The organism is Achromobacter sp. NPDC058515 (assembly GCF_042721735.1).
Classification (GTDB): Bacteria; Pseudomonadota; Gammaproteobacteria; order Burkholderiales; family Burkholderiaceae_B; genus Achromobacter.
Window position 1 is genome coordinate 54,277 of record NZ_JBHXNI010000006.1, and the last position, 56,174, is coordinate 110,450.

The following is a 56,174-nucleotide window of genomic DNA, read 5'->3' on the forward strand; positions in this document are numbered from 1 at the left end:
GCGCAGGCGACCGGCAAGGTGGAAATCGACCTGCAAAAGCTCAAGGTCGACCTGATGTCGTTCTCGGCACACAAGACCTACGGCCCCAAGGGCATCGGCGCGCTGTACGTGCGCCGCAAGCCGCGCATCCGCATCGAAGCGCAAATGCACGGCGGCGGCCACGAGCGCGGTTTCCGCTCGGGCACGCTGGCCACGCACCAGATCGTCGGCATGGGCGAGGCGTTCCGCCTGGCCCGCGAGGAAATGGGCACCGAGAACGAGCGCATCCGCATGCTGCGCGACCGCCTCTGGAATGGCCTGTCGCAGATCGAAGAGGTCTACCTGAACGGCGACATGGACCAGCGCGTCCCGCACAACCTGAATGTCAGCTTCAACTATGTCGAAGGCGAGTCCCTGATCATGGCGATCAAGGAACTGGCCGTTTCCAGCGGTTCGGCCTGCACGTCCGCGAGCCTGGAGCCGTCCTACGTGCTGCGCGCCCTGGGCCGCAACGACGAACTGGCGCACAGCTCGATCCGTTTCACGCTGGGCCGCTTCACGACCGAAAAGGAAGTGGATTTCGCTGTTGAACTGATCAAGAGCCGGGTCGGCAAGCTGCGCGATATGTCGCCGCTGTGGGAAATGGCCAAGGAAGGCATCGACTTGAACACCGTGCAGTGGGCTGCGCACTAAGCGCCCGCGCCTGGATTTACGTGGAGAATTAACATGTCTTACAGCACCAAAGTTCTGGATCACTACGAAAACCCCCGCAACGTCGGTTCGTTCGACAAGTCGGACGAGTCGGTGGGCACCGGCATGGTCGGCGCCCCGGCCTGTGGCGACGTCATGAAGCTGCAGATCAAGGTCAACGAAGCCGGCGTGATCGAAGACGCGCGCTTCAAGACCTACGGCTGCGGCTCGGCCATTGCTTCCAGCTCGCTCGTGACCGAATGGGTCAAGGGCAAGACGCTGGACCAAGCCATGAACATCCGCAACACGCAGATCGCTGAAGAGCTGGCCCTGCCGCCCGTGAAGGTTCACTGTTCCATCCTGGCCGAAGACGCGATCAAGGCCGCGGTGCAGAACTACAAAGAAAAGCACTCGGTTCCGGCCGAAGCTGTGGCGGGCTGATTATGTCCGTTACCCTGACCCAACAGGCTGCCACCCATATCGGCCGCTACTTGCAGAAGCGCGGAAAGGGTATCGGCTTGCGGCTCGGCGTTAGGACGACGGGCTGCTCCGGCATGGCCTACAAGTTGGAGTATGTGGACGAAGTGGCGTCGGAAGACATCGTGTTCGAGAGCTTTGGCGTGAAGGTCTTCATTGATCCGAAAAGCCTGTCTTATCTCGATGGCACGGAGCTGGACTACGCCCGCGAAGGCCTGAACGAAGGCTTCAAGTTCCGCAACCCCAACGAGAAGGCGACCTGCGGCTGCGGCGAGTCGTTCACGGTGTAAGTCTTGGCTGGAGACGATCACTTCAGCCTGTTCGGCTTGCCGGCACGCTTCGACCTGGACCCTCAAGCACTGGAAGGCGCATGGCGCACCGTCGCCGCGCAGGTGCATCCCGACCGCTTTGCCACGGCAAGTCCCGCGGAACGCCGCGTGGCCATGCAGTGGGCGGCCCGCGCCAACGAGGCGTACCGCCAGTTGCGGGATCCGCTGCTGCGCGCGCGCTACCTGTGCGAACAGGCCGGCGTGGACCTGCAGACCGAAAGCAATACGTCGATGGACACGGCTTTCCTGATGCAGCAGATGACCTGGCGCGAGATGCTGGACGATGCGCGCGACGATGCCGGCGCCTTGGTTGCGCTGCAGGCGGAATTGGACGAGGCGCGCACCGAGATGCGCGCCACGCTGACCCGCTTGCTGGACGACGAGCAAGACTACGCCACGGCCGGGCTCAAGGTGCGGGAATGGATGTTCGTGGAAAAGCTGGCGCAAGAGCTGGCGCACGCCCATCCCGCGGGATAGCCAAAGGCGCGTTGGGGCGTCCGTGCGACGGGCGCCAGGACACCGCAGCCTACTGACCAGAAAAAATGAATCATGGCCTTATTGCAGATATCCGAGCCCGGTGAATCGCCCGCGCCGCACCAGCGCAAGCTGGCGGTCGGGATCGACCTGGGCACTACCAATTCCCTCGTCGCGGCTGTGCGCAGCAGCGTCGCCGAAGTGCTGCCTGACTCGCAAGGCCATGCCTTGCTGCCGTCGGCGGTGCGCTATTTCCCCGGCGGCAAGGTCACGACCGGCCGCGAGCCCCTGGCCCAGCAGGCCGAAGATCCGCTGAACACCGTGGTGTCCGTGAAGCGCTTCATGGGCCGCTCGCTGGAAGAGGCCCGCGCCACGCGCGCGCCGTATGAATTCGTGGACGCGCCCGGCATGGTGCGGATCCGCACGGCCCAGGGCGACCTGAGCCCCGTTGAGGTCTCCGCGCAGATCCTGGCGGTGCTGCGCCAGCGCGCGGAAGATGTGCTGGGCGACGACCTGGTGGGCGCCGTCATCACGGTGCCCGCGTATTTCGACGACGCCCAGCGTCAGGCGACGCGCGACGCCGCCCGCCTGGCCGGGCTGAACGTCCTGCGCCTGCTGAATGAACCGACCGCGGCGGCCATTGCCTATGGCCTGGATCACGCCTCGGAAGGCGTGTACGCCGTCTATGACCTGGGCGGCGGCACCTTTGATATTTCCATCCTGCGCCTGACCCAGGGCGTGTTCGAAGTGATTTCCACCGGCGGCGATACCGCGCTGGGCGGCGACGACTTTGACGGCCTGATCGTGGATCACGCCGTGGCCAGGCTGGCAGCGGGCGAGTTGTCGCCCTCGGATCGCCGTAGCCTGTTGATGGCCGCCCGGGCGGCCCGCGAAGCCTTGTCCGACGCCGACACCGCCAGCCTGAAGCTGACGCTGTCCGACGGCCGCGAGGTGGATCTTGCCCTGACCCGCGCCGAATTCGAAGCGCTGGCCCAGCCCTTGATCGAGCGGACGCTGGACTGTGCGCGCCGCGCCTTGCGCGATGCGTCGCTGAAGGCCGCCGACGTGCGCGGCGTGGTGATGGTGGGCGGCGCGACGCGCATGCCCGTCGTGCGCGCCGCCGTGGGCAAGGTGTTCGGCACCGACCCCCTGACCGATCTGGATCCGGATCAGGTCGTTGCGCTGGGCGCCGCCCTGCAGGCCAATCTGCTGGCGGGCAATCGCGCGCCGGGCGAAGACTGGCTGCTGCTGGACGTGATTCCCTTGTCGCTGGGCCTGGAGACGATGGGCGGGCTGGTCGAGCGCATCATCCCGCGCAACAGCACCATACCCGTGGCGCGCGCCCAGGAGTTCACGACGTTCAAGGATGGCCAGACGGCCATGAGCATCCATGTGGTGCAGGGCGAACGCGACTTGGTCGCGGATTCCCGCTCGCTGGCGCGCTTTGAGTTGCGCGGCATTCCGCCCATGGTGGCGGGCACCGCCCGCATCCGCGTGACCTTCCAGGTGGATGCGGATGGCCTGCTGAGCGTCACTGCGCGCGAACAGAGCAAGGGCGTGGAAGCCATGGTTTCCGTCAAGCCGTCCTACGGCCTGTCGGACGACGAAATTGCGCAGATGCTGGCTGACAGCGTGGCGCAGGCCGATACCGATGCGAAGGCCCGCATGCTGCGCGAGCAGCAAGTGGACGCGCGCCAGTTGGTCGAGTCCGTGCAGGCGGCCCTGGCCGTCGACGGCGACCTGCTGGACGCCGATGAACGAAAGCGGGTGGACGAATGCCTGCAGGCCGCCACGGCGGCGCAGGACGCCCAGGACGTGGATACGGTGAAAGAAGCGGTGCAGGCCTTGTCGGCCGCGACCGACGACTTTGCCGCGCGGCGGATGGATCGCAGCATCCGCGCCGCGCTGGCTGGCCGCAAACTTGACGAGATCGCCTGATAAGAAGTTATGCCGAAACTGACTGTATTGCCTCATCCCGATTACTGCCCGGAAGGCGCCGTGATCGAAGACGCGCCCAAGGGCGTATCGATTTGCCGCGTACTGCTGGACAACCATATCGATATCGAGCATGCCTGCGAACTGTCGTGCGCGTGCACGACCTGTCACGTCGTGGTCAAGCAGGGCTATGCTTCGCTGGAAGACGCCACGGACGACGAGGAAGACCTGCTGGACAAGGCCTGGGGCCTGACGCCGACGTCGCGCTTGTCCTGCCAGGCCGTGGTGACCGATGCCGACCTGACGGTCGAGATCCCCAAGTACACGATCAACCACGCGAAAGAGGGCCATTGATGAAGTGGACCGACACCTACGAGATCGCCGCCGCGCTGGTGGACGCGCATCCTGACGTGGATCCCAAGACGCTGCGTTTCATGCAGTTGCGGGAGTGGGTCATGGACTTGCCGGACTTCAGCGATGATCCCGCCCACTGCGGCGAGAAGATCCTGGAAGCCATCCAGATGGCCTGGATCGACGAAGCGGACTGATCGCCGTACCGCAAGCGCTCCCTACGGGGAGCGTTTTTTGTTTCCGGCCTGCCCATCGGCGGCGGGATTTGCGCGGGCGCGGCGGGAATCCGGCGCTGCCATGCCGCAGCCGCGGTGGCACGGTATCATCAGGGATCCATTTGTCGTCCCTACTAGCCCGAGTCTACCGATGCCCGCTGCCCAATTGCGTTTTGGCCTGGCCGCCAATCGACTGCACCATGAAACTCCCGACGCCGCCTTGTTCACCTGGCTGCGCGCGTGCTCGTCCACCATACGCGAGCTCGGGGTGCAGTTGCACACCGTGGGCCGCACGCATGACGCGATCGTGCGGGAAGGCATGCTGCAGGGCTATAGCGGGCTGGTCCGCTATCCCTACGGCCGCGAGGGCGGCCTGATGAAGCTGGTGGCCCGCGTGACCGAGGGGCGCGATGGGCTGGCGCCGTTCGACGGCGCCATCTACCTGATCGATCCGGTCGATCCGTCTTCGATTTTTCCGGAGGCGCTGGCGCTCAAGCGCCAGTGCATCACGCACGGCCGTCCATTCATTTCGACGCTGGCCGGCGCCATCGAGTGGATGGAAGTCGAACGCATCCATGCGGGGCTGGCGCCGGACGCATCGGCGTCGCGCCATTTCAACTTCACCGGCCAGACGCTGGCGCTGATCGCCCACGATGCGCTCAAGGACGAGATGGTGGCATTCGCCGCCGAGCACTTCGACGTGCTGTCGCGGTTTGCGCGGCGCGTGGCCACCGGCACGACCGGCGGCCGCCTGAACGACCTGGCATGGTCGCGCGGCTGGCCCAAGGACACGCCTTGGGTGCATCGCTATCTGAGCGGGCCGCTGGGCGGCGATGCGCAGATCGCGGAACTGGTGCTGGAGCATCAATGCCAGCGCGTGATCTTTTTTGAGGATCCGCACGTGGCCCGCCAGCACGAGGCCGACATCCAGCTGCTGGAGCGCGCCGTGCGCGTCGTGACGGAATCGGCCACCTGCGCCACGTCTCCGACGGTGGCGCGGCGATGGGCGCAGGCGGTGGAAAAGCGCGCCATCTGAGTCCGGGAGGTTCAGGCGCCCATCATTGCCCGGTGAATCGCGCGGGACGCTTCTCGCGGAATGCCGCGACGCCTTCCGCGAAGTCGGCGCGCCTGGCGGAGTCCAGAAAGCGCGCGGTCTCTTCGGCCAGCTGCGTTTCCAGCGTGGCGTGCGCGGCGCTGCGCAGCAGGTCCTTGGCGCCCGCGATCCCATGCGGGGCATGGCAAGCGATGTCCCGCGCGTAGGCCTGGGCCGCTGCTGCAAGTACCGCGGCCGGGGCGGTGCGCGTGACGATGCCCCAAGCCAGCGCGTCGCTGGCGGTGAAGGCGTCGTGCCGCAGCAGCAGATCCAGTGCGCGCCTGGCGCCCAGCACCCGCATGAGCCCGTGCGTCATGCCGGCATCGGGCGTGGCGCCCAGCTTCAGATAGGCGGTCATGAAGCGTGTGTCCGTGTCCGCGATGGCGAGGTCGCAGGCGAGCACCAGCGAAAGTCCCGCGCCCGCGGCGACGCCGTGCGCCTGCGCGAGCCAGACCTTGTCCATGCGGGCGATCCGCGCGATGAAATCATTCAGCGGCGTGAACAGGTCGAGCAGCGTGCCGCGGACCTTTTCGGGCTCGCCCGTGAACATGCCGATGTCTCCGCCGGCGCAGAAGGCTTTGCCCGCGCCGCGCAGCAGAACGACGCGGATGTCCTGGCGCGTTTCCAGCCACTGGGCGGCCGATTGCAGGTCTACGGCCATGGCGACATCGATGGCATTGAGCGTGTCGGCGCGGTTGAGCGTGACGGTCGCGAGCGCGCCGTCGGTTTCCAGCCGCAGCGTCTGGAAGGCCGGAAGTCCCTGGTTCATGCTTGTCTCCGTTATCGGGTAAATACCAGCTGTCGATCCAAAAACCGCGATGCTATGGTCTGAACCGAGCGCTTGCTTGGTTTTGTTTTCAGCACGCTTAGCGTAACGCATAGAACGATTTTCCGGCGCTGTACTGGCGTAGGTAAAGACAGGTTCGTTGCATCTCCTGCCTAGCGGGTTCGCCAGATTCACCGTCGCAAGAAATGTCCGCCGCAGGCGGCAAAAATACTTCGCAGCAAAAGCGAGGAGACAAATGGTGGATCAGTCCGACAGGCCTCCCTTGCTGGAGGTGGATGGGGTGACGCTGGCGTTCGGCGGAGTCAAGGCGCTTACGGGCGTGGGCTTTCACGTGGCGCCTGGGTCCATCACCACGGTCATCGGCCCGAACGGCGCCGGCAAGACCTCGCTTTTCAATACCATTTCCGGCTTCTACAAGCCCGCATCGGGGCAGATCCGGTTCGAGGGCCGCGACATCACGCGCGTGGCCGCGCCGGAACGCGCCAGGCTTGGACTGGCGCGCAGCTTCCAGAACATTGCGCTGTTTCGCGGCATGACGGTGCTGGACAACATCAAGCTGGGCCGCCATGCGCATCTGCGCAGCAACGTGCTGGACGCCTTGTTCTATCTGGGGCGGGCGCGCCGCGAGGAAATGGCGCTGCGGGCCGACATAGAAGAACGCATCATCGACTTCCTGGAGATCGACCATATCCGCCACGCGCCGGTGGCGGCGCTGTCCTACGGCCTGCAAAAGCGCGTGGAGCTGGCGCGGGCGCTTGCCATGAACCCCAAGGTGCTGATGCTGGACGAGCCCGTCGCCGGCATGAACCGCGAAGAGACCGACGACATGGCGCGCTTTATCCTGGATGCGCGCTCCGAGTGGGGCCTGACCGTGCTGATGGTGGAGCACGACATGGGCATGGTGATGGACCTGTCCGACCACGTCGTGGTGCTGAACTTCGGCCAGGTGATCGCCGACGGCACGCCTTCCGAGGTGCAGGCCAACCCGGAGGTCATCAAGGCCTATCTGGGCGCGGGCGACGTGGGCGACCTGCGGCGCCGCCTGAGGGAGGCGGCCTGATGGATTGGCTGTTCCTCCTGGAGGTGACGCTGGCCGGGCTGGGCAGCGGCGGGCTGTATGCGCTGGCCGCGCTGGCGTTCGTCATCGTCTACAAGGCGACGCGCGTGGTGAACATCGCCATCGGCGAATTCCTGATGCTGGGCGCCTATGTGTTCTATGCGTTTGCGACCGGCATGCAGTGGCCCATCTGGCTGGCGATCGTGGGCGCGGTCGTGGTGTCCGGCGCCCTGGGCGCGCTGGTCGAGCGCCTGACGATACGGCCCATGCTGGGCGAGGCGCCGATCTCGGTGTTTATGATCACCGTGGGCCTGGCGTCGATCCTGGTGGGCGCGGTGGAACTGATCTGGACGGCGGACCAGCGCCGGTTGCCGGAATTCATGCCGCGTGCGCCCGTCATGATCGGCGAAGCGTTCGTGGCGCCCAAGGTCTTCTACGGCTTCTGGGTGGCGGTGGCGCTGGCCTTGCTGGTGCTGGTGGTGTTCCGGTATTGGCGCGGCGGGGTCGCCTTGCGCGCCACGGCTTCGGACCAGGGCGCGGCCTATGCCATGGGCATCAATGTGCCGCGCGTGTTCTCGCTGGCCTGGGTGACGGCGGGGGCCATCGCGGCGGTGTCGGGCGTGATCGTGGGCGCCATCGGCGGGATCTCGTCCTCGATGGGCGTGTTCGGCCTGTCGGTGCTGGTGGTGGTGATCGTGGGCGGCCTGGACAGCGTGGCGGGAGCCCTGGTCGGTGGCATCTTCATCGGGTTGCTGGAGGCCTGGGCGGGGGCCTACATGGGCGGCGAGTACAAGTTGCTGGCCACCTTCATCGTGCTGGTCGTGGTGCTGATGGCCAGGCCGTATGGCCTCTTTGGCACCCGTGAAATCGAGAGGCTCTGATCCATGCGTATCGCGACTGCCAAGCAGACCTACCTGGCCGACGAGGCGCTGTTCGATACGCGGACCCAGCACGTGTGGCTGGCCCTGCTGGCGGCGTCGCTTGTACTGTTTCCCTTCGTGGCGGATGCGTATTGGCTTTACCTGGCCTGCCTGGTGGCGATCAACATCGCCAGCGCGACGGGGCTCAATATCCTGACGGGCTACACCGGGCTGGTCAGCCTGGGGCAGGCCGCGTTCATGGGCCTGGGGGCATACACGGTCGCGGTGATGGAACTGCGCCTGGGCACGCCGGTGCTGGTCAACCTGCTGGGAGGCGGGGTGGTGGCGATGGCGGGCGGGCTGCTGGTCGGCATTCCGTCCCTGCGGGTGAAGGGGCTGTACCTGGCCATCGCCACGATCGCCGCTTCGTTCATCGCGCATTTCATCTTTGCGAACTGGCAGTTCACGGGCGGGACCACCGGCCTGCAGGTGCCGCCGGCGCGGGTGCTGGGCCTGGACCTGGACACCTCGTTCAAGATCTATTGGCTGATCGTGCCGGTGACGGCGCTGATGGTGCTGGGCGCGGCGAATCTGTTCCGCACCCGCATCGGGCGCGCCTTCATCGCGATCCGCGACCGCGACATCTCGGCCGAGGTGCTGGGCATCCGGCTGCTGCGCTACAAGCTGCTGTCCTTCGGGCTGTCCTCGTTCTACGCGGGCGTGGCGGGCGGCCTGTGGGCGTATTTCTTTCGCGTGGTCACGCCGGAGAGCTTTCCGCTGATCATGTCGATCTTCTTCCTGGCGGCCATCATCGTAGGCGGCATGGGCTCGATCCTGGGATCCATCCTGGGCGCCATCTTCATGACGATGGTGCCGGAGTTTCTCAAGCTGATCGTCGGCTGGCTGCCCGTAGGCGGCGACGCGCTGCGGCTGATTTCGCCAGTGCGCACCATCGTTTTCGGCCTGCTGATCGTGGGCTTCTTGATCTTCGAGCCGCATGGGCTCGCGGAAATCTGGCGGCGCGTGCGCCGATTCTTTCACCTCTGGCCCTTTCGCACGTAGCGTTTCGCACTTGACGCGACGGCGGCCATCCATAAGACCCAGGAGACAAACCATGAAGCGCATCCGGACAGGCAGCGGTTTATCGAGGTTGTTGGCCCCGTTGGGCCTGGCGGCGGCATTGGCGATGGCGCCCGCCGCGCAGGCGGCCGAGGACCTGGTGCTGGGCGGGTCCATTCCGCTGAGCGGCGTGTTCGCCTTTGCCGGGCAAGGCATCCACGCGGGCATCACCGACTACGTGAAGATCGTCAATGAACAGGGCGGCGTGAAGGGGCGCAAGCTGCGCTACGTGCCCGAAGACACGGCGTACAAGGTGGACGCGTCGGTGGCGGCGTTCAAGAAGATCACCAGCCAGAACAAGGTGAACTTCTATTACGGCGATTCGACCGGCTTTTCCAAGACGATCAATGCCGAACTGAACCGCACGGGCGACATCCTGATGACCGGCGCGTCGTTCGCGACCGAACTCAACGATCCGGCGAAGTATCCCGCGCAGTTCATGCTGGGGCCGGACTACACGGAGATGTTCGGCATCCTGCTGCGCTATATCGCCAAGGAGCAGCCGGGCGCCAAGGTGGCGTTCGTGTATTCCGACACGGAATTCGGCCGCGACCCGATCGCCAGTTCGCGCGCCGTGGCCGAGAAGCTGGGGCTGAAAGTCGTCACCGAGATCATGACGCCGCCGGGCAGCGTGGACGTGTCGACCGAAGTCATCAAGCTGCGCCGCGCCGATCCGGACTTCACCATTTTCCACGGCTACGTGCTGGCGCCTATTCCCGAGTTCGTCGGGCAGGGCAAGCGCATGGGCCTGAAGACGCGCTACATGGGCACGTTCTGGACCATGGACAACTCCACCGTCATGCAGATGGGCGAGGATGCCGAGGGCTTCATGGGCGTGATGCCGTACCGGTACTACTACGACACGGCCGCCGACGCGCCGATGCTCAAGAAGATCCGCGAGATGCGTCCGCAATATCAGAGCACGGGCTACATGCAGGGCTTCCTGGCGGCCATGCTGTTCACGGAAGTGGCCAAGCGCACGCTGGACGCCGGCAAGGAACTGACCGCCGCCAACATGAAGGCGTCGCTGGACGGCATCAAGGACTTCGACACGGGCGGACTCATCGGCGTGCCGATCTCGATCAAGGGAAATTCGATACCGGTGGGCCGGATCTATCGCGCCGATGTGAAGCAAAAGCAGATGGTGCCGGCGTCCGACTGGATCGTGCTCAAGTGAGGTTGCCGTGAATCCGGGACATGACGCGCAGGCAAGGTCCGGGGCCGATGCGCCGCCCCGGGCGGTGCTTGATATCAACAATATCGAGGTCGTCTACAACAAGGCGGTGCAGGTGCTGCGCGGCTTGTCCTTGTCGGTGCCTGCCGGCAGCATCGTTGCGCTGCTGGGCAGCAACGGCGCCGGCAAGTCCACGACCTTGAAGGCGGTGTCGGGCTTGCTGGACCTGGAGGACGGGGCGCTGGTGCGCGGGCAGATCGTCTTCAATGGCGGCGACACCGCCGGCGCCAAGCCCCAGAACCTGGTGCGCTCGGGCCTGGCGCATGTGATGGAAGGGCGGCGGGTGTTCGAAGACCTGACCGTGGAAGAGAACCTGGTGGCCGCGACCTATGCGCTGACCGGCAGGCCCGGGGCGCGCGTGGACTTCGACCTGGTCTACGGCTATTTTCCGCGCCTCTTCGAGCGGCGCCGCGGGCTGGCAGGCTACCTGTCGGGCGGCGAGCAGCAGATGCTGGCCATCGGCCGCGCGCTGATCGCGCAGCCCCGGCTGATGCTGCTGGACGAGCCCTCGCTGGGACTGTCGCCGATGCTGGTGGAAAGCATTTTTTCCATCATCGCGCGCATCAATATCGAACAGGGAGTGTCGATGCTGCTGGTGGAGCAGAACGCATCCGTGGCGCTGGCGGTGGCGCACTACGGCTACATCATGGAAACAGGCAAGGTCGTGATCGACGGCACCGCGGAAAAGCTGGCGGCGGACCCGGACGTGCGCGAGTTCTACCTGGGCGTGGGCGGCGCGGGCGAGACCCGGGGCTTTCGCGATATCAAGCACTACAAGCGCCGCAAGCGCTGGCTATCATGATGGACCGGGAGGCGAACCCCCATGGCGGGCCGGACGCGAGCGCCTGGCCGGCGCTGACGCTGCCGCAGATGCTGCGCGAACAGGCGCGCCGGCAGCCGTCCGCCATCGCCATCCGCCAGAAGGACTTTGGCATCTGGAAGCCGCTGTCCTGGGGCGAATACTGGCAGCGCGCCTGCCGCGTGGGCCTGGGCCTGCGCGCCCTGGGTCTCGCCCGCGGCGGACGGGTGGCCATCGTCTCGGACAACCGGGTGGAGTGGCTGCTGACCCAGATGGGCGCGGGCGCGGCCGGCGGCGTGGCGGTCGGCGTCTATTCCACCAGCCCGGCCGAGGAAATGGGCTACGTGCTGGAGCACGCGGACGTCGAGCTGGTGGTGTGCGAGGACCAGGAGCAGACCGACAAGGTGCTGCAGGTGGCGGACCGGCTGCCGTTGCTGCGCCGCATCGTCATGATGGAGACCAAGGGCCTGCGTTCGTACGCGCCGGAAGACCGCGCGCGCATCGTCTCGTTCGCGGAGGTCGAAGCCGACGGCCAGCAGCGCGAAGCCGTGGAGCTGGGCGCCTTGAATACGATGCTGGACGGCCAGCGGCTGGACGATACGGGTTTGATGATCTACACGTCCGGCTCCACCGGCAAGCCCAAGGGGGCGATGCTGAGCTACGGCAACATGCGCGGCGTGGCGCCCGGCATCGCGGAGCGGCTCGCTATGGATGCGAAGAGCGTGCACCTGTCGTATCTGCCGCTGTGCCATGTGGCCGAACAGATGCTGTCCACCTTCGTGCCCATCTACGCGGGCTCGCAGGTGAACTTCGGCGAGTCGATCCGGACCGTGCAGGAAGACCTGCGCGAAGTCGCGCCGACGATATTCCTGGGAGTGCCGCGGATCTGGGAAAAGCTGCACGCGGCAATCTCGATCAAGATGCAGGAGGCCGGGCGTTTGCAGCAATGGCTGTATCGCCGGGCGCTGGCGCGTTGCGGGCCGTTCCTGGAAAAGTCGCCCTCGCAGTACACGACCGGCGAGCGGTTCACGCATCTGCTCTGGTATTGGCTGGCGCTGCGCGCCTTGCAGAATTTCATCGGCCTGCGGCGGGTGCGGGTGGCGATGACGGGCGCGGCGCCGATTCCGCCGGACGTGGTGCGCTACTTCCGCACCCTGGGCGTGCCGCTGGTGGAGGTCTACGGACTGACGGAGTCGGCGGGCATGATCTTCGGGCAGCACCCCGACCGCGTGAAGGTCGGCACCGTGGGCGAGCCCATCCGGGGCGTGGAGTGGCGCATGGGGGAGGCGGGCGAGCTGCTGGTGCGCGGCGAGATGGTGTTCCAGGGCTACTACAAGAATCCGGCCGCCACCGCGGACACCGTGCGCGACGGCTGGCTGTACACGGGCGACGTGGTGGCAGAGGAGGACGGGCGCGTGCGCATCGTGGATCGCCTGAAGGACATCATGATCACGGCGGGCGGCAAGAACCTGACGCCATCCGAGATCGAGAACGCGGTGAAGGGCAGCCCGTACGTGAAGGAGTGCATCGTGATCGCGGATGGCCGGAAGTACGTGTCGGCGCTGATCCAGCTTGAGTTCGACACAGTTGGAAAATGGGCGGAATCGCGGCGGATCGCGTTCACGCATTTCCGGTCGCTGGCCGAATGCCCGCAGGTGCGCGAGCTGGTTCAGCAGGAGATCGCGCGCGCCAATGCCGGACTGGCGCCGGTGTCGCAGATCAAGCGTTTCCATCTGCTGACCAAGGAGCTGGATCACGACGACGGCGAAGTGACGGCGACGATGAAAGTCCGGCGCGCCAGCATCTATCGCACCTATGCGAACGAAATCGAAATGCTCTACGTTGAGGAGACGACGGCATGAACGAAGCCGTGATCGTGGAAGCGGTGCGCACGCCTTTCGGCCGGCGCGGCGGATGGTGGGCGCAAACCCGGCCGGACGCGCTGCTGGCGGGGACCGTGCAAGGGCTGCTGGCGCGCGCCGGCTTGCCGGGGGACAAGGTCGAGGACCTGATCGCCGGCTGCGTCAGCCAAGCGGGCGAGCAGGGCGCCAACATCGGCCGGCTGGCGGCGATGCTGGCAGGGCTGCCGGAGAGCGTGCCGGGCGTGTCGCTGAACCGCATGTGCGGGTCCAGCCAGCAGGCGGTCCATTTTGGCGCGCAGGCGATAGCCGCGGGCGATATGCGCTACGTCGTGGCGGGCGGGGTCGAGAGCATGAGCCGGGTGCCGATGTTCCTGGACGTGACACTGGGGCAGGGCGAGTTCCGCGGGTTCGAATCCCTGAACCCCGCGCTGCTGGCACGCTATCCGCTGATCCACCAGATCGAGAGCGCGGAACGGATCGCCGACCATTGGGGGCTGTCGCAGGCCGAGATGGATGAGTGGGCCCGCGAGAGCCACGCCCGCGCCTGGGCCGCGGCCCGGGCGGGACTGCACTCGGAGCTGCTGCCGGGACCGCAAGAGGCCGCGCGTCGCGATGAAGGCATACGCGAAACCACGGAACCGGCCCGCATGGCCGCCATGGCGCCCGCGCTGCGGCCGCCGGGGCAGGGCGGCGTGACGGCCGCCAACGCCAGCCAGTTGGCGGACGGCGCCGCGGCGGTGCTGCTGGCCGACCGCGATACGGCGCTGGCGGACGGCCTGCGTCCGCGTGCGCGATTCCTGGCGCGGGTGGTGGTGGGGTCGGACCCGGTGATGCAGCTGACCGGCGTGATCCCCGCCGCCCGTCAGGCGCTGGCGCGCGCCGGGCTGACGCTGGACGATATCGACTGGATCGAGATCAACGAAGCCTTTGCCAGCGTGGTGCTGGCCTGGCAGCGCGAACTGGACGCCAAGCTGGCGCGCGTGAATCCCTGGGGCGGCGCGATCGCGCATGGGCATCCGCTGGGCGCCACGGGCGCGGGCCTGATGGGCAAGATGCTGGCGGGGCTGGAGGCGACCGAAGGCGAGCTGGGCATGCAACTGATGTGCATCGGCCACGGCATGGCGACCGCGACCATCATCCAGAGGCTGTGAGCCCCCATGGACAAGACCGGGACTGCCGCGTCGCGGGACGAGGGCGCGGATTCCGAACGCCGCCGGGAGCTGGTGCTGACGGCGGGGCGGCTCTTCAGCAAGCACGGCTATGAGCGCACGACGGTGCGCGAGCTGGCGCGCGCGGTCGGCCTGCAATCAGGCAGCCTGTTCCATCATTTCCGCAGCAAGGAAGAAATCCTGGTCGCCGTCATGAACAACGGCATCGAGGAAGTGATCGACCTGGGCGAGCGGGCGCTGGCCTGCTACGGCGCGCCGGCGGACCGGCTGGCGGCGCTGTTCCGCGTCCACATGTGGAGCATGCTGCACGGCGCGGGCGGAGACGCCATGAATGCGCTGGTGTACGAATGGCGCAGCCTGTCGGCGCCGAGCCAGGCCGCGGTGAAGGTGCTCAGCGACCGCTACGAGGCGATGTGGCAGTCGGTGGTGGCAGGCGCCGTGGAGGCTGGGCTGATCGACGGCGACGCGCGCGTCATCAAGCGCTGCGTGCTGGGCGCGATGAACCTGACGGTGCAGTGGTACAAGCCCGGGGGACGCCTGGCGCCCGCGGACTTCATCGATGCGATGCTGCAGGCGTCTTTGCCGGCGTTGCCGGCGGGGGCCGGCCGGTGGCCCGTGGAGCCTAGCCGCGGCGCTTGAGAAAGGCGCCCACGCCGCAAGCGATGGCCAGCGCCAGCAGGGAGCCGGACACGGGCAGCAGGAAATCTGCTTCGCCGTGGTATCCGCCGCCGGTGACCCCGCCCGCCACGCCGCCCATCCACAACAGGGCGGTGAGCAGCGCGGCCACGGCGGAGATCGCGGCGGCGATGCACAGCGCGATGAATACCGGCCGGCGCGCGGGCACGGGCCGGTACTGCGCGGCGGACTGGACGCGGCGGGGTTGCTTGATCCAGTAGACCAGCCCCGCCACGACCAGCAGAAGCATCAGGATCTTGAAGATCATGATGCCGACCGCGGCTTAGTCTTCACGGCGCAGGTGCGGGAACAGGATGACGTCGCGGATGCTGGGGCTGTCGGTCAGCAGCATGACCAGGCGGTCGATGCCGATGCCGCAGCCGCCCGTCGGGGGCATGCCGTATTCCAGGGCGCGGATGTAGTCGGCGTCATAGAACATGGCTTCCTCGTCGCCCGCGTCCTTGGCTTCGACTTGCGAGCGGAAGCGTTCGGCCTGGTCTTCAGGGTCGTTCAGCTCCGAGAAGCCGTTGGCGATTTCGCGGCCGGTCATGAAGAGCTCGAAGCGCTCGGTGATGCCTGCGCGGGTGTCCGAGGCGCGCGCCAGCGGCGAGACCTCCACCGGGTAATCGATGATGTAGGTGGGGTTCCAGAGCTTGGCTTCGGCGGTCTCTTCGAACAGCGCCAGCTGCAGCGCGCCCAGGCCGGCGCGCGACAGCACCGGGCCGCCGGCGTCGGCGCCCAGCTTCTTCAGTTCGGCGCGCACGAAGGCGGCGTCGTCCAGCTGCGCCTGCGTGTAGCCCGGCGCGTACTTGAGGATGGCTTCGCAGATGGTCAGGCGGTCAAACGGCTTGGACAGGTCCAGTTCGCGTTCGCCATAGGTCAGCACGGCGCTGCCGGTGGCCGAGATGGCGGCCTGGCGGATCAGCTCTTCGGTGAAGTCCATGAGCCAGCGGTATTCCGCGTAGGCAGCATAGAACTCCATCATCGTGAATTCAGGATTGTGGCGCGGGCTGACGCCCTCGTTGCGGAAGTTGCGGTTGACTTCGAAGACGCGCTCGAAGCCGCCGACGATCAGGCGCTTCAGGTAGAGCTCGGGCGCGATGCGCAGGTACATTTCCATGTCCAGCGCATTGTGGTGCGTGACGAAGGGCTTGGCCGCCGCGCCGCCCGGGATCGGGTGCAGCATGGGGGTTTCCACTTCGAGGAAGCCGGCGTTCAGCATGAATTGGCGGATGCTGCCCACGGCCTTGCTGCGCGCCTCGAACGTGCGGCGCGTGGCGTCCGTCATGATCAGGTCGACGTAGCGCTGGCGGTAGCGCAGTTCCTGGTCGGCCACGCCGTGGAACTTGTCGGGCAGCGGACGCAGCGACTTCGACAGCAGGCGCGCCGTGGCGGCGTGCACCGACAGTTCGCCCTTGTTGGTCTTGAAGACCGACCCTTCGATCGCGATGATGTCGCCGATGTCCCATTGCTTGAACGCGGCGTAGTTGTCTTCGCCCAGCGTGCCGCGGTCCAGGTAGATCTGGATGCGGCCGGTGCTGTCCTGCAGCGTGGCGAAGCTGGCCTTGCCCATGACGCGCTTGAGCATCATGCGGCCGGCGACCTTGACGGTGACGGCGGCGGCGGCCAGGGCTTCCTGCTCCTCGCCGTCGTACTTGTCATGCAGGGTGGCGGCGCGGGCGTCCGGAACGAAATCGTTGGGGTACGCGACCCCGGTTTCGCGCAGTTTGGCCAGCTTGGCGCGCCGTTCGGCGATCAAGCGGTTTTCATCCTGGGCGGGAGCCGGAGTGGTCGAGTGGTCGGTCATGGTCGGGGGATCAGTCGTAATTGCGGATGTCGTCGATTTCGGTCGTGCCGAAATCTTCGCGATCCAGGTAGGCGAGGATGCGGGAGGCTACGTTGGCGGGCGAGGACAGCTTGCCGGTCGCGTGGAAGTCCTGGAACTTGGCCAGCGCCGGGAAGCTCGCGGGGTCGCTTGCGCGGATGGCGACCTGCATGTCGGTATCGACGATGCCGGGCGCCAGCGCAACGATGCGGGCGCCATCGGCGCCTTGTTCCTGCTTGACCACGCGCGTATACATGTCGAGCGCGGCCTTGGTGGCGCAGTACACGCCCCAGCCGGCGTTCGGGTTGCGGCCGGCGCCGGAGGAGATGTTCAGCACGCGGCGGTCGGCCTTCAGGTCTTCCACGGCGGCCAGGAAGCGCGCGGTGAGCAGCATGACGGCGGTGACGTTCAGGTTGAAGGCGGCGGTGATGGCCGCGCCGTCGATGAGCGCGTCGGTGCCGGCGACGGGATGCACCGTGCCCGCGTTGTTGATCAGCAGATAGCGTTTGGCGTCGCGCGGCAGCGCGGCGCAAATGCGTTCGGCCGTTGCTTCGGCCGCTTTCAGGTCCGAGAGGTCCACGGACAGTTGTTCCAGCTGCGCGTCCTGCGACCGCGCATAGGCGGCGAGCTCGGGGTCTTCGCGGCGCGCCAGGGTGATCAGGCGGGCGCCGGGTTTGGCCAGGCCGCGCGCCATGGCGGCGCCGATGCCGCGCGATGCGCCGGTGAGAATTGCGATGGTGTCGGACATTCGTGGACCTCTGGGTGCGGGGAGCGGGGAGTATCGCGAAACTTAGACGCCTTGCTTCAGGCTGGCCTGGATGAAGGGATCCAGGTCGCCGTCCAGCACTTTCTGCGTGTTGGAGATTTCAACGTTCGTGCGCAGGTCCTTGATGCGGCTCTGGTCCAGCACGTAGGAACGGATCTGGTGGCCCCAGCCCACATCGGTCTTGGAGTCTTCCAGCTTCTGCTGTTCGGCCATGCGGTTGCGCATTTCCAGCTCGTAGAGCTTGGACTTCAGCATCTGCATGGCTTCGGCGCGGTTGCGGTGCTGCGAACGGTCGTTCTGGCACTGCACCACGATCCCGGTGGGCATGTGGGTCAGGCGCACGGCCGAGTCGGTCTTGTTGATGTGCTGGCCGCCCGCGCCGGAGGCGCGGTAGGTGTCCACGCGCAGGTCGGCGGGGTTCACATCGACTTCGAACGAGTCGTCGACTTCCGGGTACACGAACACGCTGGCAAACGACGTGTGGCGCCCGCCGGAGGAGTCGAAGGGGCTCTTGCGGACCAGGCGGTGCACGCCGGTTTCGGTGCGCAGGTAGCCGAAGGCGTACTCGCCTTCGATCTTGATCGTGGCCGATTTGATGCCCGCGACTTCGCCGTCGGATTCTTCAAGGATCTCGGCCTTGAAGCCCTTGCGTTCGGCGTACTTGAGGTACTGGCGCAGCAGCATCGATGCCCAATCCTGCGCTTCCGTGCCGCCCGCGCCCGCCTGGATGTCCAGGAAGCAGTTCAGGGGATCGGCCGGGTTCGAGAACATGCGGCGGAATTCGAGGCTTTCGAGCTTTTCCTGGAACGCGTCGGCGTCCTGCTCGATCGATTCGAGGGTGGCGTCGTCGTCGTCGGAGGCGGCCAGTTCGAAGAGCTCGTTCGAGTCGGCCAGGCCCGCGCCAAGACCGGTGAGCGTTTCCACCACGTCTTCCAGCGCTTTCTTTTCACGGCCCAGGTCCTGGGCGTGCTTGGGGTCGTTCCAGACGGCCGGGTCTTCGAGCTCGGCGTTTACAACGTGCAGGCGTTCAGCTTTGGCATCGTAGTCAAAGATACCTCCGTAGAGCCTGTTCGCGCTCCGCGTAATCGGCGAGGCGGGCTGCGAGCTGGTTCTGACGTTCGGCTTCCATGATGATCCTGTCCTGATGACTTTTGTGCGAAACCTGGCATTTTACCGTGGATGGACCAAGTTCGCGGGCCGGTCTCGCAAGATAGGGGACGGATCTGCTTCTAAGGGTTTGCATGGATAGGGTGGAGTTGTTCAGTTTCTTGTCAACCTTTGGGCTCTAGCCTTTGCTGGCGGCCAGGTCGTCCCCGGTTTGGGGCGGCGGACCGCGATGACGCCGGCAACCAGCCGGCCTATCCCGCCAGAGGAATGGAGACATTGATGGAAAACACCCTGAACCCCGGGGTCACGCCGGCGATCCCGGCGAGCGAGGAGGATCGCATCTACCGCAAGGTGGGCTGGCGGCTGGTGCCGCTGCTGGTGGTCTGCTATGTCGTGGCCTATCTGGACCGCGTCAACGTGGGCTTCGCCAAGCTGCAGATGCTGCAGGAGCTGCAGTTCAGCGAAACGGTGTACGGGCTGGGCGCCGGCATCTTCTTCATCGGCTACTTCATTTTCGAGATTCCCAGCAACATCATCCTGCACAAGGTGGGGGCCCGGGTCTGGATAGCGCGGATCATGATCACGTGGGGGATCATTTCCGCCTGCATGATGTTCGTGACCAGCGTCCACATGTTCTACGCCCTGCGTTTCCTGCTGGGCGCGGCCGAGGCCGGCTTCTTCCCCGGCATCATCCTGTACCTGACGTACTGGTATCCGGCGGCGCGCCGCGGCCGAATCACGACCTTCTTCATGACGGCGGTGCCCATGTCGGGCCTGATCGGCGGTCCGATCTCGGGCTGGATCATGTCCACCTTCCACGGCGACCACGGCTTGTCGGGCTGGCAGTGGCTGTTCCTGCTGGAAGGGATTCCGTCGGTGGTGATCGGCGTGGTGGTGCTGATCTATCTGGACGACCGCATCAACAAGGCCAAGTGGCTGACCGCCAATGAAAAGGCGGTGCTGATCCGCAATATCGCGGCCGAGGAGCAGCAAAAGGAAGATCCGCCGCTGCGCATCGCGCTGACCAAGCCGCGCGTGTGGGCGATGGCGCTGATCTATTTCTCGTTCGTGATGGGCCTGTACGGCGTGGGCTTCTGGATGCCGAGCCTGATCAAGAGCACGGGCGTGCAAAGCCCGCTGGCGATCGGCCTGTTGACCGCGATTCCCAACCTGTTCGCCGTCATCGGCATGATCCTGATCTCGCGCAACTCGGACCGCCATCGCGAGCGCCGCTGGCACGTCGCGCTGCCGGCGCTGTTCGGCGCGGTGGGGCTGTTCTTCTCGGCCGTCTGGAGCGGCAATACGGTCCTGGCGATTCTGGCGCTGACGGTGGCCAACATCGGCATCTGCACGGTGCTGCCGCTGTTCTGGAGCCTGCCGACCGCCTTGTTGGGCGGCACGGCCGCGGCCGCGGGCATTGCGCTGATCAACTCCGTGGGCAACCTGGCGGGCTTTGTCAGCCCCTACCTGGTGGGATGGCTGAAGGACCTGACGGGCACGACCAACACCGGCTTGTACATGCTTGCGGCATGCCTGGTGGTGGGCGCGCTGGTGGCGCTGGCGCAGCCGGCAAGGCTGGTGAACAAGTAGTTGTGTACTGAAGGTGTCTGACACCGTTGCGCTGCCGCGGGTGTCAGACACCTTGGTTTTCAGCTGGCGTGTTCGATGACCAACTGCACCGACACCATGCCGTTCCAGACGTTCTGCTCCAGGCGGTAGGCGGCCTGGATGTGTTCGGGCAGGGACTGGTCGTGGCCGAACCAGATGGCGTCAAAGCGCTGGTGGCCGCGCTCCAGCGACAGCTTCAGGTGCTTTTCGCCCACCAGGCGCTGGTTGCGCACGACGAACTCGTCCAGGAAGAGCGGGGCCGCGAAGCCCGCGCCCCAAACCTGCTGCTGCAGCATGCCGGCCACGTCGGCATTGGCGTAGCCGGACTCCAGCGATCCGTCGGTCTCGATCACGGGTTCGAAGCTGTCGCGCCCGGTCAATTCGCGCACGGCGGCGTCGAAGGCGGGCGCAAAGGCGGGAAAATCGGCTTTGCCCAGCGTCAACCCGGCCGCCATCGCGTGGCCGCCGAACTTGCGGATCAGGTTGGGATGGCGCTTGGACACCAGGTCCAGCGCATCGCGCAGATGCACGTCGGGAATCGAGCGGCCGGAGCCGCGGATCTCGTCGTCGCCCGCGGGCGCGAAAGCCAGCGTGGGGCGCCAGAACTTTTCCTTAAGGCGCGAGGCCACCAGGCCCACGACGCCCTGGTGCCAGCCCGGGTCGAACACGCAGACCGTGGCGCCCGCCGAGGCGTTGGGCTCTTCCATCGCGGCCAGCGCCTGCTCGCGCATCTCGGCTTCGATCGTGCGGCGTTCGCGGTTGATGTTGTCGAGTTCGCGGGCCATTTCCAGCGCCTGCGCCTCGTCGTCGGTGGTCAGGCAGGCGATGCCCAGGCTCATGTCGGCCAGCCGGCCGGCGGCGTTGATGCGGGGACCGAGCGCAAAGCCCAGGTCGAAGCCGTTGGCGCTGCGCGGCTCGCGCCCGGCGACGGCGAACAGCGCGCGCAGCCCCGGCTGCAGGCGGCCGCTGCGCATGCGCTGCAGGCCCTGCGTGACGAGCAGGCGATTGTTGGCGTCCAGCTTGACCACGTCGGCCACCGTGCCCAGCGCCACCAGGTCGGACAGCGCGTCCAGGCGCGGGCCGCCATCGGCGGCGTAGACGCCGCGGCGGCGCAGTTCGGCGCGCAATGCCAGCATCATGTAGAAAATGACGCCCACGCCGGCCAGGTTCTTGGACGGAAAGCCGCAGCCCGGTTGGTTGGGGTTCACGATGGCCAGGGCGTCCGGCAGCGTGTCGCCCGGCAAGTGGTGGTCGGTGATGACCACGCCGATGCCGGCCGCGTTGGCGGCGGCCACGCCGTCCACGCTGGCGATGCCGTTGTCGACCGTGATGATGATGTCGGGCTTGCCGCTGCGGTGCCGGCAGGCCAGGTCCACGACGGCGGGAGACAGGCCGTAGCCGGTCTCGAAGCGGTTGGGGACCAGGAAGTCCACGTCCGCGCCCATGGCCGACAGGGCGCGCAGCCCGACCGCGCAGGCGGTGGCGCCGTCGCAGTCGTAGTCGGCCACGATCAGCAGCTTCTTGCCGGCCTGGATGGCGTCGGCCAGCACGCCGGCGGCGTGCGCGGAGTGCGTGAGGCCGGCGGGCGGCAACAGCGACGGCCAGGCGAGCCTGGTCTGGTCGGGATGGGTGACGCCGCGGGCGGCCCACAGGCGGGCCAGCAGGGGATGGATGCCCGAGGCTTCCAGGACGTGGCAGGCGGCCAGGTCGGCCGGTCGGATCGTTAAGCGGGGTGAGACCACCAGGCGCTCCAGTTTTTCTTGGGCGCGGGCAGCAAGCCGAGCAGGCCCCCGCGCGGTTTCAGGGTAAGGGCGACCTTGCGGTCGTCGCCCAGCAGCAGCAGTTCGGCGGGCGCGTCGGGCACGCCTTTCTTGCCGGCCAGCGGCCGCAAATGCCGCGCATCGAGATCGGCCAGGGCGTCCAGCCAGGCGGCCCAGTCGCCGGCCCGCTGGGGGGCGTCCAGGCCGGTCAGCACCTGCGCCGGGCCCGCCGGGGCCGCCGTCCACGGCGTGCCGCCGCCATATAGCCACAGCGCGTTGACCGGGGGCAGGCCCCGGGCCGCGCGGGCCTCGTTGACGGGGTGTTCATGCCACGCCATCTGTATTTCATTGAGCAGGCGCCGCCACGGGCGCGTTTCCGCATCCTGGCGCCACCATTCGTTCAGGCGCCGTCCGGCCACGGCCATCGGGGTGGCGGTCTGGGGGCGCAGGCCCTGCGGCAGGCGCAGGCGCCAGCGTTCGGGCGACAGCGCCTCGACCGCGAAACCGGTGTCGTCGAACAGGGGGCGGGCCGTGTCCAGCAGGGCGGCCGTTTCCTCCGCCCGCAGCTCCATCATGCCGGGATCCAGCAGCGTGGCCTGGTCGGTGCCCAGCGCCAGGTGGACCAGTTCGGCCAGCCAGACGGCTTCGCCGCCGCCCGGATCGCCGGCCAGCAGGGGCGCCACGCCCGCGCCTTGCAGCAGGCCGGGTTCAGGCTGGTAGCCGGCGCGGTCCAGCTGCCAGGATTCGAAGGCGGTACAGCCGTGCGCGCGCAGGTCGAAGGCTTGGGGCCGGGCGGCGCCGGCCAGCAGCCAGCCGTGCAGCGTGGGCGCGCGTTCCGGCAAGAGCTTGGCCAGTTCGGCGGCGACGGGGAGGGCGGGCAGGGCGCCCGGAATGACGATCAGCATGGGCGCGATTGTAGTCCCCGACGGACTGGGGAACTAAGCGGGGCCGGCGGCTGCCATAGGTTGTCACGCCTGGTCGTGGAACCGCACATCCGCGGGGCGATTCGCAGGCGGTTAATGCAATAATGCGCACGTGCTGAAAATACCCTACGAACTCTGGATAGGCGCCCGCTATGCCGGGTTGGCCCGAATCCGCCAGCGACGCGGGCGCCGCGATCGCTTCATCTCCTTCATCGCCGCCAGTTCCATGGCCGGCATCGCGCTGGGCGTCGCCGCCCTGATCGTGGTGCTGTCCGTGATGAACGGGTTCCAGAAGGAAGTGCGCGACCGCATGCTGTCGGTGCTGCCGCACATTGAACTCTACATTCCCGGCGCGTCGCCGGAGCGGGTGCTGGAGCAGTGGCAGCAGTTCGCCACCGCGGCCGAGCAGAACCGCGCGGTCAAGGCCGGCGCGCCGTTCGTGGCGGCCCAGGGCATGCTGGTGCGGGGACAGGCCCTGCGCGGGGTCCAGGTGCGCGGCATCGACCCGCGCACCGAGGGCAACGTGTCCGACCTGCCTCGTCAGATGGTGTCGGGCAAGCTGACCGACCTGAAGCCCGGCGGCTTCGGCGTGGTGCTGGGCAACGAGCTGGCCGACGGCATGGGCGTCAAGCTGGGCGACACGCTGCTGATGATGGCGCCGCAAGGTTCGATCAGCCCGGCGGGCTTTGCGCCGCGCATGCGCCAGTTCACCGTGGTGGGCGTGTTTTCCTCCGGCCACTATGAATACGATTCCTCGCTGGCCTTCGTCGACAACGACGATGCGGCCCGCGTGTTCCGTGAAAGCGGCACCGCCGGGGTGCGCCTGCGCATCGCCGACATGCAGAAGGCCCCCGAGGTGGCGGCCGAGCTGAGGGCGGTCCTGCCGCCCTACGTGATGGCCAGCGACTGGTCGCGCAACAACCGCACCTGGTTCGCGGCGGTGCAGACCGAAAAGCGCATGATGTTCCTGATCCTGGCGCTGATCGTGGCGGTGGCGGCGTTCAACCTGCTGTCGTCCCTGGTCATGGCCGTGAAGGACAAGCAATCCGATATCGCCATCCTGCGCACGCTGGGTGCGGGTCCGGGCGAAGTGGCGCGCATCTTCCTGGTGCAGGGCGCGCTGATCGGCGTGATCGGCACCCTGCTGGGCGTGGCGGGCGGCATCGCCATCGCCTACAACGTCGATGTGATCGTGCCCTTCATCGAGCGCCTGCTGGGCGTGCATTTCCTGCCGCGCGAGATCTATTTCATCAGCGCCTTGCCGTCGGATCCCCAGATCGGCGACATCGTCACGATCGGCGTGACGTCCCTGGTGCTGTCGCTGCTGGCGACCTTGTATCCGAGCTGGCGCGCCTCGCGCCTGCAACCCGCACAGGTGCTGCGCCATGACTGATTCCTTGACGCCCGCCCTGCAGGCCGACAATATCGTCAAGGTCTATGACGAGGGCCCCGCCCGCATCGAAGTGCTGAGCAACGTCAGCCTGTCGGTGGCGCGCGGCGAGATGGTCGCCATCGTCGGCGCTTCCGGCTCCGGCAAGAGCACCTTGCTCCACATCCTGGGCTTGCTGGACATGCCCTCCAGCGGTTCGGTGTCCGTCGACGGGCAGTTGGCCGTTGGCCTGTCCGAAGCCAAAAAAAGCGCGGTGCGCAACCGCAGCCTGGGCTTTGTCTACCAGTTCCACCACCTGCTGCCGGAGTTTTCGGCGCTGGACAACGTGGCGATGCCGCTGATCGTGCGCCGCGAGAGCCGCGCCATGGCGCGCCAGGCCGCGCACGAGGTCCTGGGCCTGGTGGGCCTGTCCGCCCGGGAAGGCCACTTCCCGGGGCAGTTGTCCGGCGGCGAACGCCAGCGCGTGGCGCTGGCGCGCGCGCTGGTGACGCGTCCGGTGTGCGTGCTGGCCGACGAGCCCACCGGCAACCTGGACCGGCACACCGCGCACAATATGTTCGAACTGCTCACGCGGGTGAACCAGGAGTCGGGCACGGCGTTCGCCATCGTGACGCACGACCCGGAACTGGCCGCCCGCGCCGACCGCCAATTGCTGATGGAAAACGGCCGCCTGGTTTCGGGATAGGACGGGGCGGGTGGATAATCCTGCCAAGGAGGCCACGCCCATGCTCATCGACACCCACTGCCATCTGGACGCCGCGGAGTTCGACGCCGACCGTGAACAGGTGGCCGACCATGCCTGCGAAGCCGGGGTCCAGGCCATCGTCATCCCCGCCATCGAGCGCGCCAACTTCCCGGTGGTGCGCGACCTGGCCGCCAAGGTCGCCGGCGGCGCCTACGCGCTGGGCATACACCCCCTCTATGTGCCGCGCGCGGCCGATTCCGACCTGGACGCGCTGCGCGAGGCCATCAGGCAGGCGCTTGGCGACCCGCGCTTTGTCGCCATCGGCGAGATCGGCCTGGACTTCTTCGTGCCCGAGATCGCCTCCGGCGAACCCCGCGAGCGCCAGGAACGGTTCTATGCCGCGCAATTGGCGATGGCCGCCGAATTCCGGCTGCCCGTGCTGCTGCACGTGCGCAAGTCCCAGGACATACTCTTGAAGCATCTGCGCCGCCATGGCCGCATCGGCGGCATCGCGCACGCGTTCAACGGCAGCGCCCAGCAGGCGCAGGCATTCATCGACCACGGCTTTGCGCTGGGGCTGGGCGGCGCCATGACCTATGAGCGCGCCCTGCAGATCCGGCGCCATGCGGTCGATGTGGGGCTGGAGCACCTGGTGCTGGAAACCGACGCGCCGGACATCCCGCCTGCCTGGCTGCATCCGCCCGAGCGCCGCAACCGGCCGGGCGAACTGGTCCGCATCGCCCAGGTGCTGGCGCAACTGCGCGGCATCACGCCCGCGCAGGTGGCGCACGCCACCACCGCCAACGCCATGCGCGTCCTGCCCCGCCTGCCGGCGGCCATTCTGGCCGATTCCGAGTGACCTTGCGTCAGGCGGACAGGCGCGGCAGTTCCATGCGCACGCTCAAGCCCCGCGGCGATACGTTGCGCGCCGAGATCGCCCCTTTGTGCGCGGCGACCGCGGCCTGGGCGATGGACAGGCCCAGGCCGGCGCCGCTGCCCGGCGTGGCCGCGCCCGAGGCTGCGCGGTAGAAGGGTTCGAACAGGGACGCCAGGTCTTCCGTGGCCACGCCCGGTCCGCGGTCCTCGATCTCCAGGCTGGCCTCGCTGGCGTTGACCAACAGGCGCACGCGGATCACGCTTTGCGCGGGAGCGAAGCGCAAGGCGTTGCGCAACACGTTCTCGATGGCGCTGGCCAGGCTGCAGCGGTCGCCGACGATGGCCACCGGCGGCGGCGCGTCCCACGCGATGCGTATCTGCCGGTCTCCCGCCTCGTAGCGGGCGTCTTCCACGACGGCGGACACGACTTCCGCCAGATCCAGCGTTTCGGTGGGCACGGGGAGCGCGCCCACGCGGGCCAGCCGCAGCGTGTTGCCCACGAGCGTATCCAGGCGTTCGCATTCGCGTTCGATGCGGTCCAGCTGCAGGTCGCGGCGTTCGTCGTTGCGCCGCGCCAGTTCCGCGGCCAGGCGCAGCCGCGCCAGCGGCGAGCGCAGTTCGTGCGCGATGTTGCGCAGGAGCTGTTCGCGCGTGTCGACCAGCGCCTTCAGGCGGTCCGCCATCGCGTCGAAGTCCCGCGCCAGCAGGCCCAGCTCATCCTTGCGGCGGGCCAGCCTGGCCGGCGTGCGGGCGTCCAGGTGGCCGGCGGCCAGCGCATGCGTCGCATGGCGCAGCTGGGCCAGGGGCGCGGTGATGTGGCGGATCAGGGCCCAGCAGAAGGGGGCCGTCACGGCCAGCGCGAACAGCAGCAGGGCCAGCGCCACCGGCGACAGCGCCAGGACCTCCCAGCGCGAAGAGTCGAAAGGCAGGAACAGCATCAGCAGTTCCGATCCGTCCGGCAGGCGCAGCAATTGAGGCTCCCACCAGGACACGCGCTCGCCCGCGGGATCGGCGGGCAGGTACTCGGCCTGCGGGGACCGGTCCGGCGCCGCGCGGTACGCGCTCAGCCAGTCGTGCATGCGGGTGGGCAGGCGCCGGCCCAGGATGTCGGCGTCCTGGGTGTCCATGACGTAGATCTTCAGCGCGGAGTAGCGGTTGTCCATGATCCGGACCCAGCGCTCCAGCCCGTCCTTGCCCTGCGTGCGCGCGATCTGCGCGGCGTCGCGCGTCAGGTTGCCGGGGTTCAGGCCGTCCAGCGAATTGAAGCGATACCAGGCCACCGCGGCGGTCAGCATCATGCCGCACACGAGGATGACGGCCATTGCGCCCCAGAAGGTCAGGAAGGCGCGCCAGAACAGCGAGCGGGGCGGCAGCCAGGCCATCACGCGGCGCCGGCCAGCACGTAGCCCAGGCCGCGCAGATTGCGGATGGACAGGGTGTCGGCCCTGTTGTCCAGGCGCAGTTTCTTGCGCAGGCTGCTGATGTGGGTATCGATGCTGCGGTCGTAGCGGTCCGGCGTGCGGCCCAGCGCATACAGGCCGATCTGGTCGCGCGCGATCACCTGGCCCGGGGCGCGCATGAGGATTTCCAGGATGCGCTGCTCGGCGCCGGTCAGCATCACTTCGCTGGCGCCCAGGCGCACGCGCCCGGTGGCGGGGTCCAGCGACAGCGCGCCCAGGCTCAGGGAGGGCCTGGCGGGCTCGGGCGTTTCCTCGAAGCGGCGCATCACCGCCGTGATGCGGGCCTTGAGCTCGCGCGGACTGAAGGGCTTGGCCAGGTAGTCGTCGGCGCCGAACTCCAGCCCCAGCACCCGATCCGTCTCGCCGCCGTGCGCGGTGAACATGATGACCGGGCGGCGCGAGCGCTGCCGGTAGTGCTTGAGCAGATCCAGTCCGTTGCCGTCGGGCAGCATCAGATCCAGCAGCACCAGGTCGAAATCGTCCCGCGCCAGCAGGGCTTGCCCCTGCGCGCCGCTGTGCGCCAGCGTGAGCTGGCTGTGATTGGGTTCGAGGTATTCGCGCAGCATCTGCGCCAGTTCGACGTCGTCGTCGATCAGCAATATGCGGCGCGTTACCGCTGAGTGAGTGAAAGGCATGCGTATTGAGCGTCCTGCATCCGGCAGTTTGGCCGAAGGCTGAGCGCCGGAGTGTCAAGAAATGCAAAGAAGATAAAAGTTGCGGAAAGCATGTTGCTGGCCTCCCGAAGCTCCAATTCTAATATGAGAATGGTTTTCATTAATAAATACGAGGCAGGCGTGACGCTGCACGCGGGGTGCGGCGCGGTCCTGAAACGGGAGAAGTTGGAATCATGAGCAGGAAACATCTGGCCGCGGGCCGCCGCGTCATGGCGCCGCGCACACAGTTGGCCGCGGCCTTGTGCGCAGCGGGGTTTGGCATGGGACCGGCGGCAGTCTGGGCGCAAAGCGCGGACACCGCCACGACGATGGACACCGTGGTGGTGACGGCAAGCGGCTTCGAGCAGCGAATCCAGGACGCGCCGGCCTCGATCAGCGTCATCACGCGCGAGGATCTGGACAAGAAGTTCTATCGCGACCTGAACGACGCGCTGGTTGAAGTGCCCGGCGTCATCGTCACGGGCGGCGGCGACCGCCAGGACATCAGCCTGCGCGGCATGGGACCGAAGTACACGCTGATCCTGATCGACGGCAAGCGCCAGAGCTCCCGCGAGACCCGCACCAACTCGGACTCCACCGGGGTCGAGGGCGGCTGGACGCCGCCGCTTTCCGCCATCGAGCGCATTGAAGTGGTGCGCGGCCCGATGTCTTCGCTGTACGGGTCGGACGCCATGGGCGGGGTGATCAACATCATCACCCGCAAGGTGCCGAACGAGTGGGCCGGCGAGATCCGCATGGACACCACGATCCAGGAAAGCAGCAAGTCCGGCGACATCTACCAGGGCAATTTCTACCTGGCCGGCCCGATCAAGAACGATCTGTTGGGCCTGCAGATCTACGGCCAGGCCACGCAGCGCGACGAAGACAACATCTATGACGGCTTCCGCAAGCGCAACGCGGAATCCGTGACCGCCAAGCTGGCGCTGACGCCCAACCGCGACCACGACATCGTGCTGGAAGCGACCACGATGCGCCAGAAGTTCCAGGAGACGCTGGGCAAGACCGTACAGCCGCTGGCGCCGGGCGAGGCTTGCGCGCGCACGGGTTGCCCGGCGTCGTCCGAAACCGATTACCGCAGCAACAAATGGGCGCTGTCGCACACCGGGCGCTGGGGCTGGGGCGTGTCGGACAGCTATGTGCAGCAGGAGGAGTTCGACAATCGTTCGCGCCAGATGAAGATCAAGAACACGGAGCTGCAAAGCACGTGGTCCTTGCCGCTGGGCTCCCACATGCTGACCCTGGGCGGCAGCTATCTCACCCAGCGCCTGAACGACCAGACCGGCAACCAGCTTGCCGGCGGGCCCAGCAAGGTGGACCGCTATCAATGGGCCCTGTTCGCGGAAGACGAATGGCGCCTGACCGAAAGCTTCGCCGTCACGGGCGGCCTGCGCATGGACGAGGACGAGAATTTCGGCACGCATTTCAGCCCGCGCCTGTATGGCGTGTGGCATCTGGCGGACCGCTGGACCCTGAAGGGCGGCGTCTCCACGGGCTTTCGCGCGCCCGACCTGCGCCAGACGGTGGCCGGCTGGGGCCAGGTTAGCCGCGGCGGCAACATGTACGGCAACCCGGACCTGACGCCCGAGAAGTCGGTGACCCAGGAAATCGGCCTGCTGTATGACGACGGCGAAGGCATGAACGCCGGCGTGACGATCTTCAACAACGACTTCAAGGACAAGATCACCCGCGTGGCGTGCCCCTTGTCCCAGTGCACCGACGGCCCCAACCAGTTCGGTTCGGACCCGACCACGTACATGAACGTGGACAAGGCCGTGTCGCGCGGGGTCGAAGCCAGCCTGAAGTTGCCGCTGTCCAGCGACTGGTCCATGACCAGCAGCTACACGTTCACGAAGTCGGAGCAGAAGTCCGGCGCCTACAAGGGCCAGCCGCTGAACCAGCTGCCCAAGCACCTGTTCACCACCACGGTGAACTGGCAGGCGTCCGATGCGCTGCAGGCCTGGGCCCGCGTGAACTTCCGCGGCAGGGAAAGCCAGCCCGTCACCGGCCCGTCGTCGGGAGATCTGGTGGCGCCTTCCTACACCTTCGTGGACCTGGGCGGATCGTACGCCGTGAACAAGACGGTGTCGGTCTATGCCGGCATCTACAACCTGTTCGACAAGCAGGTCGCCTACGAAGACTTCGGCTATGTCGAGGACGGCCGCCGCTACTGGCTCGGCGTGGGCGTGAAGTTCTGAGTATGACGGGCGCCAGGCGCCCACAACAGAGAGGTTTGAATGACGAAAACGATGCAAGCGGGCCATGCCCGCCGCTGGGCAGCCCGGACCGGGGCAGCCCTGGCCCTGGGCGCCGCGGCCGCGGTGTGCGCCGCGCCGGCCACGGCGCCGGTCAAGCATGCCCGCGGCGAAACCGCCGTGCCGGCCAATCCGTCCAAGACGATCGTGCTGGACCTGGCGGTGCTGGACACCATGCATGCGCTGGGCGTGGAGCCGACGGGCGTGCCCAGCGCCGCCAAGCTGCCGCCGCAGCTGAGCCAGTACGCCGACCAGCGCTACCTCAAGGCGGGCACGATGTTCGAGCCCAACTACGAGGTTATCCACGCGGCCGCGCCGCAGGTCATCTTCGTGGCGGGCCGGTCCGCGCCCAAGTATGACGAGCTGGCCAAGCTGGCGCCCACGGTCGACCTGACGGTCAACGCCAAGGACCTGGTCGGCAGCGTGACGCGCAACACCGAAACGCTGGCCGCCATCTACGGCAAGCAGGCAGCGGCCAAGGACAAGCTGGACGCATTGCGCGCGTCCATCGCGGCCTTGAAGGGCAAGGCCGCCAATGCCGGCACGGGACTGATCGTGCTGACCACCGGCGGCAAGATGAGCGCCTACGGTCCGGGCTCGCGCTTCGGGGTGATCCATGACGCCTTCGGCGTCAAGCCCGCCGCCACGGGCCTGAACGTGTCGAACCACGGCCAGGCGATCTCGTTCGAGTTCATTGCCCAAACCGATCCCGACTGGCTCTTCGTGATCGACCGCGACGCCGCCATCGGCCGCGAAGGCGTGTCGGCCCAGCGCATGCTGGACAACGACCTGGTGCGTCCGACCAAGGCGTGGAAGAACAAGCGCGTGGTCTATCTGAACGGCTTCAACTGGTATCTGCTGGGCAGCGCCGGACTGACCGCCATGCAGCAGAACGTAGACGAGATCGCGGCCGCCCTGGCGCAAGGAAAGTAAGCCGCATGCATGAAGCGTGGAAGGGCCGCCGGTGAATTGGCGGCGAATGATCGGCGGCTGGGGCGGCCTGGCCATGGTGTTGGCGCTGTTGCTTGTGCTGTGCGCGGCCAGCATCAGCCTGGGGGCGGGCCAGATGTCATGGGCCGCGCTATGGGGCGGGGGCGAGGACGCCGAGCGCGCCAGGCGCCTGCTGCTGGTCAGCCGCGTGCCGCGCACGCTGGCCCTGCTGCTGGCCGGCATGGCGCTGGCGGTGGCGGGCCTGATCATGCAGATGCTGGTGCGCAACCGCTATGTGGAGCCCACGACGGCCGGCACCGTCGAATCCGCCACGCTGGGCATCCTGGTCATCACCCTGCTGGCGCCCGACACGCCGGTGATCGGCAAGATGCTGACGGCCACGGGCTTTGCCCTGGCCGGCACCTTGCTGTTCCTGGCGCTGCTGCGCCGCGTGCCGCTGCGCACGCCATTCATCGTGCCGCTGATCGGCCTGATCCTCGGCGGCGTGATCCACGCGGTGACGACCTTCGTGGCGTATCGCTTTGATCTCCTGCAATCGCTGCATGCCTGGACCACCGGCGACTTCTCGGGCGTGCTGCGGGGGCGCTATGAACTGCTGTGGATCGGCTTCGGCCTGGCGTGCGCGGCCTACGCCGCCGCCGACCGCTACACCGTGGCCGGCATGGGCCGCGAATTCGCGTCCAACCTGGGCCTGAACCATGCCCGCTTGACCCTGGTGGGCCTGCTTATCGTGTCGGCGATTTCGGCGGTGGTCGTCGTGACCGCCGGCGGCATTCCGTTCCTGGGCCTGATCGTGCCCAACGCCGTCAGCCTGGTGCTGGGCGACAACATGCGCCGGGCCATCCCGTGGGTGGCGGCGCTGGGCGGCATATTCGTGCTGGCCTGCGACATCATCGGCCGGCTGGTCATCCATCCGTACGAGATTCCCATCGGCACGGTGGTCGGCGTGCTGGGCAGCATCCTGTTCTTGTGGCTGCTGCGCACGCGGAGGAACCGCCTTGGCTGAGTCCTCGCTTTCCTTGCCCGCCGCGCGCTCGCCGCAGGCATGGCGCCTGCTGCTGCTGGCCGGCGCCGCGCTGGCGTGCGCGACGGCCTTCATGACCCTGGGCGCGAATGGCCAGTGGTCGTTCGTGATTCCCTTCCGGGGCGGCAAGCTCGTGGCCATGCTGCTGGTGGCGTATGCCGTGGCGGTGTCGTCGGTGCTGTTCCAGACCATCACGCACAACCGCATCCTGACGCCTGCCATCATGGGCTTCGACGCCTTGTACCTGCTGATCCAGGCCGTGGTGGTGTTCGGTTTCGGACAGGCGGCGGCCAGCGCCAGCCATCCGGTGGCGTCGTTCCTGCTCGAGGTCTGCGCCATGACGGCGTTCGCCTGCCTGCTGTTCCGATGGCTGTTTTCGGACGCCGTGCGCAGCCTGCACCTGATGATGCTGGTGGGCATCATCTTTGGCCTGCTGTTTCGCAGCCTGTCCAACTTCGTGGTGCGGCTGATCGATCCCAATGAGTTCCTGGTGCTGCAGGACCGCATGTTCGCCAGCTTCAACTCGGTGCGCGTGGGGCTGCTGCCGATCGCGCTGGCGGCGGTGTGCGGCGCGTCGCTCCTGATCTGGCGCATGCGTCGCCGCTACGACGTGCTGGCGCTGGGCCGCGAAATTTCCGTGAACCTGGGCGTGGACTACCGCCGCACCCTGATGCAGACCCTGGCTGCGATCGCCGTGCTGGTGTCGGTGTCCACGGCGCTGGTCGGGCCGGTGACGTTCTTCGGCTTGCTGGTCAGCAATCTGGCCTACCACGCCATGGGCTCGGACAAGCACAGGCACACCATCCCCGCCGCGACCCTGCTGAGCGTCATTTTCCTGGTGGGCGGCCAGACGCTGCTGGAGCGCGTGCTGGGCCTGAACACGACTGTGAGCGTGGTGATTGAATTCGTGGGCGGCGCGATGTTCCTCGTCCTGATCCTGCGCAAGGGGCGCCGATGATAGAAATCCAGAAAGTCAGCAAGCAGTACGGCGACACCGTGGTGATCGACGAGGTTAGCCTCGACCTGCCGGCGGGCGGCGTCACCGCCATCATCGGGCCCAACGGGGCGGGCAAGTCGACCTTGCTGTCCATGGTCAGCCGCCTCTTGCCGATGTCGGCGGGCCGGGTGCTGGTGGAAGGGCTGGACGTGACGAAGGCCGACAGCCGCGAGCTGGCGCGCCGCCTGTCCATCCTGCGGCAGGACAATCACCTGCCGTTGCGGCTGACGGTGAAGGACCTGGTGGCCTTTGGCCGCTATCCGCACACCGGCGGCCGCCTGACGCTGGATGACAAGGTCCATATCGATCGCGCCATCGCCTACCTGAACCTGGAGCCGCTGGCCGAGCGCTACCTGGACGAGATGTCCGGCGGACAGCGCCAGCGCGCCTTCGTCGCGATGGTGCTGTGCCAGGACACGCGCTACGTCCTGCTGGACGAGCCGCTCAACAGCCTGGACATGAGGCACGCCGTCGCCATGATGGGCACCTTGCGCCGGGCGGCGGACGAACTGGGCAAGACGGTGGTGCTGGTGCTGCACGACATCAATTTCGCTTCCAGCTACGCGGACCGCATCGTGGCGATGCGGCAGGGGCGCATCGCGCGCCACGGACCTCCGGCCGAACTGATCCGGCCGGAGGTGCTGAGCGATCTGTACGAACTGCCGATCGACGTGCACGAGATCGGCGGCAAGCGTATTTGCGTGTACTACCGCTAGGCGGGGCGCCCCGTTGCAGGACGCCCGCGCGCATTACAGGCTGAGGTCGACCGCGTAGCGCGACAGCTGCGTCACCGGGTCCGGCGTCGCGTCGTATACCGAGACATTGGTCACGCCATGCGCCGTGGCCATCGCCAGGGTGCCGGGCACCGACGAGAACACTACCGGGCCGGCCAGGGCGCCCAGCTGCTTGAAGCGCCAGCTGCGGTCCAGGCCGTAGGTCGCCAGGTCCAGCGTGGGGTTCTTCTTGATGTAGCTGATCAGCACGTCGCGGCTGGCGTCCGGGGCTTGCAGCACGATGTCGCCCTTGCCGCCGGCCAGGCCGGGGAAGTCGCCGCCGCCGCTGGCGCGGTAGTTGTTGGTGACCACCAGGAACTGCGCGGCCGGATCCAGAGGCGCGCCCTGATACATCAGCCCCGAGATCCGCGAACCCTTGGGCCGGGTCACGTCGATCTCATACTGCAAAGCGTTGCCGGCGGCATAGAGCACGTCGAAATTGAACGTCGGAAAGCCCGTGTCGATCAGGTCCTGCGGCGCGACCTGCGCGGGATCGATCTGCCTGAATTGCTCGGCGGTCTTTTCCAGCCACTGGCGCACGATGTCGCCGCTGACCCGCACCACTTGCAGCGTGTTGGGATACAGGTAGAGGTCTGCGGCGTTGTTGATGGCGACGTTGCCTTGCGGCACATAGGTGAAGTCGCCGGGGCCGTTGCGTCCGCCCTTGAAGGGCGCGGCCGCCGACAGGATGGGCAGGGCGCCATAAGACGGGCTGTTCTTGGCGATGTAGTCCGTCAGGTAGTCGATCTGCGCCATGTTCACGACCTGCAGCGCGGACACGTCGCCCGTCAGCGCGTAATAGGTGGCCATGTCGAACTGGCTCTGGCCGATCGGCGTCTTGACGTAGTCGATGGTCGCCGTGTGCTCGGCCTGCACCAGCTGCTGCACGGCCGCGTCGGGTTCCACGTAGGTGGCCGGCGTGGCGCCGCTTTGCGCCGTCAGGCGCGTGGAAATGCGCTGTACCTGCGTCGCGTCCTTCTGCACCTGCCAGCCTTTGTCGTACGCCAGCTTCAGCGTGATCTGGCCCAGGTTGTTGCCCCACTGGCCGGCCTGCACCGTCGGCACGCCGTTGATCAGGCCTTTCTCCAGCTCGACGCCCGGCTGCCCGGCGAATTGCGACTTGGCGTTCGTGTCGGGAAACAGCAGGTGCTGGTGGCCGGTGATCAGCGCGTCGATGCCGGGCACCTGGCTCAGGTAGCCCGCGCCGTTCTCCATGGCGGGGGTGTAGGCCGTGGCCAGGTCGATGCCGCCGTGCGCCAGCGCCACGATCAGGTCGGCGCCGGCCGCCTTCATCTCCGGCACGTAGCGCGCTGCGGTCTCCTTCCAGCCGGTGACCTCCACATGGCCTTCCAGATTGGCCTTGTCCCATTGCAGGATGGGCGGAGGCGCAAAGCCGATCACGCCGACCTTCAGCGGAACGTCGATGCTCTTGCCGTCGGCATCGGTGGCCTTGAAGGTCTTGTCCAGCAGCACCCAGGGCTTGAAGATGGGCTGCTTGGATGCGGCCGAGACCACATTGGCCGATACGAAGGGGAACGCCGGGGCGGCACAGTCCCTGGCGCCGGACGGATTGGTCTGCGCCGTGCCCTTGCCGATCCCGGCCAGCCCGAAGTCCACGTTGGTGATCTGCGACAGGAAGGGCAGGCCGTAGTTGAACTCGTGGTTGCCCATGGTGGCCGCGTCATACGACAGCAGCTTCATCTGCTTGTAGATGGCGATCATGTCGGAACACTGCACCGGCGACACGAGCGCCTGGTAGTCCGACAGGGCGGTGCCCTGGATGGTGTCGCCGTTGTCGAACAGCAGCGTGTTCGCATGCTGGCGGCGCGCGTTGGCGATCAGCGTGGCCGTGCGGTCCACGCCATAGCTCTTGTCCTCGGCCAGCTTGTAGTAGTCGTAGCCCAGCACGTTGGCGTGCAGGTCGGTCGTTCCCAGGATGGCCACGTCGAGCGTCGCGCCCTGGGGCACGCTGGCTTGCGGGGGCGTCTCGGGCGCGGCGTCGTCGTCATCGTCGTCGCCGCCGCAGGCGGACAGGCTGGTCAGCAGCGCGAAGCTGGCGGATACCGCGAAAATCTTGCGTACGTGTGGCTTCACCGTCTTTCCTCCGTGTGGAAGGAAAGATTCTGGGGACAGCGTATGACCTACCCGTGACATGGGCGGCGAGGGCGGAAAGATTCCGAGCCCGCGGTTCAATGCGCCGTCAGCGCAGCGGCGATGCCCGCGTCAGGCAATCGTGTTCCAGCCCCGCCAGCGCATCCAGGAACCGCCACGCGAACGATCCCGGGCCTTCCGCCAGCGCGCCGGCCCGTTCGCCCGCGATACTGAAGCAGGACAGGGCGCCGACGGCCGCGGTGTAGGCATCGCCCCGCGATACGGCGGCGAACGCGCCGACCACGGCGGTCAGCGCGCAGCCCGTGGCGGTCACGCGCGGCATCAGCGGCGAACCGCCGATGATGCGCACGGAACGTTTGCCGTCCGTGACGAAATCCACCTCGCCGGTGACCGCGACCACCGTCTGACGGCTTGCCGCGATGTCGGTGGCGGATTGCTCGGCCTGCGCCACGGCATCGCGGGAATCCACGCCCTTGCCGGCGCTTTGGCCGCCGGCCAGCGCGATGATCTCCGAGGCGTTGCCCCGGACGATGGCGGGCCGCAGGTCCATCAGCCGCTGAATGGCGCCGCGGCGAAAGGCGGTGGCGTGATGGGCGACCGGGTCCAGCACCCATGGCGTGCCGGCCTGGCCGGCGGACGCGGCGGTCAGCAGCATGCTTTCCAGCCAGGGGGCGGACAGGGTGCCGATGTTGACCACGACCGCGCCGGATATCCGCGCAAATTCGGGCGCTTCCTGCTCGGCATGCACCATGGCCGGGGACGCGCCTACGGCCAGCAGCGCGTTGGCCGCGTAGTTCATCGAGACGAAATTGGTCAGGCACTGCACCAGGGGCGCGTCGCGGCGGACGGCTGCGAGGAGGTCCTGGGAGGCCTGGGCGAGCGCGGGCAGGGCGGGGTGTGGCATGCGGGGGCAGCGTTATCTGGATCAGGTATTACGGGTCGCCGTGCATTGTGCGCCTGTGGGGCCGCCAACGGATTCTCAGCTTCTTGCCGAAGCTCCCCGGGTGGATGGGGGGTATGTTCCGAGGCTGGCGGGGGCTTGTCAAGCGAGCGGCGGGAACTGTCCGAGGCGCGGCCTGCCGTTCGAGTTCTTCGGAGGCGTACAAGGCAAAAGACAAGGAGGTCGGAACTGGAGCCGTCGGCGCTGCGTGCGCAAGCCAAGCTCATTGCAAACGCCGCGAAGACCTGGATCGAGCGGGTCGAGCTTCAGGATTTCACGCAACTCGGGCCTGGCGATGTGCTGGAGGCGAAGGCGCTTGAATTGCTGCGCAACCTGGGGGCAAAGAACGAGGATTTCATGCCGGAGCATCGGCTTTCGGAAAACACCGGCAGCTCGCCGGATGCGACAAGCCTTGTATAAGGCCCGGGCGCTGCAGGCGGCGCCGGGGCCTCTTGCTCAGTTCACCGTGATGTTCGCCGACTTGATGACCTGCGACCAATGCGCGGTGTCTTGCGCCACCGTGCGCCCCAGCTCCTCGGGATTCTGGTAGTTGACCCGCACGCCCGCCTCGTTGGCGGTCTTGATGAGCTCAGGTTTTTGCAGGCCGGCCTCAAGCGCCGCGCTGATCTTCTGCACGACCGCGTCCGGCGTGCCGGCCGGCGCGAACAGCGACACCCAGGCGTCCAGCTCGAATCCCGGGTAGCCCTGCTCGGCCGCGGTCGGCACGTCCGGAATCATGGGGTGGCGCGCCGCGCCGGCCACCGCGATGGCGCGCAGCTTGCCCATTTGCACATGGCCGATCACCGAAGGCGGCGTGGTCACGAAGAGCTGGACGCGGCCGGACAGGACGTCCTGGATGGCCGGGCCCGAGCCCTTGTAGGGCACGTGCACCATGTCCGTGCCCGTCATCTGCTTGAGCAGTTCGGTGCCCACATGCGGCACCGAGCCGCTGCCTTGCGAGGCATAGTTGATTTCGCCCGGGTGCGCCTTGGCATAGGCGACGAGCTCTTTCAGGTTATGCACGGGCAGCGAGGGATGCACCGTCACCACGTGCGGCGCAACCGCCACCATGCCCACGGGCTTGAACGACTCGGCGCTCCAGCGCAGCCCGTTGAACATCGACGGGTTGCCCGCGTGGTACATCGAGTACGACGCCAGGAGGGTGTACCCATCGGGGCGCGAGGCCGCCACCATGCCATAGGCGATGTTGCCGCTGGCGCCGGTCCGGTTGTCGATGACCGTCGGCTGGCCGAGCGCGGTCGCGAGCGGTTCGCTCGCCAGGCGAGCGGCCAGGTCCACGATGCCGCCCGGCGGCACCGGCACCACGATCGTGATCGGATGCGTGGGAAAGTCCTGGGCGGCGGCCAGCGGCGCCAGGAGGGAGAAGGAAAGGGCGATCAGCTTGCGCAACATACAAGGGCAGGGTCGGTTAACGGTTGGCGCTCAGGCGCGTTCGGCCAGTTCGGCGCGCACGATCCTGGCGCCGTCGACCATCGCCTTCATCTTGCCGAAGGCCACGTCGCGCGGCAGATACTTCAGACCGCAGTCCGGCGCAATGATCAGGCGCTCGGGCGCCACGTGGGGCAGGGCGCGCCGGATGCGCGCGGCGACCACTTCCGGCTGCTCGATCTCGTTGGTCGACAGGTCCAGCACGCCCAGCATGATTTCCTTGTTGGGCAGCGAGTCGAGCACCGCGCAATCCAGGTTCGATTGCGCGGTCTCGATCGAGATCTGGTGCGCGGAGCAGCCGCACAGCTCGGGCAGGAACGAGTAGCCGTTCGGGCGCGCGTGAATGACGGCGGCATAGCCGAAGCAGATGTGCACCGCGGTGCGGCCGGCTACGCCTTCGAGGGCGCGGTTCAGGACCTGGAGGCCGTACGCGCGGGCCTTTTCGGGGCGCGCCTGCATGTAGGGCTCGTCGATCTGCACCACGTCCGCGCCGGCCGCGAACAGGTCGCGGATTTCTTCGTTGACGGCCTGGGCATAGTCGTAGGCCATCTCGGTCTCGGAACCATAGAAATCGTTCTGGGCCTGCTGCGCCATGGTGAACGGGCCCGGGACCGTGATCTTGATCTGGCGGTCGGTGTGCGCGCGCAGGAACTGAACGTCGCGCACCTGCACGGCGTGCTTGCGGCGGATCTTGCCCACCACGCGCGGCACGGGATTGGGATGGCCGCTGCGGTCCAGGGCCGTGCCCGGATTGTCGAGGTCCACGCCTTCCAGCGCGGTGGCGAAACGGTTGGAATAGCTTTCGCGGCGGACCTCGCCGTCCGTGATGATGTCCACGCCGGCGGCTTCCTGATCGCGGATCGCCAGCAGGGTGGCGTCGTCCTGGGCCTGTTCCAGCCATTCCGGCGCAACGCGCCAGAGCTCCTGGGCACGCACGCGCGGCGGGAAGCGATCGCCGAGGCGCTTGCGATCGATCAGCCAATCGGGCTGCGAGTACGACCCGACGAGCGTGGTGGGCAACAGGAGGGACATGGAAACTCCGAACATAAGGCGATGGAAAAAAGCGAACCCGGGTTTATAGGCGATATAGCGTGAATTGGGTTTGCGGGCAGATTGAGGAAAATTCACGCAGTGCCCGGCGAGCGATATCGGGTTCGCCTGTTTCTTCCACTGCCGGCTTGCGGCAGCGCCTTTGCCGGCGCCGTTCCCCCGGTTCCGATCGGCGGCCGGGGGCGGCGGGTACTTTACGTCTCGGCCCGGTAGCGATTACGCAGGTCGCGAACCTGGTCGTGGTTGCGCAGCACACCCTGGTACTGGCGCTCGACGACCGCGCGGACATTTTCCGGCAAGGTTTCCTTCAGCGCCTTGGCGTAGGCCGCCTTCGCCACATCCTCGCCCCGCTCGCACTCTTCGAGCAGGACAAGGTCGCTGCGGCTCGCGATAGCGGCCTTCAGGTTGGTCCAGCCCCGGTGCATGGCGCCCGATACGGTGCCGTGGTCTTCCGGCTTGCCGCCCAATTGGCTCACCAACGCCTGCAATTCGGCGGCGCCAGCGGCGCAATCGCTCGAGCGGTTCCTGAACAGTTGTTGCAGCTCAGGCGTTTTCGTGTCGTCGGCGGCGGCGTCGAAGCCTTTTTCGCCGTCTTTCGACGTTTCGATGAGCTCGTTCAGTACCTTGATTACATGGTCTGCCATATCGGTCTCCTTGGATTCAGGCCGCCAAGCGGCACCTGCCGCCTGTCGAATGGGAGACTCAGCATGTAGCGTGCCTGACCCCGGCAGGGAAGGCGTTCCTGGCGGCAGGCCGGGAGGACCGGAACGGTTCAATTGGGGGCCAGAGCAGAGGGCTGCCGGGATCCAACCGTTGTTACAAGCGCGGGGCACGCGGATCAGCCGTTCTTGCCGCTGGCCTCGTCCAGCATCTTCCGGGCTTGTCCGGTGAGCGTGTCCATGATCCGATAGAAGGCGGCGCGGTCCTCGGCCGAGAGGCAGCCTTCCAGGGCGTGTTGGCGATGCAGCGTCCCGCGCAGCCCCTTTTCCAAGGTTCTGGAGCCCTCGGGCGTCAGGGCGATGACCGCGCGCCTGCGGTCGTCGGGGTCCACGGTTTGCGTCAACAGCCCTTTTGCTTCGTTCTCGAACACGGCGCGGCTGATCTGGCTCTTGTCCAGATGCGAAAAACGCACGATCTCCGATGCGGTCGAGGGGCCAAGCCGATACAGGCTGACCAGCGTGCGCCACTGCCGGCTGCTCAGTCCCAGCTCTTCTGTCACCGATACGTCCACCATGCGGGCCAGCATTTGCGCGAGCACGGATGTCCTGAACGTAATCAACCCCTCGACCGTTATCTTTTTAGCCATAATTAATCTCACAAGCAACAGTTGCTACGACAACCAATTGTGTTTTAGCATACATCCACAATTACACCGATATCGGAGACAAGGATGCAAGCTCTAACGCAAAATCGCATACGCCGCAGGCTCCTGACCGCGCTTGTCGCGCTACCGGCCATGGCCGGTATGCGGCTCGTCCAGGCCCAGGACAACTGGCCGACACAGCCGATCAAGCTGGTGGTGACGCAAGGGCCCGGCTCGGGCAGCGATGTGATGGCCCGCCTGGTCGCGCAGTATCTGGGCCAGGAATTGGGCCAGTCGGTGATCGTGGAGAACAGGGCGGGCGGCGGCGGCGTCATCGGACACGAGTCGGTATTGCGCGCGCACGACAATCACACGTTCGTGTTCAGTTCGACCGCGCCGTTGTTCGTGGTGCCCTACCTGAACAAGGCCGCCGTCTACCGCTACAGCGATTTCATGCCGGTGGCGCCGGTGATGCGGGCCCCGTTCGTGGTGCTGGTGCCCAACACGGAGTCCGCGCCTAAGACGCTCAAGGAACTGATCGCCAGCCTGCGCGGCAAGCCTCAGGCCTTTTCGTCGGCCGGCTTCGGGACCATGACGCACCTGGCCAGCGAGATGTTGCTGCAACGCGCCGGCGTAAAGGCTACGCACGTTCCGTACAAGGGCAGCGGCGCGTCGTTGAACGATCTTATCGGCCAGCAAGTGGCGTTTTCCTCGGACTCGATGACGGCATCGATGCCGTTGATAAAGGCAGGGCGCTTGCGCCCGCTGGCGGTTACGGGGGCATCGCGCGAACGTGGATTGCCCGATGTTCCCACCTTGGAAGAGTCGGGATATCAAGGATTGGTCATTGCCGTCATCGGAGGCCTGCTGGCGCCCAAGGACAGTTCCGAGCTTGCAGCCGACCGCGTCGCGGCCGCGATGGTCCGCGTCCTGCAGAACCAGGAGGTGCGGGAAAGATTCGCAACCCTGGACACCGAACCGCTGGCCGAGCCGCGCCAGGAGTTCGCGTCCCTGCTGCGCAGCGAACAATCCCGCTGGGAAGCCGCCGCCCGCCAATTGGAACCCGAAGCAAAGAACTGATGATGGACAGCCCGAATACCGACTTCAAGCGCGTGGCCTTCGATGCGTCCCGACGCGGCACGTTGAATGGCGTGCGCGTGGTGGACCTGAGCCGCTTGGTGGCAGGCAACATGTTGACGCTGCAACTGGCCGATTTCGGCGCCGACGTGATCAAGGTCGAGTCGGCCCGCGAAGGCGATACGCTGCGTCAATGGACACTATCGGAACCAGATGGCGGGGACGGTTTCGATGGCTGGTGGCAGGTGTACGGACGCAACAAGCGCAGCCTGGCGTTGAACCTGCGCAGTACGCAGGCGATAGAACTGCTGCTGCAGTTGTGCGGCACGGCCGATGTGCTGATCGAGAGCTTTCGTCCCGGCACGCTGGAAAGCATGGGCTTGGGACCGGAAGTATTGCTTCGGCGTAATCCCGGCCTGATCGTCGTGCGCCTGTCCGGGTGGGGGCAGACGGGGCCGTACAAGGACCTGCCCGGCTTTGGGAGCCTGATCGAAGGGTTCTCGGGCTATGCCCTGAAAGGCGGCAATGGTCGCGAGTCGCCGCCTGAGTTGCCGGGCATTGCGCTGGCCGACATGATCGCCGGGCTTTCCGGCGCGTTTGCCGTCATGACGGCGCTGCGCGAGGTCGAAGTCAACCAGGGGCGCGGACAGGTGATCGACCTGTCTTTGCTGGAACCCATGCTGTCCATCATGGGGCCGGATGTCACCAGCTATGCGCGTACGGGAAAAAAGCCCGCGCGCGGGGTAAAGATTGCATCGCCGCGCGGCGTGTATCGTTGCCGCGACCGCCAATGGGTGGCCATGTCGGGGTCCACCGACTCGATGGCGCGCAAGGTGTTCGCCGCGATTGGCCAGGCCGGCCTGTACGAGCAGGACCGTTATCGCACCAATGCGGCCCGGCTGGAACACGACCAGGAAATCGACGCCATGATCCAGGCTTTCATAGGGACGTTGGAGTTGAAGGAATGCCTGGCCCATTTCCGCCAGCACGGCGTCACGGTCGGACCGGTTTACGACGCGCAGGATATCTACGAAGACGAGCATGTGCGTGGCCGCGGCGTGTATGTGGCGGCAGCCACAGCCGGGCATCCCGACGGCGTGCTCATGCACGACGTGGCCCCGCGCTTGAGCGGCACGCCGGGTTCGCTTCGGTTTCCCGCGCCCAGGCATGCGCAGCACACGACCGACATCCTGGAGGAACTGGGACTGACCGCCGATCGCATAAGAGAATTGCACGAACAGGGGCATGTCAAATGCAGATGAACATGTTGAGGTCCTTGCTGTTCGTGCCGGCCACTGCCGGCGCGTTCGTGGCGAAGGCCCATGAACGCGGCGCGGACGCAGTCATCGTCGACCTGGAAGATTCCATTCTTCCCGAATTGAAGGAGAGCGCGCGCCTGCGGACCGCGCCGGCGTCGCGCGCGATTGCGCGGCACGGCATCCCGGTGCTGCTGCGCGTGAATGTGGATCCGCAAGGGTGGCGCGAAGACCTGCTGGCCGCCGACCTGGCCTGCCTGCAGGCCGTGGTGCTGCCTAAAGTAGAAAGTGCCGCGCAGGTCATCGCACTAAGCGATGCGCTGGGCAGCCTGGAAAAAGAGCGCTCGCTGCAGCGGCCCCTACACATCGCCGCGCTGGTCGAGTCCCCGCTGGGCGTGGTGCGCGCGACGGATATTGCCAGCTGCTCGCCGCGGTTGTGCGCATTGGGGTTTGGTGCCGAAGACTATGCTGCCGCCATGTCCGTATCGCCCGAACCCATGAATCTGCGGTGGGCCGCGCAGCAGGTCACGAATTCCGCGCGCGCATTCGGCTTGGGATGCTGGGGGCTGGCCGACAGTATTGCGAACCTGAACGATATGGACCGCTTCGAGTCATCGGTGCGCGAAGCCCGGAACCTGGGCTTTACAGGCAGCGTGGCGATACACCCGAGGCAGGTGCCCGTGATCAATCGCGGGTTCTCTCCATCCGCCGAAGAACGCGAGTGGGCCCGCCAGGTCGTATTGGCCGCCGAGGCCGGTCGCGCGGAAGGCCGTGGCGTGGTGATCCTGCATGGCCGCATGGTGGACCAGCCCTTGGTGGATCGCGCGCGGCGGTGGCTGGCGCAGTAGTCTGCTGGCGGCTTGCCGATGTGACAAGCCTGTTCACCGGCGGACCTGTCTCGTCCCGCTGCGGCATACGCTTTCCCATTTCGGGAGAGCGATATCACGGGCCGATCATTCTGCCTTGCATTCGTGGCGGGCGCGGCGTTGGCGCAAGTGCTGCCCGCATTGCCTGGGCCGGCCGTACTGTGGCTGGCGGCTGCCGGGGGCGGAGTCGCCTGGGCCTGCTGGGCGCGCGCGAGCCATCAAATCCTGCGTATCCTCGCGGCATTGGCGCTGGGATTATCCATCGGCTTCATCAACGCCAGCCTGCAAGCCCAGCATCGCCTGGACAACGCGCTGGCGGATGCGCACCAGGATGAAGTCTCCCGGCTGGTGTTGCGCGTCGCCGAGCTGCCGGACGGCGACGCCCAGCGCCAGCGATTCGTGGCGGAACTGGACGAACCCGCCCGTCCTGGCATCCCCGACCGCATCCAGGTGACCTGGCAGGCGGCCGGCGCGCATCAGGGCCTGCCCCAGGTGCTGCCCGGGCAGGTCTGGCGCATGGCGCTGGTGCTGCGGCGCCCGCACGGCCTGCTGAACCCCGCCGGGCCGGACGCGGAAGGGCGCATGTTCGCGGCCGGCGTGCGGGCCACGGGCGCCGTGCGCGGGCGGCCGGATCTGATGGCGGACCGCCCCTGGGCGACGCCGGGCATCGCGATCGAGCGGGCGCGCCATCTTGTGCGCGAGGGCATGCGGGCGGCGCTGGGAGAGCACCGCTATGCGCCGGTGCTGATCGCGCTGGCGATCGGGGATCAGGCGGGCGTCTCGCGCGACGATTGGCGCATCTTCAACCGCAGCGGCATCACGCATCTGGTGTCGATCAGCGGCATGCATGTCACGTCCATCGCCGGGATCGCCGGCCTTCTGGCGTCCGCGGTCTGGCGGCGCTTGCGCTGGCGGGGCGTGGGGCTGGCCGAGCGCGCGCCTGCGCGCATTGCCGGCGGGGCGGCTGCGGCGGTGGTGGCGCTGCTGTATTGCCTCCTGGCGGGCTGGGGCGTGCCGGCGCGCCGCACTTTCTTCATGTTGTCCGTGGTGCTGGCGGCCGCCTTGTCGCGTCTGCCGCTGTCGGCGGCCAGGGTACTGGCCGGCGCGGCGGCGGTGGTGGTGGCGCTGGATCCGTGGGCGCCGGTGTCGCCGGGATTCTGGCTGTCATTCGGCGCGGTGGCGGTGTTGCTGCGCATCGCCGATGCGCCGTTCGACGCGGACGCCGGCTGGCGCGCTCGATGGATGGCAAGGCTCGGGCAGGCGACGCGGCTGCAGCTGATGGCGACGCTGGGCCTGACGCCGCTCTTGGCCTTCCTGGTGCATCAGGTGTCGCTGGGGTCGCCGCTGGCCAATGCGGTTGCCATTCCCGCAGTGACGTTCATCGTGACGCCCCTGGCGCTGCTGTGCGCCGCCTTGTCCGCCGTGCCGGGCGCGCAAGGCGTTGCCGCCATGGCGGGGCAGGCCGGGCTGGCCGCCTTCGACCTGACGATGGCGCCCGTGGCCTGGGTGGGCAGCGCCAGCTGGGCCAGCGTCCCGGTTGCCGCGGCGAGCTGGCCCTGGCTGTTGCTGGCGCTGGCGGGGATGGCCTGGGCGCTGCAGGCGCGGGGCTGGCCCGGACGCCATCTGGGATGGGCCTGCATGCTGCCGTTGCTGTTCTGGCGGCCCGACAGGCCGGAGCCGGGGCATTGGCGCATGAGCGCCATGGACGTGGGGCAGGGCAGCGCCATCCTTGTTGAAACGGCAAGCCAGTCGCTGCTGTTTGACGCAGGGCCCCGCAGCTACGGCGGCAGCGACGCGGGCGAACGCGTGGTCGCGCCATTCCTGCAGGCGCGCGGCATCAATCGGCTGGACGTGCTGGTCCTGTCGCACGCGGACATGGACCACGTGGGCGGCGCGCGCGCCGTGCTGGCGGCCGTGCAGGTGGCGCGCAGCTACGCCTCTTTCGATCTGCCGGCCTTTCTGCGGCGCGATGCGAGGTTGTGGCCGGATGCCGGCAACGCGCGGCCGGTCCTGCCGCAGGAGATGGCGCGCTGCGAACGCGGGCGTAGCTGGGAAGCGGACGGGGTGGTGTTCACCTTCCTGCATCCCGCATCTGGCGACGATCCGCGGGCGGACGACCGCAACGCCGACAGTTGCGTGCTGCGCGTGGAAGGCGCGCGCCATTCCTTGCTGCTGACCGGGGATGTCGGCGTGGCGCAGGAGGGGGCGCTGGTGGCGGCGGGGCTGCCCGCCACGGATGTCGTGCTGGCGCCGCACCACGGGTCGGCGTCCTCATCGGGCCGGGACCTGGTGGCGGCTGCCGGGGCGGCCCACGCGATCGCGCAGGCGGGGCATCTGAACCGCTTTCGCCATCCGGCGCGCGCGGTGGAGCTGCGCTGGACGCGTGCCGGGACCCGGTTCTGGCGCAGCGACCGCGACGGCGCGGTGATGGCGGAATCAAGCCCCGAGGGGCTGGATGCATGGGCGCAGCGCGACCGCGGGGGGCGGTACTGGCATGAACGCTAGCGGCGCCCGAGCGGCTCCGGGGCCTGCGCGTGGCTGGCCATCACCAGCGGTAGCGGACCTGGGCCACGACCACGCGGCCCGGGCCGCCGCGCCCCGGCCGGCTATTGGCGTTGCCGCTCTTGGCGAATCGCCACGCTGTCACAGGGTCCGCGCGTAGAACGGCTCCAGCTTGGCGAGCGCGGCTTCCACATATTTGGGAACCCAGTAGGTCTCGATATGCGTGGCGCCCTCGATCTTGAACAGTTCCTTGTCCTTCGCGCCCGTGGCCTTGGGGAAGGCCTCTTCGGTCATGTAAAGGCTGTCCGCCTTGCTGCCGGCGATCATCAGCAACGGCTGGTCGATCAGTTCGATCTGGTCGGCGGCATCCCACCGCGTCAGGTCCAGCAGGCTGCTCATGGTGTACTTGAAGGTCGAGCCGGGATGCGCGTGCGTGCGCCAGTAGTATTCGTAGCCCTGCCTGTACATCTCAAACGGCAACGCAGCGATCTGCTCATCCGTCATGTCCGCATCGCCGGCGTACAGGATTTTCCCGCCCGCCATTTCCTGGGCGCGCGCATCTGAAGCCTGCCGCAGGCGCTCCTGGATCGTATCGAGCTGCGAATCCTTGAATCCATTGCGGCGAACCCGTCCTGAGTTGAACATGCTCAGCGTCGCAATCGATTTGAAGCGCTTGTCGGTCTTCGCGGCGGACAAGGCGTATCCGCCGCCGCCGCAGATGCCAAGCAGTCCCAGCCGCGCCGCATCCACGCCCGGATAGCGGGCGATGAAGTCCGCCATGCCATGGATGTCCTCGATGCGGTTCGCGGGCTTGTCGACGCTGCGGGGTTGTCCGCCGCTGCCGCCCTGGAACGCGGCATCCGCGGTGATGGCGATATAGCCCAGTTCGGCCAGGCGCTGGGCATACAAGCCCGCGACTTGTTCCTTCACGCCGCCATTCGGATGCGCGACGACAATCGCAGGATATTGCTTGCGCGGATCATGGTTTGCCGGCGTGTAGACGTTTGCGACGATATCCAGGCCGTTGAGCTTGTACGTGACCGGGTGAATATTGACCTTGCCGGGCTCGTTTTTCATGATGGCGCCGCCATACACCAGAGTAAACGGATTGTTCCCGTGGTCGGCTGCAACAGCGGTAGCGGTCATTGCTGGGACTCCTATGATTGCGCATGAGAATGCGAGCGCGGACGCCCCGACTAGACCGCGCCGGGTCTGGTTGATGGATTTACTGCTCATTTGGACTCCTTTCTGGTCGCTGCGCATGCCGGGCCCGCGGGACGCCGCGAGAACTGGCGCATGGCGCGTCAATCCAGATGCTTTTCTGCAAGAAATGTTGATACCTGATCGGCGATCTGGACGTTGTTCAGGTCGGACATCAAGAAGTGCGTGTTGCCTCGGATGCCGATTTCGGGAAGGTGCACGAGCTGCGCGTCGCCGCCATGCCTGTTGATGGCGTCGACCCAAAGCCGGGCCATGGCAAGGCGCACCCGCCAGTTGTCCTGCCCGCGCTCCGCGGTCGGTTCGGTTGGGAAGTTGTCGCCGTAATAGATGATGATCGGGATGCGGGTGAGCTTCTCGAAATCCTCCAGCGGCACTGCCTCAGGCGCCAGCGTCCCCGCCGCGCTCGGCATCGGGGGCGCAAGCTCCCCCGGGGGGAAGAGGAACCCGCTGCCGGGCTCCAGCGCCACGATTCCCTTGACGTTCTTGTTCTTGATGGCCGTCCGCCAGCCCGGTCCGCCCGCCTGCGAATGCAAGAACAGGACGCCCGGCCCGGTTTTGTCGAACAGCGCGGCCATGGCATCCGAGATCACGTCGGCATCGAAAGGGCCGGTGTTGGGGGTGACCGAACGGAAGAACTGGTCGAGCGTCTCGGGCTTGCGGTCGAACTGGACGTTGTCGAAGTAGGCCGGCCACTTGCCGATCCGGAATTGATCGAAGAAAAGCTGATCGACAGGCGTGGGCTCGATCTTTGCCGCCACGGTGCTGTTGCCCGCCCGGCCGCGGCGCGGCTGGTCGACGAGATAGACCGGGAAGCCCCGGCGCAAGAAGATGGTTTGGAAGCCTTCGCGGCCGTCCGATGTGGTTTCCCAGCTGCGCGCCGATTGGTACGCGCCATGCAGCATGACGATGGGCAGCGGCCTGGGGTTCTGGGGGACTTGATAGAAAGCGTAGAGGTGATCGCCGTGGAACGTCTGCCCTTGGGACGCGGGGTTGTTATTGCTGTACGTGCCGGGCGTGCTCACCACTTTCCCGCCGACCGCGAAGCTTCCTTGCTCCTGAATCGCCAAGGGGCCGGCTGAGCGGCTTGAGCCATCGGGAAGGGCAGTGCAGGCGGTCAGCGAGGTCGCGGTCGCGAAGGTCAGCAAAGCCTTGGACACGTTCATGGTCAGCCTCCCGACGCGGCGGGAAGCGCCTGCGCCAGGGCGGCGCTTGCACGCTCGGCCGCCTGTTCGTCGCCGTGCTCGGCCAGGACTTGCGCGACTCGGCGCAGCTGTGCCGCGCTCAGGCCCACCCGCATGCTGGCGCGCATATGCGAGCGCAACTGCGCCTCCACCCCCGGCGTTGCGGCCAGCGCCCCGACGGTGGCCAATTCGCGGCTCTGCCAGTCGAGGTTGTCGCGCTCGAAGATGGCGCCGAACAGATGGGCCTGCAGGAACTGGTTGATGATAGGCGCAAAATCCATCACGGGGCCCGTCACCGGCGCGCCCGAAATGCGGGTCTGGTTGGCCGTGCCCGCCGCGAGCAGTTCCTCGCCGGAAGGAATGGCGCGGCTGGGTTCGCGTCCCGGCGCGTCCTGGATGCCGCGTTGCTTGCGCGCCTCCACGACCTTCAGTAGTTCACCAAGCGCGTTGAGGCTTTTCGGAAAGCCGACATAGGCGTATAGCTGCACCAGGATTTCCTTCGCCTCGCTGACCGTCAGCCCCGCGTCCAGTCCTTGGTTCAAGGCGGCGTTGAGTTTGGGCATGTCGCTCGCGGCCATGAAGGCCGCGATCAGGGGAATCGCCTGCTGCTTCGCGGACAGTACGCCGGCGGTGGCTTGCGTGGCCATGGCTCGCGCCTCGGCGTTTTGAGAGGCGTGAGTTGGCGCGAACGCCAGCCCCAGGCTCAGGGCTAACACCGCCATCAGCGCGCTGGTCTTGGGGTCCGTGGGGGGCTTTTCATGGGTCATGGGGTGGCAGCTCCATCCGTTGCTCGAATTGCCGTTCCTTTCGAGTAGCTGAAATGCTACGGGAAGCGGAGGGTTCGATTAAGCCCATAAATCTGCATTCACTGCTGAGTGAAATTCATGAGTCAGGATGCTGCCGGCGCCGCGGACGATCCCCTGGCGGCGCGGATATTGGCCTTGCCGCCGACGGTCGACGCGCGCTACGCCGCGCCGGCCGCCAGTTCGTCGAACAGGAAGTCGCCGCCCATCTGCCCGCCTTTGAGCATCAGTTCGATGCCGTCGGTCAGCGGGTCGTCGCTGCGGGTGAGGCTGACGGTCACGCCGGGCGCCAGCACGCAGCGAAACGCCAGGCCCCAAAGCCCGAGCGCGAGCGTGGCCTGGCTGGAGGTGTCGCCGCCGGCGATGCCGATGCGCGACAGGGGCCTGCCGGCGTGCGCGCTGGTCCGGACGATGTCCGCCACCAGCCGGCCGGTGGCGCGGGCGGTGGCCGCGGTGTCCTGCGCGCTGACGGCGGCCGACGGCTTGTCGGTATGCGCCAGGACGTTGTGGCCTTGGGCTAGCGCGGCGGCGGCCTGTTGCGCCTGCCGGGCCGCGTAGTCGGGGTCCGCGAGCAGCCGCTCCACCTGCAGCGGCTGGCGCGCGTAGCGCCGGCAGGCGGCAATCTGCCTGGCGGTGACGGGAGACAGGCTGCCCGCCACGACCAGCACCGGGCCCGCGGCCGCGGCGAGCGGCAACGGGTCCGTCTCCCATTCGCGTCCGGGCGGCGCGGCGCGGGCCAGCGCCTGCTGCACGCTGCTTGGGCCCACGGCCAGCAGCGGTGCGCGGGAAGCGGCGCGCCAGATCAGGCGGCCGATGACGGCAAGCTGTTCGTCGTCCACGAGGTCCAGCAGGACGGGGCCGTCGGTCGTCTCGATGATCTGGTCGATCCAGCGCGCCAGTGCGGGCGCGTCCGCCGCCTGCCGCAGGCGCGGATAGGCGGTGTGGGGCACGGAGCGGATGCCGGAGAGCCCTTGCGCCTGCAGGTGCAGCCGCAGATCGGCCTCGTGCATGGGCGTGACCGGGTGCGCGCTCATGACGGGGTGGCGGTCGATGCGATGGATCTCGGGCGCGGACCCGGCGCGCGCGAACAGCTGGGCGAAGCTGCAGTAGCGGCCGATGCTGGGCTGGCCGCCCACGATGGGGACTATCGGGTTGGGCATGTGGCGGCGCAGTTCGCGGATGGCGGCGCCGATGCTGCCGACGTGCGGCGCGCTGTCGAAGGTGGAACAGCATTTGTAGTGCAGCACGCGGGCGCCCGTGCCCGCCAGGAACCGGCCGGCGGCGCGCAGCTCGGTTTCCATTTCGGCGGGCGCCATGCCGCGCGCGGCGCCGGCGATGCCGATGGCGTCCAGCGGGCCGGCGCGGCGCAACTGCTCCGGCGTGGGCACGCCCAGGAACAGCAGGCCGCGCAGACCGGCGCGGGCTACCTCCGCGAGCGTGTCGGTGGCGCCGGTGAAGTCGTCGCCATACCAGCACACTTGCGGCGCGGGGGCGCTGCGCTCGCCTTCGCTCATGCGCGGTTTCCGAAGAAGGCCAGGGCGCGCTGCAGTTCGGGCGCGTTGCGGGCCTGGTCTTCCAGGCGCTGGCCGTCGCGCACCGCCTGCCATGCCTGGCGGATGCTCTGCACGCCGGCGGCTGGTCCGTCCGGATGGGCCAGGATGCCGCCGCCCGACATGAACAGCAGATCGTCGCTGCGCACGGCGGCCCAGGTGGCGGGCACCGTGCCGGCCCACTGGCCGGAAGAGAACGCGGGCATCACGGCGTCGTCGATGCCGGGCGTCAGGGACGCCAGGCAGTCGCGCGCGGACTCGACGACTTCGCTGTCCTCCTGCGAGAATTTTCCTTGCAGGCCGTGCACGTGCATGTGGTCCACGCCCGCCAGCCTCCAGAGCGTCTGATAGGCCTGGAATCCGATGCCCAGCAAGGGATGGCGGGACAGCGCGCCATAGCCGTTGCGGTGTCCGTGCAGCGCCAGCGGCGTGCTGCGGCGCAAGGTCTGAATGGCGGAGTAGCCGCACCAGTTCAGGCTGGCCATGACGCAGGAGCCTTCCTCGCGTTCGATCAGGTCGGCGTGGCGGCGCATGGCGTCGGTTTCGTCGCTGATGTTGAACGCCACCATGACGTTGCGGCCGGTGCGTTCGCGGTGCGCGCGCACCACCGCCATTACGGCCGCCACGCGCTGCGCGAGCGGGGCATGGGCGGGATTGGCGCAGACCTCGTCGTCCTTGATGAAGTCCACGCCCGCCGCGCAAAGCTGCGCCGCGAGGTGCGCGGTCTGTTCGGGCGATAGCCCCACGTTGGGCTTGATGATGGTGCCCACCAGCGGGCCCTGCGCCACGCCGGTTAGCTGGCGCGTGCCGGCGATGCCCACCTGCGGCAGGTCGAACTGGGCGCGGTAGTTGGCGGGCAGTTCCATGCTTTCCAGCCGCAGGCCGGTGACTTCGCCCAGGTCATAGAGGTTGCCGCCCACCGTGGCCGCCAGCGTGGGCAGGTTGGCGCCGATGTTGGCGACGGGAAACGCGATGCGCACCCGGGCGCGCTGGTACTTGCCCGGCATGCCGCCGGGTTGGCGCGCCAGCCAGGCGTTGGGCAGGCTCGGCGCGCCGGCGGATTCCAGGGGCTCGATGGATTCGATGCGCGCGCGGGCGCGGGCGCGCAGTTCGTCGGTTTCGCCCTGCACCCGCGTGAAGGTGCCGCAGGACTGCTCGCCGGCCATGATCTCCGCGACCCGGGCGGGGTCCATCGGCGTTTCAATCAGATAGGTGGCGGTAAACGATTGGGAATTCATGGTGGCGGAGTGCGGTGTCAGAGGCGGGTCAGGTCGGGGAAGGCGCGGACCGGATCCTGGCCGTCCCAGTTCAGCGAGCTTTCGCGGATCAGGTCGAACAGGCGGCCCTTGGGGCCCGCCACTTCGGACAGCTCGATGACCGTGCCGGGGTGGTACTCGGTGTCGAAGTAGATGAAGCGGCCTTTTTCACCGACCTCGCCGCTCATCTTGGGTTTGAAGCCCTGCGCCAGCAGGCGCTCCACGTCGGAGTCGTAGCTTTCGGTCCAGTAGGCGACGTGCTGCAGGCCGGTGCGGCCGGCCTGCAGGAAGTCGCGGTACATGGACGGCACGTCGTTGCGGGTCTGGATCAGTTCAACCTGCACGAAGCCAGAGTTGGCCAGCGCCACCGAGTTGTGGGGCTCGTAGCCCACGCCGTCGTACTGGTAGTTCACGATAGGCACGCGCGGGTTGTAGTACCAGGGGCCCACGCCCAGGGTGGCGCTCCAGTAGTCCATGGCGGCTTCGATGTCATGCACCACATAACCGAGTTGGCGGATCTCGCCCAGGAAACGACTCATGATGGATCTTTATAAAAAGGATGGCTGAGAGACGGGAGAGGCGCGGCCCCGTCGGTCGGGGCCGCGTCGCGTCACAGGAAACCGATAGAGAACCAGGGGAAGGCGGCAACGATGACCAGGCCCACCAGCAGCGCGGCGATATAGCCCCAGATCGGGCCGATGCCCTCGTTGGGGTCGACGCGGCTGATGGCGCAGGCGCCGTAGTAGCCCACGCCGAAGGGCGGCGCGAACAGGCCGATGCCCATGGCGAAGATCACGACCATCGCGTAATGGACTTCATGCACGCCGGCCTGCGCCGCGATGGGGAACAGCAGCGGGCCGAACAGCACGATGGCCGGGATGCCTTCCAGCACGCTGCCCAGGATGATGAAGGCCACGATGGACACCGCCAGGAAGCCGTAGCTGCCGCCGGGCATGCCGGCCATCAGGCTGGCCAGGTCGCCCGAGAATCCCGATTGCGTCAGCGCCCAGGCCATGGCGGTGGCGCAGCCCACGATCAGCATGATGGCGCCCGACAGCGAAGCGGTCTCGATCAGCATGGGCTTCAACCGCGCCCAATCGAAGCGCCGGTAGATCAGGATGCCCACTACGGCGGAATAGACGATGCCGATGGTGGAGACTTCGGTGGCGGTCGCCACGCCTTCGACCACCGCGGCGCGGATCACGAAGGGCAGCGCCACGGCGGGCAGCGCGATCACGAAGAAGCGGCCGATTTCCTTGAAGCTGAAGCGCTGGACGAGGCTCAGGTCTTCCTTGCGATAGCGCCACCACACCACCGAGCACAGCGCCAGGCCCAGCACCACCGCGGGCAGCAGCCCGCCGGTGAACAGCGCGGCAATCGACACGCCCGTCACCGAACCGATGGTGATGAGCACGATGGACGGCGGGATGGTTTCGGTCTGCGCGCCCGTGGCCGACAGCAGGGCGACCAGGTCGCCGGGCTTGGCGCCGCGCTTTTTCATCTCGGGAAACAGCACGGGCGCGATGGCCGCCATGTCGGCGATCTTCGAGCCCGAAATGCCGGACACCAGGTACATGGCGCCAATCAGCACGTAGGACAGCCCGCCGCGCACATGCCCCAGCAGGCTGGCCAGGAACTGGATCATGGCGCGCGCCATGCCCGTCATCTCGATCAGCGAGCCCAGGAAGATGAAGAGCGGCACGGCCAGCAGCATCAGGTGGGACATGCCTTCGTCCAGCCGGCCCACCATCACCACCATGGGCGTGTTGGTGGTCAGCGCCAGGTACGAGAAGGTGGCCAGCGCGAACGAGAACGCGATCGGCACGCCCGAGAACACGGTGGCGGCGACGATGCCCACGAAGAAGATCACCAGGTTCAGCTTGCCCAGGCCCGAGAACAGCGGCTGCGCCAGCCAGAACAGCGCGACGACCGCCGCCACGCCCGCCAGGGCCGTCAGCACCTGCCGCAAGGGTTGCGTGCGCAGCAGGCGGAGCAGGGCGATGACGGCCATCAGGCCCATGCCCACCGGAATCGCCGCGGCGCGCCAGGCGTTGCTCAGCTCCAGCGCGGGCGTGACGATGAAGTGTTCCTCATGCGCGTATTCGATGGCGGGCGCCAGGATCAGCACCAGGAACGCCAGCGACGCGGCCAGCGCCGCGGTCTCCAGCTGCGCGCGCCGCGCCGGGCTGACGTTGTTCACCAGCGCCGTCATCCGCATGTGCTCGCCGCGCCGCAAGGCGACGACGGCGCCCAGCATGGACAGCCAGAGGAACAGGATGGACGCGAGCTCGTCGGACCAGACCAGCGGGCTGTGGAACGCATAGCGCGCCACCACGCCGGCAAACAGCACCGCGATCTCGATCAGCACGATGGCCGCCGCGGCGTGTTCGACCACGCTGCCTAGCAGCCCCTCAAGCGCGCCGGCCGCCCGGCGCAGGGGATTTGCCGGCAGCACGGGGGCCGCGGCATGGGGAGCGGACAGGGAGGACATGGCGCGACCTCAGGCCAGCTTGCCGACGGACTGCTCCAGGAGGCCCCAGGCCTCGTTGCCGAAGCGGCCCTGCCATTCCTTGTAGAAGCCCGCGGTGCGCAGCTGTTCGCGGAAGCTGTCGGCGGACGGCTGGTTGAATTGCAGGCCCTTGCCTTCCAGGTCGGCCTGCACCGAGGCGTTGAGCTTCTTGATGTCTTCGCGCTGGGCGAGGCCCGCTTCGTTGATGCCGCGCGCAACCACGGTCTTCAGGTCTGCCGGCAGGCCTTCCCACATGCGGCCGTTGGCGATGAACCAGTAGCCGTCCCAGATGTGGTTGGTCAGCGAGCAGTATTTCTGCACTTCATACAGCTTGGCCACCTGGATGATGGGCAGCGGGTTTTCCTGCGCGTCCACCACCTTGGTCTGCAGCGACGAATAGACCTCGCTGAACTGCAGGCTGGCGGGCGCGGCGCCCAGGCCCTTGAACATGGAGATCGGCAGCGAGCTGACCGGCACGCGGATCTTCAGGCCGTTCATGTCGGACGCGGTGGCGACAGGCGCCTTGCTGCTGGTGGTCTGGCGAAAGCCGTTGTCCCACATCTTTTCGAAGGCGTAGAGCTTGCGCTGCGCAATGGCGGCGCGCACGTGCGCGCCCAGCGCGCCGTCCATGGCGCCCCAGACCTGGTTGTAGTCCTTGAACGCGAAGCCGACCGCGTTGATCGCGGCCACCGGCACCAGCGTGGCGATCACCAGGGCGGACGGCGTGAAGAAGTCGATGCCGCCCGAGCGCACCTGGGCCAGCATGTCGGTGTCGCCGCCCAACTGGTTGTTCGGGAAAATCTTGATGTCCACGCGTCCGTTGCTTTCCTTCAGGATGCGGTCGGCTGCTTCCTGGGCGCGGATGTTCAACGGGTGCGTCACCGGCAGGTTGTTGCCGTACTTGAGCGAATAATCGGCCGCGC

Annotated in this window: 53 protein-coding genes (2 of these 53 only partly in view); 30 read left to right on the top strand and 23 right to left on the bottom strand. The window is 67.3% G+C overall.

Annotated features, from left to right (window positions below; translation table 11 throughout):
- The 8 genes from ACFWP0_RS12610 to ACFWP0_RS12645 all read left to right on the top strand — a co-directional run.
- Window positions 1-672, top strand: partial view of an IscS subfamily cysteine desulfurase gene (locus tag ACFWP0_RS12610; RefSeq protein WP_377842427.1) — the 3' portion only. The gene continues 540 nt to the left of window position 1, outside the view; only the last 672 of its 1,212 coding nucleotides appear in the window; its start codon lies off the left edge, out of view; its stop codon occupies window positions 670-672.
- A gap of 33 nt (window positions 673-705) precedes the next feature.
- Complete coding sequence (gene iscU, locus ACFWP0_RS12615) at window positions 706-1,110, top strand: Fe-S cluster assembly scaffold IscU (RefSeq protein ID WP_006225297.1); 405 nt, start codon at window positions 706-708, stop codon at window positions 1,108-1,110.
- A gap of 2 nt (window positions 1,111-1,112) precedes the next feature.
- Window positions 1,113-1,436 (top strand): iron-sulfur cluster assembly protein IscA, encoded by a 324-nt coding sequence (gene iscA / locus ACFWP0_RS12620; protein ID WP_171663884.1) that lies wholly within the window; start codon window positions 1,113-1,115, stop codon window positions 1,434-1,436.
- A gap of 3 nt (window positions 1,437-1,439) precedes the next feature.
- Window positions 1,440-1,952, top strand: coding sequence for a Fe-S protein assembly co-chaperone HscB (hscB, locus tag ACFWP0_RS12625; protein WP_377842428.1), 513 nt, complete (start codon window positions 1,440-1,442; stop codon window positions 1,950-1,952).
- Window positions 1,953-2,024: 72 nt separating this feature from the next.
- Entirely contained in the window at window positions 2,025-3,887 is a 1,863-nt protein-coding gene (gene hscA / locus ACFWP0_RS12630; RefSeq protein WP_377842430.1) for a Fe-S protein assembly chaperone HscA, read from the top strand.
- A 9-nt stretch (window positions 3,888-3,896) separates the two neighbouring features.
- Window positions 3,897-4,238 (top strand): ISC system 2Fe-2S type ferredoxin, encoded by a 342-nt coding sequence (gene fdx / locus ACFWP0_RS12635; protein WP_377842431.1) that lies wholly within the window; start codon window positions 3,897-3,899, stop codon window positions 4,236-4,238.
- Complete coding sequence (iscX, locus tag ACFWP0_RS12640; protein WP_377842432.1) at window positions 4,238-4,432, top strand: Fe-S cluster assembly protein IscX; 195 nt, start codon at window positions 4,238-4,240, stop codon at window positions 4,430-4,432. Before fdx ends, iscX begins: the two co-directional genes overlap by 1 nt.
- Before the next feature lie 169 nt (window positions 4,433-4,601).
- On the top strand, window positions 4,602-5,486 hold the full coding sequence (locus ACFWP0_RS12645) for a methylglyoxal synthase (protein ID WP_377842434.1): 885 nt from the start codon (window positions 4,602-4,604) through the stop codon (window positions 5,484-5,486).
- A gap of 22 nt (window positions 5,487-5,508) precedes the next feature.
- Here the strand turns inward: ACFWP0_RS12645 and ACFWP0_RS12650 are convergent, their stop codons facing one another.
- Window positions 5,509-6,312 (bottom strand): enoyl-CoA hydratase/isomerase family protein, encoded by an 804-nt coding sequence (locus ACFWP0_RS12650; RefSeq protein ID WP_377842435.1) that lies wholly within the window; start codon window positions 6,310-6,312, stop codon window positions 5,509-5,511.
- Between the two features lie 253 nt (window positions 6,313-6,565).
- Between ACFWP0_RS12650 and ACFWP0_RS12655 the strand changes: the two genes are divergently transcribed.
- The 8 genes from ACFWP0_RS12655 (at window position 6,566) to ACFWP0_RS12690 (ending at window position 15,069) form a co-directional block, all read left to right on the top strand.
- On the top strand, window positions 6,566-7,390 hold the full coding sequence (locus ACFWP0_RS12655) for an ABC transporter ATP-binding protein (protein WP_377842436.1): 825 nt from the start codon (window positions 6,566-6,568) through the stop codon (window positions 7,388-7,390).
- On the top strand, window positions 7,390-8,268 hold the full coding sequence (locus tag ACFWP0_RS12660) for a branched-chain amino acid ABC transporter permease (protein WP_377842437.1): 879 nt from the start codon (window positions 7,390-7,392) through the stop codon (window positions 8,266-8,268). The genes ACFWP0_RS12655 and ACFWP0_RS12660 overlap by 1 nt, the downstream gene beginning before the upstream one ends.
- Window positions 8,269-8,271: 3 nt before the next feature.
- The gene (locus tag ACFWP0_RS12665) at window positions 8,272-9,309 is read left to right on the top strand and encodes a branched-chain amino acid ABC transporter permease (protein WP_377842438.1); all 1,038 of its coding nucleotides are present in this window, start codon (window positions 8,272-8,274) and stop codon (window positions 9,307-9,309) included.
- A 52-nt stretch (window positions 9,310-9,361) separates the two neighbouring features.
- Window positions 9,362-10,543: an ABC transporter substrate-binding protein gene (locus tag ACFWP0_RS12670; protein ID WP_377842439.1), complete on the top strand. Its 1,182-nt coding sequence runs from the start codon at window positions 9,362-9,364 to the stop codon at window positions 10,541-10,543.
- A 64-nt stretch (window positions 10,544-10,607) separates the two neighbouring features.
- A complete protein-coding gene (locus ACFWP0_RS12675; protein WP_377842776.1) occupies window positions 10,608-11,402 on the top strand; it encodes an ABC transporter ATP-binding protein in 795 nt (264 codons plus the stop codon).
- Window positions 11,399-13,261 carry an AMP-dependent synthetase/ligase gene (locus tag ACFWP0_RS12680; RefSeq protein ID WP_377842441.1) on the top strand — a complete coding sequence of 621 codons (1,863 nt, stop codon included), beginning with the start codon at window positions 11,399-11,401 and terminating at the stop codon, window positions 13,259-13,261. Before ACFWP0_RS12675 ends, ACFWP0_RS12680 begins: the two co-directional genes overlap by 4 nt.
- Window positions 13,258-14,412, top strand: coding sequence for a thiolase family protein (locus ACFWP0_RS12685; protein WP_377842442.1), 1,155 nt, complete (start codon window positions 13,258-13,260; stop codon window positions 14,410-14,412). The genes ACFWP0_RS12680 and ACFWP0_RS12685 overlap by 4 nt, the downstream gene beginning before the upstream one ends.
- Before the next feature lie 6 nt (window positions 14,413-14,418).
- Window positions 14,419-15,069: a TetR/AcrR family transcriptional regulator gene (locus ACFWP0_RS12690; RefSeq protein WP_377842444.1), complete on the top strand. Its 651-nt coding sequence runs from the start codon at window positions 14,419-14,421 to the stop codon at window positions 15,067-15,069.
- Here the strand turns inward: ACFWP0_RS12690 and ACFWP0_RS12695 are convergent.
- The 4 genes from ACFWP0_RS12695 to prfB all read right to left on the bottom strand — a co-directional run bounded on the left by ACFWP0_RS12695 (window position 15,053) and on the right by prfB (window position 18,825).
- The gene (locus ACFWP0_RS12695) at window positions 15,053-15,373 is read right to left on the bottom strand and encodes a preprotein translocase subunit TatB (protein ID WP_377842445.1); all 321 of its coding nucleotides are present in this window, start codon (window positions 15,371-15,373) and stop codon (window positions 15,053-15,055) included. The genes ACFWP0_RS12690 and ACFWP0_RS12695 overlap by 17 nt on opposite strands.
- A 15-nt stretch (window positions 15,374-15,388) precedes the next feature.
- Window positions 15,389-16,912, bottom strand: coding sequence for a lysine--tRNA ligase (gene lysS, locus ACFWP0_RS12700; protein WP_377842446.1), 1,524 nt, complete (start codon window positions 16,910-16,912; stop codon window positions 15,389-15,391).
- 10 nt (window positions 16,913-16,922) lie between these two features.
- Window positions 16,923-17,678 carry an SDR family oxidoreductase gene (locus tag ACFWP0_RS12705; RefSeq protein WP_377842448.1) on the bottom strand — a complete coding sequence of 252 codons (756 nt, stop codon included), beginning with the start codon at window positions 17,676-17,678 and terminating at the stop codon, window positions 16,923-16,925.
- A 42-nt stretch (window positions 17,679-17,720) separates the two neighbouring features.
- A protein-coding gene (prfB, locus tag ACFWP0_RS12710; protein WP_377842449.1) for a peptide chain release factor 2 occupies window positions 17,721-18,825 on the bottom strand; the annotation gives its coding sequence in 2 pieces (ribosomal slippage) (window positions 17,721-18,743 and window positions 18,745-18,825; 1,104 coding nt in all).
- 257 nt (window positions 18,826-19,082) lie between these two features.
- Between prfB and ACFWP0_RS12715 the strand changes: the two genes are divergently transcribed.
- Complete coding sequence (locus tag ACFWP0_RS12715) at window positions 19,083-20,393, top strand: MFS transporter (protein ID WP_377842451.1); 1,311 nt, start codon at window positions 19,083-19,085, stop codon at window positions 20,391-20,393.
- Between the two features lie 59 nt (window positions 20,394-20,452).
- Here ACFWP0_RS12715 and recJ read toward each other — a convergent pair whose 3' ends face one another.
- Together recJ and ACFWP0_RS12725 are read right to left on the bottom strand one after the other, a co-directional pair.
- The gene (gene recJ, locus ACFWP0_RS12720; protein ID WP_377842452.1) at window positions 20,453-22,153 is read right to left on the bottom strand and encodes a single-stranded-DNA-specific exonuclease RecJ; all 1,701 of its coding nucleotides are present in this window, start codon (window positions 22,151-22,153) and stop codon (window positions 20,453-20,455) included.
- Window positions 22,135-23,076: a hypothetical protein gene (locus ACFWP0_RS12725; protein WP_377842454.1), complete on the bottom strand. Its 942-nt coding sequence runs from the start codon at window positions 23,074-23,076 to the stop codon at window positions 22,135-22,137. The genes recJ and ACFWP0_RS12725 overlap by 19 nt, the downstream gene beginning before the upstream one ends.
- Window positions 23,077-23,254: 178 nt before the next feature.
- On the opposite strand from ACFWP0_RS12725, the gene ACFWP0_RS12730 reads away from it, so the two are divergent.
- The 3 genes from ACFWP0_RS12730 to ACFWP0_RS12740 are packed head-to-tail and all read left to right on the top strand — an operon-like array spanning window position 23,255 to window position 26,028.
- Window positions 23,255-24,487, top strand: a complete 1,233-nt coding sequence (locus ACFWP0_RS12730) for a lipoprotein-releasing ABC transporter permease subunit (protein ID WP_377842777.1) — start codon at window positions 23,255-23,257, stop codon at window positions 24,485-24,487.
- Entirely contained in the window at window positions 24,480-25,169 is a 690-nt protein-coding gene (locus ACFWP0_RS12735) for an ABC transporter ATP-binding protein (protein ID WP_377842455.1), read from the top strand. The genes ACFWP0_RS12730 and ACFWP0_RS12735 overlap by 8 nt, the downstream gene beginning before the upstream one ends.
- A 40-nt stretch (window positions 25,170-25,209) precedes the next feature.
- On the top strand, window positions 25,210-26,028 hold the full coding sequence (locus ACFWP0_RS12740) for a TatD family hydrolase (protein WP_377842457.1): 819 nt from the start codon (window positions 25,210-25,212) through the stop codon (window positions 26,026-26,028).
- 7 nt (window positions 26,029-26,035) lie between these two features.
- On the opposite strand, the gene ACFWP0_RS12745 is transcribed toward ACFWP0_RS12740, so the two are convergent.
- Window positions 26,036-27,427 (bottom strand): ATP-binding protein, encoded by a 1,392-nt coding sequence (locus ACFWP0_RS12745; RefSeq protein ID WP_377842458.1) that lies wholly within the window; start codon window positions 27,425-27,427, stop codon window positions 26,036-26,038.
- Window positions 27,427-28,140, bottom strand: coding sequence for a response regulator (locus ACFWP0_RS12750; RefSeq protein ID WP_377842460.1), 714 nt, complete (start codon window positions 28,138-28,140; stop codon window positions 27,427-27,429). The genes ACFWP0_RS12745 and ACFWP0_RS12750 overlap by 1 nt, the downstream gene beginning before the upstream one ends.
- A gap of 212 nt (window positions 28,141-28,352) precedes the next feature.
- On the opposite strand from ACFWP0_RS12750, the gene ACFWP0_RS12755 reads away from it, so the two are divergent.
- The 5 genes from ACFWP0_RS12755 to ACFWP0_RS12775 are packed head-to-tail and all read left to right on the top strand — an operon-like array spanning window position 28,353 to window position 34,119.
- Window positions 28,353-30,374, top strand: coding sequence for a ligand-gated channel protein (locus ACFWP0_RS12755; protein ID WP_377842461.1), 2,022 nt, complete (start codon window positions 28,353-28,355; stop codon window positions 30,372-30,374).
- A 39-nt stretch (window positions 30,375-30,413) separates the two neighbouring features.
- Window positions 30,414-31,364 carry a siderophore ABC transporter substrate-binding protein gene (locus tag ACFWP0_RS12760; RefSeq protein WP_377842462.1) on the top strand — a complete coding sequence of 317 codons (951 nt, stop codon included), beginning with the start codon at window positions 30,414-30,416 and terminating at the stop codon, window positions 31,362-31,364.
- 46 nt (window positions 31,365-31,410) lie between these two features.
- Window positions 31,411-32,388, top strand: coding sequence for an ABC transporter permease (locus ACFWP0_RS12765; protein WP_377842779.1), 978 nt, complete (start codon window positions 31,411-31,413; stop codon window positions 32,386-32,388).
- A complete protein-coding gene (locus tag ACFWP0_RS12770) occupies window positions 32,381-33,364 on the top strand; it encodes an iron chelate uptake ABC transporter family permease subunit (protein WP_377842464.1) in 984 nt (327 codons plus the stop codon). The genes ACFWP0_RS12765 and ACFWP0_RS12770 overlap by 8 nt, the downstream gene beginning before the upstream one ends.
- Window positions 33,361-34,119, top strand: a complete 759-nt coding sequence (locus ACFWP0_RS12775) for an ABC transporter ATP-binding protein (protein WP_377842465.1) — start codon at window positions 33,361-33,363, stop codon at window positions 34,117-34,119. Before ACFWP0_RS12770 ends, ACFWP0_RS12775 begins: the two co-directional genes overlap by 4 nt.
- A gap of 33 nt (window positions 34,120-34,152) precedes the next feature.
- Here the strand turns inward: ACFWP0_RS12775 and ACFWP0_RS12780 are convergent, their stop codons facing one another.
- Both ACFWP0_RS12780 and thiM read right to left on the bottom strand, forming a co-directional pair.
- The gene (locus ACFWP0_RS12780) at window positions 34,153-36,270 is read right to left on the bottom strand and encodes a 5'-nucleotidase C-terminal domain-containing protein (protein WP_377842467.1); all 2,118 of its coding nucleotides are present in this window, start codon (window positions 36,268-36,270) and stop codon (window positions 34,153-34,155) included.
- 106 nt (window positions 36,271-36,376) lie between these two features.
- Window positions 36,377-37,192: a hydroxyethylthiazole kinase gene (gene thiM / locus ACFWP0_RS12785; RefSeq protein WP_377842468.1), complete on the bottom strand. Its 816-nt coding sequence runs from the start codon at window positions 37,190-37,192 to the stop codon at window positions 36,377-36,379.
- 135 nt (window positions 37,193-37,327) lie between these two features.
- On the opposite strand from thiM, the gene ACFWP0_RS12790 reads away from it, so the two are divergent.
- Window positions 37,328-37,648 (top strand): hypothetical protein, encoded by a 321-nt coding sequence (locus ACFWP0_RS12790; protein ID WP_377842470.1) that lies wholly within the window; start codon window positions 37,328-37,330, stop codon window positions 37,646-37,648.
- A 36-nt stretch (window positions 37,649-37,684) separates the two neighbouring features.
- On the opposite strand, the gene ACFWP0_RS12795 is transcribed toward ACFWP0_RS12790, so the two are convergent.
- From ACFWP0_RS12795 to ACFWP0_RS12810, 4 genes are all read right to left on the bottom strand, one after another.
- On the bottom strand, window positions 37,685-38,641 hold the full coding sequence (locus ACFWP0_RS12795) for a Bug family tripartite tricarboxylate transporter substrate binding protein (protein ID WP_377842471.1): 957 nt from the start codon (window positions 38,639-38,641) through the stop codon (window positions 37,685-37,687).
- A 30-nt stretch (window positions 38,642-38,671) separates the two neighbouring features.
- Complete coding sequence (locus tag ACFWP0_RS12800; RefSeq protein ID WP_377842473.1) at window positions 38,672-39,709, bottom strand: uroporphyrinogen decarboxylase family protein; 1,038 nt, start codon at window positions 39,707-39,709, stop codon at window positions 38,672-38,674.
- A 212-nt stretch (window positions 39,710-39,921) separates the two neighbouring features.
- A complete protein-coding gene (locus ACFWP0_RS12805) occupies window positions 39,922-40,371 on the bottom strand; it encodes a PA2169 family four-helix-bundle protein (protein WP_377842474.1) in 450 nt (149 codons plus the stop codon).
- Between the two features lie 194 nt (window positions 40,372-40,565).
- Window positions 40,566-41,033, bottom strand: a complete 468-nt coding sequence (locus ACFWP0_RS12810; protein WP_377842475.1) for a MarR family winged helix-turn-helix transcriptional regulator — start codon at window positions 41,031-41,033, stop codon at window positions 40,566-40,568.
- 159 nt (window positions 41,034-41,192) lie between these two features.
- On the opposite strand from ACFWP0_RS12810, the gene ACFWP0_RS12815 reads away from it, so the two are divergent.
- The 4 genes from ACFWP0_RS12815 (at window position 41,193) to ACFWP0_RS12830 (ending at window position 46,734) form a co-directional block, all read left to right on the top strand.
- The gene (locus ACFWP0_RS12815) at window positions 41,193-42,110 is read left to right on the top strand and encodes a tripartite tricarboxylate transporter substrate binding protein (RefSeq protein ID WP_377842477.1); all 918 of its coding nucleotides are present in this window, start codon (window positions 41,193-41,195) and stop codon (window positions 42,108-42,110) included.
- Complete coding sequence (locus tag ACFWP0_RS12820; protein WP_377842478.1) at window positions 42,110-43,369, top strand: CaiB/BaiF CoA transferase family protein; 1,260 nt, start codon at window positions 42,110-42,112, stop codon at window positions 43,367-43,369. The genes ACFWP0_RS12815 and ACFWP0_RS12820 overlap by 1 nt, the downstream gene beginning before the upstream one ends.
- 2 nt (window positions 43,370-43,371) lie before the next feature.
- Window positions 43,372-44,211 (top strand): HpcH/HpaI aldolase/citrate lyase family protein, encoded by an 840-nt coding sequence (locus tag ACFWP0_RS12825; protein ID WP_377842479.1) that lies wholly within the window; start codon window positions 43,372-43,374, stop codon window positions 44,209-44,211.
- A gap of 147 nt (window positions 44,212-44,358) precedes the next feature.
- Window positions 44,359-46,734 carry a DNA internalization-related competence protein ComEC/Rec2 gene (locus tag ACFWP0_RS12830; protein ID WP_377842481.1) on the top strand — a complete coding sequence of 792 codons (2,376 nt, stop codon included), beginning with the start codon at window positions 44,359-44,361 and terminating at the stop codon, window positions 46,732-46,734.
- A 138-nt stretch (window positions 46,735-46,872) separates the two neighbouring features.
- Here the strand turns inward: ACFWP0_RS12830 and ACFWP0_RS12835 are convergent, their stop codons facing one another.
- The 8 genes from ACFWP0_RS12835 to ACFWP0_RS12870 all read right to left on the bottom strand — a co-directional run.
- The gene (locus ACFWP0_RS12835) at window positions 46,873-47,877 is read right to left on the bottom strand and encodes an alpha/beta hydrolase (protein WP_377842482.1); all 1,005 of its coding nucleotides are present in this window, start codon (window positions 47,875-47,877) and stop codon (window positions 46,873-46,875) included.
- Window positions 47,878-48,035: 158 nt separating this feature from the next.
- Window positions 48,036-49,115: an alpha/beta fold hydrolase gene (locus ACFWP0_RS12840; protein ID WP_377842484.1), complete on the bottom strand. Its 1,080-nt coding sequence runs from the start codon at window positions 49,113-49,115 to the stop codon at window positions 48,036-48,038.
- 2 nt (window positions 49,116-49,117) lie between these two features.
- A complete protein-coding gene (locus ACFWP0_RS12845) occupies window positions 49,118-49,900 on the bottom strand; it encodes a carboxymuconolactone decarboxylase family protein (protein ID WP_377842485.1) in 783 nt (260 codons plus the stop codon).
- A 197-nt stretch (window positions 49,901-50,097) separates the two neighbouring features.
- Entirely contained in the window at window positions 50,098-51,450 is a 1,353-nt protein-coding gene (locus tag ACFWP0_RS12850; protein WP_377842486.1) for a four-carbon acid sugar kinase family protein, read from the bottom strand.
- A complete protein-coding gene (locus ACFWP0_RS12855) occupies window positions 51,447-52,724 on the bottom strand; it encodes a ribulose-bisphosphate carboxylase large subunit family protein (RefSeq protein ID WP_377842488.1) in 1,278 nt (425 codons plus the stop codon). Before ACFWP0_RS12855 ends, ACFWP0_RS12850 begins: the two co-directional genes overlap by 4 nt.
- A gap of 17 nt (window positions 52,725-52,741) precedes the next feature.
- A complete protein-coding gene (locus ACFWP0_RS12860; protein ID WP_377842489.1) occupies window positions 52,742-53,281 on the bottom strand; it encodes a VOC family protein in 540 nt (179 codons plus the stop codon).
- Between the two features lie 71 nt (window positions 53,282-53,352).
- On the bottom strand, window positions 53,353-55,233 hold the full coding sequence (locus ACFWP0_RS12865) for a TRAP transporter large permease subunit (protein WP_377842490.1): 1,881 nt from the start codon (window positions 55,231-55,233) through the stop codon (window positions 53,353-53,355).
- A 9-nt stretch (window positions 55,234-55,242) separates the two neighbouring features.
- Window positions 55,243-56,174, bottom strand: partial view of a TRAP transporter substrate-binding protein gene (locus ACFWP0_RS12870; protein WP_377842492.1) — the 3' portion only. It continues 91 nt past the right edge of the window; only the last 932 of its 1,023 coding nucleotides appear in the window; its start codon lies off the right edge, out of view; its stop codon occupies window positions 55,243-55,245.

Coding starts and splice junctions, on each gene's coding strand:
- ACFWP0_RS12740 (WP_377842457.1), top strand. CDS start 25,210: ATGCTCATCGACACCCACTGCCATCTGGACGCCGCGGAGTTCGACGCC.
- ACFWP0_RS12750 (WP_377842460.1), bottom strand. CDS start 28,140: ATGCCTTTCACTCACTCAGCGGTAACGCGCCGCATATTGCTGATCGAC.
- ACFWP0_RS12690 (WP_377842444.1), top strand. CDS start 14,419: ATGGACAAGACCGGGACTGCCGCGTCGCGGGACGAGGGCGCGGATTCC.
- iscA (WP_171663884.1), top strand. CDS start 1,113: ATGTCCGTTACCCTGACCCAACAGGCTGCCACCCATATCGGCCGCTAC.
- ACFWP0_RS12855 (WP_377842488.1), bottom strand. CDS start 52,724: ATGAATTCCCAATCGTTTACCGCCACCTATCTGATTGAAACGCCGATG.
- ACFWP0_RS12795 (WP_377842471.1), bottom strand. CDS start 38,641: ATGTTGCGCAAGCTGATCGCCCTTTCCTTCTCCCTCCTGGCGCCGCTG.
- ACFWP0_RS12695 (WP_377842445.1), bottom strand. CDS start 15,373: ATGATCTTCAAGATCCTGATGCTTCTGCTGGTCGTGGCGGGGCTGGTC.
- ACFWP0_RS12850 (WP_377842486.1), bottom strand. CDS start 51,450: ATGAGCGAAGGCGAGCGCAGCGCCCCCGCGCCGCAAGTGTGCTGGTAT.
- lysS (WP_377842446.1), bottom strand. CDS start 16,912: ATGACCGACCACTCGACCACTCCGGCTCCCGCCCAGGATGAAAACCGC.
- ACFWP0_RS12860 (WP_377842489.1), bottom strand. CDS start 53,281: ATGAGTCGTTTCCTGGGCGAGATCCGCCAACTCGGTTATGTGGTGCAT.
- ACFWP0_RS12840 (WP_377842484.1), bottom strand. CDS start 49,115: ATGAACGTGTCCAAGGCTTTGCTGACCTTCGCGACCGCGACCTCGCTG.
- iscU (WP_006225297.1), top strand. CDS start 706: ATGTCTTACAGCACCAAAGTTCTGGATCACTACGAAAACCCCCGCAAC.
- thiM (WP_377842468.1), bottom strand. CDS start 37,192: ATGCCACACCCCGCCCTGCCCGCGCTCGCCCAGGCCTCCCAGGACCTC.
- ACFWP0_RS12725 (WP_377842454.1), bottom strand. CDS start 23,076: ATGCTGATCGTCATTCCGGGCGCCCTGCCCGCCCTCCCCGTCGCCGCC.
- ACFWP0_RS12745 (WP_377842458.1), bottom strand. CDS start 27,427: ATGGCCTGGCTGCCGCCCCGCTCGCTGTTCTGGCGCGCCTTCCTGACC.
- ACFWP0_RS12765 (WP_377842779.1), top strand. CDS start 31,411: ATGATCGGCGGCTGGGGCGGCCTGGCCATGGTGTTGGCGCTGTTGCTT.
- ACFWP0_RS12805 (WP_377842474.1), bottom strand. CDS start 40,371: ATGGCAGACCATGTAATCAAGGTACTGAACGAGCTCATCGAAACGTCG.
- ACFWP0_RS12820 (WP_377842478.1), top strand. CDS start 42,110: ATGATGGACAGCCCGAATACCGACTTCAAGCGCGTGGCCTTCGATGCG.
- ACFWP0_RS12760 (WP_377842462.1), top strand. CDS start 30,414: ATGACGAAAACGATGCAAGCGGGCCATGCCCGCCGCTGGGCAGCCCGG.
- ACFWP0_RS12845 (WP_377842485.1), bottom strand. CDS start 49,900: ATGACCCATGAAAAGCCCCCCACGGACCCCAAGACCAGCGCGCTGATG.
- ACFWP0_RS12650 (WP_377842435.1), bottom strand. CDS start 6,312: ATGAACCAGGGACTTCCGGCCTTCCAGACGCTGCGGCTGGAAACCGAC.
- ACFWP0_RS12755 (WP_377842461.1), top strand. CDS start 28,353: ATGAGCAGGAAACATCTGGCCGCGGGCCGCCGCGTCATGGCGCCGCGC.
- fdx (WP_377842431.1), top strand. CDS start 3,897: ATGCCGAAACTGACTGTATTGCCTCATCCCGATTACTGCCCGGAAGGC.
- ACFWP0_RS12715 (WP_377842451.1), top strand. CDS start 19,083: ATGGAAAACACCCTGAACCCCGGGGTCACGCCGGCGATCCCGGCGAGC.
- iscX (WP_377842432.1), top strand. CDS start 4,238: ATGAAGTGGACCGACACCTACGAGATCGCCGCCGCGCTGGTGGACGCG.
- ACFWP0_RS12665 (WP_377842438.1), top strand. CDS start 8,272: ATGCGTATCGCGACTGCCAAGCAGACCTACCTGGCCGACGAGGCGCTG.
- ACFWP0_RS12810 (WP_377842475.1), bottom strand. CDS start 41,033: ATGGCTAAAAAGATAACGGTCGAGGGGTTGATTACGTTCAGGACATCC.
- ACFWP0_RS12685 (WP_377842442.1), top strand. CDS start 13,258: ATGAACGAAGCCGTGATCGTGGAAGCGGTGCGCACGCCTTTCGGCCGG.
- hscA (WP_377842430.1), top strand. CDS start 2,025: ATGGCCTTATTGCAGATATCCGAGCCCGGTGAATCGCCCGCGCCGCAC.
- ACFWP0_RS12705 (WP_377842448.1), bottom strand. CDS start 17,678: ATGTCCGACACCATCGCAATTCTCACCGGCGCATCGCGCGGCATCGGC.
- ACFWP0_RS12655 (WP_377842436.1), top strand. CDS start 6,566: ATGGTGGATCAGTCCGACAGGCCTCCCTTGCTGGAGGTGGATGGGGTG.
- ACFWP0_RS12865 (WP_377842490.1), bottom strand. CDS start 55,233: ATGTCCTCCCTGTCCGCTCCCCATGCCGCGGCCCCCGTGCTGCCGGCA.
- ACFWP0_RS12660 (WP_377842437.1), top strand. CDS start 7,390: ATGGATTGGCTGTTCCTCCTGGAGGTGACGCTGGCCGGGCTGGGCAGC.
- ACFWP0_RS12815 (WP_377842477.1), top strand. CDS start 41,193: ATGCGGCTCGTCCAGGCCCAGGACAACTGGCCGACACAGCCGATCAAG.
- ACFWP0_RS12735 (WP_377842455.1), top strand. CDS start 24,480: ATGACTGATTCCTTGACGCCCGCCCTGCAGGCCGACAATATCGTCAAG.
- ACFWP0_RS12670 (WP_377842439.1), top strand. CDS start 9,362: ATGAAGCGCATCCGGACAGGCAGCGGTTTATCGAGGTTGTTGGCCCCG.
- ACFWP0_RS12800 (WP_377842473.1), bottom strand. CDS start 39,709: ATGTCCCTCCTGTTGCCCACCACGCTCGTCGGGTCGTACTCGCAGCCC.
- ACFWP0_RS12680 (WP_377842441.1), top strand. CDS start 11,399: ATGATGGACCGGGAGGCGAACCCCCATGGCGGGCCGGACGCGAGCGCC.
- ACFWP0_RS12645 (WP_377842434.1), top strand. CDS start 4,602: ATGCCCGCTGCCCAATTGCGTTTTGGCCTGGCCGCCAATCGACTGCAC.
- ACFWP0_RS12775 (WP_377842465.1), top strand. CDS start 33,361: ATGATAGAAATCCAGAAAGTCAGCAAGCAGTACGGCGACACCGTGGTG.
- ACFWP0_RS12835 (WP_377842482.1), bottom strand. CDS start 47,877: ATGACCGCTACCGCTGTTGCAGCCGACCACGGGAACAATCCGTTTACT.
- ACFWP0_RS12825 (WP_377842479.1), top strand. CDS start 43,372: ATGTTGAGGTCCTTGCTGTTCGTGCCGGCCACTGCCGGCGCGTTCGTG.